General features: G+C 62.4%; 71 protein-coding genes and 1 tRNA gene (1 of these 72 running past the window's edge). 53 read left to right on the top strand and 19 right to left on the bottom strand.

Translation table 11 applies throughout. The annotated features are described in order from the left end of the window. Window positions 1-264 carry the 5' portion of a LysR family transcriptional regulator gene (locus GTW23_RS17900; protein WP_252916770.1) on the bottom strand. The gene continues 735 nt to the left of window position 1, outside the view, so only the first 264 of its 999 coding nucleotides appear in the window; it begins with the start codon at window positions 262-264; its stop codon lies beyond the left edge, outside the window. A 166-nt stretch (window positions 265-430) separates the two neighbouring features. Between GTW23_RS17900 and GTW23_RS17905 the strand changes: the two genes are divergently transcribed. Both GTW23_RS17905 and GTW23_RS17910 read left to right on the top strand, forming a co-directional pair. Continuing rightward, window positions 431-1,570 (top strand): GNAT family N-acetyltransferase, encoded by a 1,140-nt coding sequence (locus GTW23_RS17905; protein ID WP_252916771.1) that lies wholly within the window; start codon window positions 431-433, stop codon window positions 1,568-1,570. A gap of 12 nt (window positions 1,571-1,582) precedes the next feature. Then, window positions 1,583-1,849, top strand: a complete 267-nt coding sequence (locus GTW23_RS17910; protein ID WP_152009193.1) for a hypothetical protein — start codon at window positions 1,583-1,585, stop codon at window positions 1,847-1,849. Window positions 1,850-2,036: 187 nt separating this feature from the next. Here the strand turns inward: GTW23_RS17910 and GTW23_RS17915 are convergent, their stop codons facing one another. After that, the gene (locus tag GTW23_RS17915; RefSeq protein WP_252916772.1) at window positions 2,037-3,692 is read right to left on the bottom strand and encodes a sensor histidine kinase; all 1,656 of its coding nucleotides are present in this window, start codon (window positions 3,690-3,692) and stop codon (window positions 2,037-2,039) included. A gap of 298 nt (window positions 3,693-3,990) precedes the next feature. Here GTW23_RS17915 and GTW23_RS17920 point away from each other — a divergent pair, with 298 nt between their 5' ends. Next, a complete protein-coding gene (locus tag GTW23_RS17920) occupies window positions 3,991-4,668 on the top strand; it encodes a nitroreductase (protein ID WP_252916773.1) in 678 nt (225 codons plus the stop codon). Between the two features lie 157 nt (window positions 4,669-4,825). Here the strand turns inward: GTW23_RS17920 and GTW23_RS17925 are convergent, their stop codons facing one another. The 13 genes from GTW23_RS17925 to GTW23_RS17985 form a co-directional block, all read right to left on the bottom strand. Beyond that, window positions 4,826-5,923: a tyrosine-type recombinase/integrase gene (locus GTW23_RS17925; RefSeq protein WP_252916774.1), complete on the bottom strand. Its 1,098-nt coding sequence runs from the start codon at window positions 5,921-5,923 to the stop codon at window positions 4,826-4,828. A 175-nt stretch (window positions 5,924-6,098) separates the two neighbouring features. Further along, window positions 6,099-6,269, bottom strand: a complete 171-nt coding sequence (locus tag GTW23_RS17930; protein ID WP_252916775.1) for a hypothetical protein — start codon at window positions 6,267-6,269, stop codon at window positions 6,099-6,101. Next, window positions 6,266-7,360: a DUF5131 family protein gene (locus GTW23_RS17935; protein ID WP_324288453.1), complete on the bottom strand. Its 1,095-nt coding sequence runs from the start codon at window positions 7,358-7,360 to the stop codon at window positions 6,266-6,268. The genes GTW23_RS17930 and GTW23_RS17935 overlap by 4 nt, the downstream gene beginning before the upstream one ends. 2 nt (window positions 7,361-7,362) lie before the next feature. Beyond that, entirely contained in the window at window positions 7,363-8,514 is a 1,152-nt protein-coding gene (gene dnaN, locus GTW23_RS17940; RefSeq protein ID WP_252916777.1) for a DNA polymerase III subunit beta, read from the bottom strand. Beyond that, entirely contained in the window at window positions 8,511-8,663 is a 153-nt protein-coding gene (locus tag GTW23_RS17945; protein WP_252916778.1) for a hypothetical protein, read from the bottom strand. The genes dnaN and GTW23_RS17945 overlap by 4 nt, the downstream gene beginning before the upstream one ends. A gap of 73 nt (window positions 8,664-8,736) precedes the next feature. Beyond that, window positions 8,737-9,675 (bottom strand): DUF2303 family protein, encoded by a 939-nt coding sequence (locus tag GTW23_RS17950; RefSeq protein WP_252916779.1) that lies wholly within the window; start codon window positions 9,673-9,675, stop codon window positions 8,737-8,739. Window positions 9,676-9,703: 28 nt separating this feature from the next. Next, on the bottom strand, window positions 9,704-10,054 hold the full coding sequence (locus GTW23_RS17955) for a hypothetical protein (RefSeq protein WP_252916780.1): 351 nt from the start codon (window positions 10,052-10,054) through the stop codon (window positions 9,704-9,706). 20 nt (window positions 10,055-10,074) lie between these two features. Then, on the bottom strand, window positions 10,075-10,317 hold the full coding sequence (locus GTW23_RS17960) for a hypothetical protein (protein WP_252916781.1): 243 nt from the start codon (window positions 10,315-10,317) through the stop codon (window positions 10,075-10,077). Between the two features lie 7 nt (window positions 10,318-10,324). Next, entirely contained in the window at window positions 10,325-11,017 is a 693-nt protein-coding gene (locus GTW23_RS17965) for a hypothetical protein (protein ID WP_252916782.1), read from the bottom strand. Continuing rightward, window positions 11,014-11,349 (bottom strand): hypothetical protein, encoded by a 336-nt coding sequence (locus tag GTW23_RS17970; RefSeq protein ID WP_252916783.1) that lies wholly within the window; start codon window positions 11,347-11,349, stop codon window positions 11,014-11,016. Before GTW23_RS17970 ends, GTW23_RS17965 begins: the two co-directional genes overlap by 4 nt. Window positions 11,350-11,351: 2 nt before the next feature. Next, window positions 11,352-11,510 (bottom strand): hypothetical protein, encoded by a 159-nt coding sequence (locus tag GTW23_RS17975; RefSeq protein WP_252916784.1) that lies wholly within the window; start codon window positions 11,508-11,510, stop codon window positions 11,352-11,354. Next, window positions 11,507-11,890, bottom strand: a complete 384-nt coding sequence (locus tag GTW23_RS17980) for a dATP/dGTP pyrophosphohydrolase domain-containing protein (RefSeq protein ID WP_252916785.1) — start codon at window positions 11,888-11,890, stop codon at window positions 11,507-11,509. Before GTW23_RS17980 ends, GTW23_RS17975 begins: the two co-directional genes overlap by 4 nt. Further along, window positions 11,887-12,114 carry a hypothetical protein gene (locus tag GTW23_RS17985; RefSeq protein WP_252916786.1) on the bottom strand — a complete coding sequence of 76 codons (228 nt, stop codon included), beginning with the start codon at window positions 12,112-12,114 and terminating at the stop codon, window positions 11,887-11,889. Before GTW23_RS17985 ends, GTW23_RS17980 begins: the two co-directional genes overlap by 4 nt. Before the next feature lie 207 nt (window positions 12,115-12,321). Here GTW23_RS17985 and GTW23_RS17990 point away from each other — a divergent pair, with 207 nt between their 5' ends. Beyond that, entirely contained in the window at window positions 12,322-12,705 is a 384-nt protein-coding gene (locus GTW23_RS17990) for a hypothetical protein (protein ID WP_252916787.1), read from the top strand. 13 nt (window positions 12,706-12,718) lie between these two features. On the opposite strand, the gene GTW23_RS17995 is transcribed toward GTW23_RS17990, so the two are convergent. Beyond that, a complete protein-coding gene (locus GTW23_RS17995) occupies window positions 12,719-13,408 on the bottom strand; it encodes a S24 family peptidase (protein WP_252916788.1) in 690 nt (229 codons plus the stop codon). A gap of 86 nt (window positions 13,409-13,494) precedes the next feature. On the opposite strand from GTW23_RS17995, the gene GTW23_RS18000 reads away from it, so the two are divergent. Both GTW23_RS18000 and GTW23_RS18005 read left to right on the top strand, forming a co-directional pair. Continuing rightward, entirely contained in the window at window positions 13,495-13,779 is a 285-nt protein-coding gene (locus tag GTW23_RS18000; RefSeq protein WP_252916789.1) for a hypothetical protein, read from the top strand. 20 nt (window positions 13,780-13,799) lie between these two features. Continuing rightward, window positions 13,800-13,887 (top strand) — tRNA-OTHER (locus GTW23_RS18005). 29 nt (window positions 13,888-13,916) lie between these two features. Here GTW23_RS18005 and GTW23_RS18010 read toward each other — a convergent pair. After that, entirely contained in the window at window positions 13,917-14,189 is a 273-nt protein-coding gene (locus GTW23_RS18010; protein ID WP_252916790.1) for a hypothetical protein, read from the bottom strand. Between the two features lie 220 nt (window positions 14,190-14,409). Between GTW23_RS18010 and GTW23_RS18015 the strand changes: the two genes are divergently transcribed. The 3 genes from GTW23_RS18015 (at window position 14,410) to GTW23_RS18025 (ending at window position 16,668) form a co-directional block, all read left to right on the top strand. Next, window positions 14,410-14,895 (top strand): phage regulatory CII family protein, encoded by a 486-nt coding sequence (locus tag GTW23_RS18015; RefSeq protein ID WP_252916791.1) that lies wholly within the window; start codon window positions 14,410-14,412, stop codon window positions 14,893-14,895. 247 nt (window positions 14,896-15,142) lie between these two features. Next, window positions 15,143-16,081: a ParB N-terminal domain-containing protein gene (locus tag GTW23_RS18020; RefSeq protein WP_252916792.1), complete on the top strand. Its 939-nt coding sequence runs from the start codon at window positions 15,143-15,145 to the stop codon at window positions 16,079-16,081. Continuing rightward, entirely contained in the window at window positions 16,078-16,668 is a 591-nt protein-coding gene (locus GTW23_RS18025; protein WP_252916793.1) for an MT-A70 family methyltransferase, read from the top strand. The genes GTW23_RS18020 and GTW23_RS18025 overlap by 4 nt, the downstream gene beginning before the upstream one ends. A 41-nt stretch (window positions 16,669-16,709) precedes the next feature. Here the strand turns inward: GTW23_RS18025 and GTW23_RS18030 are convergent, their stop codons facing one another. Further along, window positions 16,710-17,243, bottom strand: a complete 534-nt coding sequence (locus GTW23_RS18030; RefSeq protein ID WP_252916794.1) for a hypothetical protein — start codon at window positions 17,241-17,243, stop codon at window positions 16,710-16,712. Between the two features lie 284 nt (window positions 17,244-17,527). On the opposite strand from GTW23_RS18030, the gene GTW23_RS18035 reads away from it, so the two are divergent. From GTW23_RS18035 to GTW23_RS18230, 40 genes are all read left to right on the top strand, one after another. Further along, the gene (locus tag GTW23_RS18035; RefSeq protein WP_252916795.1) at window positions 17,528-17,896 is read left to right on the top strand and encodes a hypothetical protein; all 369 of its coding nucleotides are present in this window, start codon (window positions 17,528-17,530) and stop codon (window positions 17,894-17,896) included. Then, the gene (locus GTW23_RS18040) at window positions 17,893-18,105 is read left to right on the top strand and encodes a hypothetical protein (protein WP_252916796.1); all 213 of its coding nucleotides are present in this window, start codon (window positions 17,893-17,895) and stop codon (window positions 18,103-18,105) included. Before GTW23_RS18035 ends, GTW23_RS18040 begins: the two co-directional genes overlap by 4 nt. Continuing rightward, window positions 18,102-18,707: a hypothetical protein gene (locus tag GTW23_RS18045; RefSeq protein WP_252916797.1), complete on the top strand. Its 606-nt coding sequence runs from the start codon at window positions 18,102-18,104 to the stop codon at window positions 18,705-18,707. Before GTW23_RS18040 ends, GTW23_RS18045 begins: the two co-directional genes overlap by 4 nt. Continuing rightward, window positions 18,707-19,030 carry a hypothetical protein gene (locus GTW23_RS18050; protein WP_252916798.1) on the top strand — a complete coding sequence of 108 codons (324 nt, stop codon included), beginning with the start codon at window positions 18,707-18,709 and terminating at the stop codon, window positions 19,028-19,030. Before GTW23_RS18045 ends, GTW23_RS18050 begins: the two co-directional genes overlap by 1 nt. After that, a complete protein-coding gene (locus GTW23_RS18055) occupies window positions 19,030-19,734 on the top strand; it encodes a hypothetical protein (RefSeq protein WP_252916799.1) in 705 nt (234 codons plus the stop codon). The genes GTW23_RS18050 and GTW23_RS18055 overlap by 1 nt, the downstream gene beginning before the upstream one ends. After that, on the top strand, window positions 19,731-21,086 hold the full coding sequence (locus GTW23_RS18060; protein ID WP_252916800.1) for a DUF7146 domain-containing protein: 1,356 nt from the start codon (window positions 19,731-19,733) through the stop codon (window positions 21,084-21,086). Before GTW23_RS18055 ends, GTW23_RS18060 begins: the two co-directional genes overlap by 4 nt. Next, a complete protein-coding gene (locus GTW23_RS18065) occupies window positions 21,083-22,903 on the top strand; it encodes a phage/plasmid primase, P4 family (RefSeq protein ID WP_252916801.1) in 1,821 nt (606 codons plus the stop codon). The genes GTW23_RS18060 and GTW23_RS18065 overlap by 4 nt, the downstream gene beginning before the upstream one ends. Before the next feature lie 246 nt (window positions 22,904-23,149). Continuing rightward, a complete protein-coding gene (locus tag GTW23_RS18070) occupies window positions 23,150-24,127 on the top strand; it encodes a hypothetical protein (RefSeq protein ID WP_252916802.1) in 978 nt (325 codons plus the stop codon). 96 nt (window positions 24,128-24,223) lie between these two features. Further along, on the top strand, window positions 24,224-24,775 hold the full coding sequence (locus GTW23_RS18075; RefSeq protein WP_252916803.1) for a phage tail protein: 552 nt from the start codon (window positions 24,224-24,226) through the stop codon (window positions 24,773-24,775). 203 nt (window positions 24,776-24,978) lie between these two features. Next, entirely contained in the window at window positions 24,979-25,590 is a 612-nt protein-coding gene (locus tag GTW23_RS18080) for a hypothetical protein (RefSeq protein ID WP_252916804.1), read from the top strand. After that, window positions 25,587-27,599 (top strand): terminase gpA endonuclease subunit, encoded by a 2,013-nt coding sequence (locus GTW23_RS18085; protein WP_252916805.1) that lies wholly within the window; start codon window positions 25,587-25,589, stop codon window positions 27,597-27,599. Before GTW23_RS18080 ends, GTW23_RS18085 begins: the two co-directional genes overlap by 4 nt. Next, window positions 27,599-29,212 (top strand): phage portal protein, encoded by a 1,614-nt coding sequence (locus GTW23_RS18090; protein WP_252916806.1) that lies wholly within the window; start codon window positions 27,599-27,601, stop codon window positions 29,210-29,212. Before GTW23_RS18085 ends, GTW23_RS18090 begins: the two co-directional genes overlap by 1 nt. A 10-nt stretch (window positions 29,213-29,222) precedes the next feature. Continuing rightward, on the top strand, window positions 29,223-29,486 hold the full coding sequence (locus GTW23_RS18095) for a hypothetical protein (protein ID WP_252916807.1): 264 nt from the start codon (window positions 29,223-29,225) through the stop codon (window positions 29,484-29,486). Between the two features lie 10 nt (window positions 29,487-29,496). Continuing rightward, window positions 29,497-30,549: a head maturation protease, ClpP-related gene (locus GTW23_RS18100; protein ID WP_252916808.1), complete on the top strand. Its 1,053-nt coding sequence runs from the start codon at window positions 29,497-29,499 to the stop codon at window positions 30,547-30,549. A gap of 75 nt (window positions 30,550-30,624) precedes the next feature. Further along, on the top strand, window positions 30,625-31,317 hold the full coding sequence (locus GTW23_RS18105) for a head decoration protein (RefSeq protein WP_252916809.1): 693 nt from the start codon (window positions 30,625-30,627) through the stop codon (window positions 31,315-31,317). An 85-nt stretch (window positions 31,318-31,402) separates the two neighbouring features. Further along, entirely contained in the window at window positions 31,403-32,446 is a 1,044-nt protein-coding gene (locus tag GTW23_RS18110) for a major capsid protein (RefSeq protein WP_252916810.1), read from the top strand. A 10-nt stretch (window positions 32,447-32,456) separates the two neighbouring features. After that, window positions 32,457-32,849, top strand: coding sequence for a hypothetical protein (locus tag GTW23_RS18115; RefSeq protein ID WP_252916811.1), 393 nt, complete (start codon window positions 32,457-32,459; stop codon window positions 32,847-32,849). Further along, window positions 32,846-33,565, top strand: coding sequence for a hypothetical protein (locus tag GTW23_RS18120; RefSeq protein WP_252916812.1), 720 nt, complete (start codon window positions 32,846-32,848; stop codon window positions 33,563-33,565). Before GTW23_RS18115 ends, GTW23_RS18120 begins: the two co-directional genes overlap by 4 nt. Window positions 33,566-33,570: 5 nt before the next feature. Continuing rightward, entirely contained in the window at window positions 33,571-33,792 is a 222-nt protein-coding gene (locus GTW23_RS18125; RefSeq protein WP_252916813.1) for a hypothetical protein, read from the top strand. Next, window positions 33,789-35,270, top strand: a complete 1,482-nt coding sequence (locus GTW23_RS18130; protein WP_252916814.1) for a hypothetical protein — start codon at window positions 33,789-33,791, stop codon at window positions 35,268-35,270. The genes GTW23_RS18125 and GTW23_RS18130 overlap by 4 nt, the downstream gene beginning before the upstream one ends. Window positions 35,271-35,332: 62 nt before the next feature. After that, window positions 35,333-35,704 (top strand): phage tail tube protein, encoded by a 372-nt coding sequence (locus GTW23_RS18135; protein WP_252916815.1) that lies wholly within the window; start codon window positions 35,333-35,335, stop codon window positions 35,702-35,704. Between the two features lie 3 nt (window positions 35,705-35,707). After that, window positions 35,708-36,046 carry a hypothetical protein gene (locus GTW23_RS18140; RefSeq protein WP_252916816.1) on the top strand — a complete coding sequence of 113 codons (339 nt, stop codon included), beginning with the start codon at window positions 35,708-35,710 and terminating at the stop codon, window positions 36,044-36,046. 151 nt (window positions 36,047-36,197) lie between these two features. After that, window positions 36,198-38,069 carry a phage tail tape measure protein gene (locus GTW23_RS18145; RefSeq protein ID WP_252916817.1) on the top strand — a complete coding sequence of 624 codons (1,872 nt, stop codon included), beginning with the start codon at window positions 36,198-36,200 and terminating at the stop codon, window positions 38,067-38,069. An 8-nt stretch (window positions 38,070-38,077) separates the two neighbouring features. After that, entirely contained in the window at window positions 38,078-38,539 is a 462-nt protein-coding gene (locus tag GTW23_RS18150; protein ID WP_252916818.1) for a DNA circularization N-terminal domain-containing protein, read from the top strand. A gap of 5 nt (window positions 38,540-38,544) precedes the next feature. After that, window positions 38,545-39,141 carry a hypothetical protein gene (locus GTW23_RS18155; RefSeq protein ID WP_252916819.1) on the top strand — a complete coding sequence of 199 codons (597 nt, stop codon included), beginning with the start codon at window positions 38,545-38,547 and terminating at the stop codon, window positions 39,139-39,141. Then, on the top strand, window positions 39,138-40,190 hold the full coding sequence (locus GTW23_RS18160; protein ID WP_252916820.1) for a phage baseplate assembly protein: 1,053 nt from the start codon (window positions 39,138-39,140) through the stop codon (window positions 40,188-40,190). Before GTW23_RS18155 ends, GTW23_RS18160 begins: the two co-directional genes overlap by 4 nt. Window positions 40,191-40,193: 3 nt before the next feature. Continuing rightward, a complete protein-coding gene (locus tag GTW23_RS18165; protein WP_252916821.1) occupies window positions 40,194-40,673 on the top strand; it encodes a phage baseplate assembly protein domain-containing protein in 480 nt (159 codons plus the stop codon). Further along, window positions 40,670-41,200, top strand: a complete 531-nt coding sequence (locus GTW23_RS18170; protein WP_252916822.1) for a phage GP46 family protein — start codon at window positions 40,670-40,672, stop codon at window positions 41,198-41,200. Before GTW23_RS18165 ends, GTW23_RS18170 begins: the two co-directional genes overlap by 4 nt. Next, window positions 41,175-42,266 (top strand): baseplate J/gp47 family protein, encoded by a 1,092-nt coding sequence (locus GTW23_RS18175; protein WP_252916823.1) that lies wholly within the window; start codon window positions 41,175-41,177, stop codon window positions 42,264-42,266. Before GTW23_RS18170 ends, GTW23_RS18175 begins: the two co-directional genes overlap by 26 nt. A 21-nt stretch (window positions 42,267-42,287) precedes the next feature. Further along, a complete protein-coding gene (locus GTW23_RS18180; protein WP_252916824.1) occupies window positions 42,288-43,130 on the top strand; it encodes a putative phage tail protein in 843 nt (280 codons plus the stop codon). Window positions 43,131-43,143: 13 nt separating this feature from the next. Continuing rightward, window positions 43,144-44,070, top strand: coding sequence for a hypothetical protein (locus GTW23_RS18185; protein ID WP_252916825.1), 927 nt, complete (start codon window positions 43,144-43,146; stop codon window positions 44,068-44,070). A 3-nt stretch (window positions 44,071-44,073) separates the two neighbouring features. Then, entirely contained in the window at window positions 44,074-44,943 is an 870-nt protein-coding gene (locus tag GTW23_RS18190) for a phage tail protein (protein WP_252916826.1), read from the top strand. A gap of 9 nt (window positions 44,944-44,952) precedes the next feature. Then, complete coding sequence (locus tag GTW23_RS18195; protein ID WP_252916827.1) at window positions 44,953-45,468, top strand: hypothetical protein; 516 nt, start codon at window positions 44,953-44,955, stop codon at window positions 45,466-45,468. Between the two features lie 16 nt (window positions 45,469-45,484). After that, window positions 45,485-46,192, top strand: coding sequence for a peptidoglycan-binding protein (locus GTW23_RS18200; RefSeq protein WP_252916828.1), 708 nt, complete (start codon window positions 45,485-45,487; stop codon window positions 46,190-46,192). A gap of 2 nt (window positions 46,193-46,194) precedes the next feature. Beyond that, the gene (locus GTW23_RS18205; RefSeq protein ID WP_252916829.1) at window positions 46,195-46,509 is read left to right on the top strand and encodes a hypothetical protein; all 315 of its coding nucleotides are present in this window, start codon (window positions 46,195-46,197) and stop codon (window positions 46,507-46,509) included. After that, window positions 46,503-46,979: a hypothetical protein gene (locus tag GTW23_RS18210; protein ID WP_252916830.1), complete on the top strand. Its 477-nt coding sequence runs from the start codon at window positions 46,503-46,505 to the stop codon at window positions 46,977-46,979. The genes GTW23_RS18205 and GTW23_RS18210 overlap by 7 nt, the downstream gene beginning before the upstream one ends. Beyond that, a complete protein-coding gene (locus GTW23_RS18215; RefSeq protein ID WP_252916831.1) occupies window positions 46,942-47,250 on the top strand; it encodes a hypothetical protein in 309 nt (102 codons plus the stop codon). The genes GTW23_RS18210 and GTW23_RS18215 overlap by 38 nt, the downstream gene beginning before the upstream one ends. Then, on the top strand, window positions 47,247-47,651 hold the full coding sequence (locus tag GTW23_RS18220; protein WP_252916832.1) for a DUF1515 family protein: 405 nt from the start codon (window positions 47,247-47,249) through the stop codon (window positions 47,649-47,651). The genes GTW23_RS18215 and GTW23_RS18220 overlap by 4 nt, the downstream gene beginning before the upstream one ends. Window positions 47,652-47,724: 73 nt before the next feature. Continuing rightward, complete coding sequence (locus GTW23_RS18225) at window positions 47,725-47,958, top strand: hypothetical protein (protein ID WP_252916833.1); 234 nt, start codon at window positions 47,725-47,727, stop codon at window positions 47,956-47,958. A 181-nt stretch (window positions 47,959-48,139) separates the two neighbouring features. Continuing rightward, window positions 48,140-48,979 (top strand): DNA adenine methylase, encoded by an 840-nt coding sequence (locus GTW23_RS18230; protein ID WP_252916834.1) that lies wholly within the window; start codon window positions 48,140-48,142, stop codon window positions 48,977-48,979. Between the two features lie 45 nt (window positions 48,980-49,024). Here the strand turns inward: GTW23_RS18230 and GTW23_RS18235 are convergent, their stop codons facing one another. Beyond that, window positions 49,025-50,092 (bottom strand): GGDEF domain-containing protein, encoded by a 1,068-nt coding sequence (locus GTW23_RS18235; RefSeq protein WP_252916835.1) that lies wholly within the window; start codon window positions 50,090-50,092, stop codon window positions 49,025-49,027. A 176-nt stretch (window positions 50,093-50,268) separates the two neighbouring features. Between GTW23_RS18235 and GTW23_RS18240 the strand changes: the two genes are divergently transcribed. From GTW23_RS18240 to GTW23_RS18250, 4 genes are all read left to right on the top strand, one after another. Beyond that, window positions 50,269-50,718, top strand: coding sequence for a PilZ domain-containing protein (locus tag GTW23_RS18240; RefSeq protein WP_252916836.1), 450 nt, complete (start codon window positions 50,269-50,271; stop codon window positions 50,716-50,718). A 337-nt stretch (window positions 50,719-51,055) separates the two neighbouring features. Continuing rightward, window positions 51,056-51,514, top strand: coding sequence for a hypothetical protein (locus GTW23_RS18245; protein WP_252916837.1), 459 nt, complete (start codon window positions 51,056-51,058; stop codon window positions 51,512-51,514). A gap of 104 nt (window positions 51,515-51,618) precedes the next feature. Further along, window positions 51,619-51,885, top strand: coding sequence for an ArsR/SmtB family transcription factor (locus GTW23_RS23565; RefSeq protein ID WP_425494123.1), 267 nt, complete (start codon window positions 51,619-51,621; stop codon window positions 51,883-51,885). 281 nt (window positions 51,886-52,166) lie between these two features. Then, complete coding sequence (locus tag GTW23_RS18250; protein ID WP_252916838.1) at window positions 52,167-53,276, top strand: vWA domain-containing protein; 1,110 nt, start codon at window positions 52,167-52,169, stop codon at window positions 53,274-53,276. Window positions 53,277-53,351 lie beyond the last annotated feature (75 nt).

The raw sequence follows: 53,351 nt of genomic DNA on the forward strand, positions 1-53,351 counted from the left end.
AACACGCCACATGTCCGAGACCGAGCTTTCGACATCGCGTGCAGCAAGCACGACCCGGCGGCCTTCGTCGGTCAGCCTTACGCCCTCGGCCTCACGGAACAGCAGCAGATAGCCGAGCTGGTCTTCAAGCCGCGAGATCGTGCGCCGTGCGGTGTTGACCGACATGCCCAGTTCTTCCGAAGCCTTGCGGAAGCTGTTGAGCCGCGCGACAGCCAGAAAGATCCGGATACTGTTCCAATCGGCATTGCGCCACTGGTGTTCCATGGGTGGAACTCTCTGTTACAATCTTTGCCAAAGTCAACGCGGTTCTGCACGGTTACTCTACCCCAACTGGAAGGGGTATCAGGCCATGTCAGCCACACCACAAAATAGTTTTTCATCATCAAAAGCAAGTGCATTGGCTGCGGAGGCGGCTTTGGAAGCCCAACGCATGCAGCGCGCTGCGGCCATGGTGAGCGTGACCAACCGGCTCGAACCGGCCGATGTCCCGCGTCTGCTTGAAGCGGCGGGAAAGGCCATCGGCCGGCTGGCCGAGCCTGCGACGGTGATCAGGGTGGCTGAACGCAACGCCGATTCGGTCTGGCTGTTCACCCGGCGAGGCCGCAGCCGGCCCGAGGGGTTCATGTCGGCGCTTTTGCTCAACGAGGCAGGTCGTTCGGCGCTTTTCGAGGGAACGCTCAACCTGCTTGATCCGCAGGACGAGTATCTGGTCAGCCAGCACGAACGTCCTGCGGCGATCTATGTCTGGGCCAGCTTTACGCCCGGTGTGCTGGCAGCCGGCATCAACCGCGTGATGGACCGGTTTGATTCGCCCCATTACGCCGAGGCCGACATCATCTCGACATCCTTCACCCTGCGCGGCCACCGCGCCATGGTGCGGCGCGGTTTCGAACAGGGGGTCTGGCACGGCGGACGCCTGATCGAGGATTTCTACATGATCCCGCGCCGGCCGAAGACGCTTTCCGCACGCATGCCAAGCTATGCCACCCATGACCCGGTGCTGCGTCCGACCGGTATCCGTGTGGTCAACGGTTTTGACGACATGATGCGGGTCGCCGCCGTCCGCTCCGCTGTCTACATCGGAGAGCAGTCCTGCCCCTACAACGAGGAATTCGACGGCAACGATCTCGCCGCGACCCATTTGCTGGCGCTGGTCGACAATGAGCCGGCGGGGTGCATGCGGCTGCGTTTCTTCGGTGATTTCGCCAAGCTCGAGCGGCTTGCCGTGCGACGCGAGTTCCGCACCTCGCGGACCGCTTTCCAGCTCGTGCGGGCCAGTGTCGCGCTGTGCAGGGAAAAGGGGTTCCGGCGCATCTACGGTCACGCGCGCGAAGATTACCTGAACTTCTGGCAGCATTTCGGTTTCAGTCTCAAGGAAAATGGCGCGCCGTTCGCGTTCTCCGATCATGTTTTCGTCGAGATGGCGGACGATATCGAACCTTCGCCCACCGCGCTGTCGCTGAAGGATGACCCCTATCGCCTGATCCGGCCCGAAGGGGCCTGGCATGTTCCCGGCCCGCTTGAAGCCTCGGCCGCGCGCCATCCCGACCTGCAAGCAGCCCGGGCCTGAAAGGAAGCATCGATGACAACAGACGCCGGTTCCTATGCCTGGATCATTCGTACGCTTGTAACCTGCAGGGAGGAAGCCGACCGGATGCAGTTGAACGATCTCAGCCGTCTCATCAACATGGCCGTGTTGCAGACCGCGCTGGACTGGGAGGGAGAAGAGCCTTCCAGAGTGTCGAACACGAATCTTGAAGCCCTGTTGCGGCTCAAGATGAAACTCGCGTTTTCGGAACGAAGCGACAATGTCTTCGTTCTGAACTCGAAAACCGCCGGGGAAGCCTAACGACCTGCGGTTTGCCGGGCGGGTGCAAGGGTTGACGCCACCGCATGCGGCGCGCCCGCCCGGTTTTCTCATTTACCTGCCGCTGCCTCGGGCGGAATTGGTATGCCGGACTGACACCCGGGGATGGCAAAAGCTACTCAAGGCCTCTGCCGCTTTGCTGGTGAAAGCGGCATCGACTTCAACAGGGTCAGCCCAGAAGTGTCCGGTTCAGGGTCGCCACCGGAGCATTAAGAACCCACACCAGCCCCGTCGGGCAATAGTTGATCTCCGTCTGGCCGTTCAGCGCCGCACTCAGGTGACGATCGAGGATCTGTGTGCCGAAACTTGTCTGCTCGGGCTCTGTCACCGCCGGCCCGCCGCTTTCCTGCCAGCGCAGTTCGAGCCGCTCGCCGGCCTCGCTCTGCTGTACCGTCCAGCTGATTTCGACCTTGCCGGTTTCGACGCTGAGCGCACCATATTTCGAGGCATTGGTGGCAAGCTCGTGGATCGCCATTCCGAGATTTTGAACGGCGTCCGAGCCGAGCGAAAATTCTCCCCCTTCGAGCACGATATTGCCGCCGATCGAGCCGAATGTGCGCACATGGTTTTCGATCAGGTCCCTCAGCGTGATTGCCTTCCATTCGCTGGCGGTCAGCAGGTCGATCGACTGCCCGAGACCGGCAATCCGGTCTGCCGTCGATGCCACCAGGTCCTGCGGGGTCTTGGCCTTCTTCGAGCTCTGGCGGACCATGGCGAGCACGATCGAGATCAGGTTCTTGGTCCGGTGTGCAAGTTCCTGCGTGACGATGGTCAGCTGTTCTTCCTTCTGGCTCCGGTCATAGGACGCGTTCGACAGCGCCCGCGCAATCAGGTCGAGTTCGCTGATCCGGGTGTGGATTGGCGAAACAACGCGACCGTGACCGACACCTTCCGCCATGCGGGAGATGCCGCGTACCTCGTTCCGGATCAGCTTCGTGCCGGCGTAGATGACGACAACGCACACCCCCAGCAGCACAAGCGTGCCCAGGATGAGCATTTTCCAGGTCTTGAGGATCGGCGCCTGTGCGGAGGCAAGGGGGCCCGATATCACCGCGTTCCACGGGGTCCCGCGGATCGGTGCATAAGCGAGGACCAGCTCCTCCGGGCCGTCGAAGTGCGAGATGAACGGCAGGCTGGAGACATCTTCGGCGCGAATGTCGACCGGCAATATGTCGGGGGTGGTCATTTGGACCGATATCGGACTTTCAGGCACGAGCGTATTGCCGTCGCCATCAATGATTGCGGCTGTCCAGCCATCGGGAAGCGGCAATTCTGCCATCGCACCAGCCAGGTCGTCCGCGTTCATGGTGGTCACCAGCATGCGGGCATCGGATACCACAGAGACGTCCACCGGCTTGAGCACGTTGAACACCCATTTCCTCGAGGTTCTTCCCATGAAGAAGTTGGAAACGACCGGCCTGCCGGTTTCCATCGCCCTCCTGAAGCCGTCGCTATCCGATATGGTCCCCAGCGGCGCGCCATAGTCGACCCGGGTGTTGAGCAACTGCCTGCCGGCCTCGTCGACGACGATGACGAACTGGCCTGTCTCACGCAAGGCAAACTCGCTCCGCCGATGGAACGTTTTGAGGTCGCCATTGGCGAGTTCCTCAGTCGAGGCCAGCAGGTTGACGGTCGTCGTCATGCTGTTGATCACCGGCTCGACAGCGCGCGCGATGCTCTGCGCGGAGCGCAACGTTCGCCGGTCGACAGAGTCGGCTTCGCTCGATTGAAGCTGCGCGGCCAGAAACCACAGAAACAGGCTGAACGGAGCAACGATCGCGAACAGCGAAAAAGTCAGCCATGTCGAAATTGAGTATCGTCGCAACGCGATTTCCGCCTGTAATCACACGCAGGAGACAGTTAAAGCCATCCGGAAACTTGTCAATTAACATAGGTTAACCGGCTGCCCTGCCGGCAAGCCGAAGGGATCATATTTGAAGACATTCCGACACAAAAGCGTTTCAAGAATGGCCCCCAACAGCGTCCGGCGGTGTTTCAGGCCTCCTGAGCTACGGTTCGCGGCGTCCTCGCTGTCTAGTGTTTGAAAACCGCACCAACATCGGGTAGCCATGCGTTCGGCAGGGCCGTCCGGCCCGACCTTTTTTCCAACCGGGGGCGAACTTATGAATCTTGATCAGGCGATGCAGGACCGTCGTTCCATCCGGGGATTCCTCGACAAGCCGGTTCCGCGTGATCTGCTTGAGGAGGTGATTGCGCTCGCCAACCGCGCGCCCTCGTCAATGAACACCCAGCCCTGGCACCTGCACGTGCTGACCGGTGAGCCGCTGGAACGGGTTCGCAAGGGCAATACCGAACGCATGCTCGCCGGCGTCACGCCGAGCCGCGAGATCGAGGATTACGCCGCCTATGAGGGCGAGCACCGCAAGCGCCAGATCGAGATCGCCGTGCAGCTGTTCGAAGCCATGGGCATCGAACGCCACGACGCCGAGCGCCGGCAGGACTGGGTGATGCGGGGTTTTCGCCAGTTCGATGCGCCGGTTTCGGTGGTGGTCTGCTTCGACCGCGATCTGCTGGGTAACACCATCGCCCATTTCGACACCGGCGCCATGACTTATGGTCTTGTGCTGGCGGCCTGGAGCAGGGGGCTCGGCGCGGTGATCAACGGCCAGGGCATCATGCAAAGCCCGGTGGTGCGTGAAGTCGCCAACATTCCGGAGGACCAGGTGATCCTCACCTGCGTGGCGCTCGGCTGGCCCGACGACGAGTTCATTGCCAATTCCGTCGTCTCCCGCCGCCGTCCGGTGGAGAACGTCACCCGGTTCCTGGGCTTCGGCGACTAAGCGCTGCCATGCCTTTTCCCGGTTTTTCCGAGAGAGCCGACATTTTGCTCTTGCCCGCAAAACACTGATGATCTAAGCCCTGTCCCCAGTCGGAGCGTAGCGCAGCCCGGTAGCGCACTTGTCTGGGGGTGCGGATTTCCTGATCCGATAATTCATCCTATTTCATATGCTTAGAGCCACCTGTTGAACTTCCAGTGGAAGTTTCAGTGGTGATCGCCGCAGCGCTCATGGCATCCATCCGGCGCTTGGCGTCAGCCGCCGTCACATGGGCATAGCGCATGGTGGTTTCGATGCTCGAATGGCCGAGGATCAGTTGCAGCGCGCGCATGTCGCCGGTGGCACGCAGGAAGCGGGTGGCGAAGGTGTGGCGCAGATCGTGGAAGCGAAAACCTATCACCTTGGCCTTCTTGCAGACCCTGGCGAAGTGGCTGTTGAGCGCTTCCTCCTCGACGGGCGCGACGTCTCCGCGCCTGTGGTTGGCGGAGCTCCTGCGGATGACGTGGGTGAACACCCGCGCGTGGGCTCGGGGCAGCGGCCAGAGCAGGGCGCGCAGCGCGGCCGAGAGCGGCACATGCCGGGTCTTGTCGCCCTTGCCGGTGATGACGATGTACTCGCCGTGCCAGTCTATGTGGCGCCATTCGAGATCCAGGCACTCGGCCATGCGGCAGCCCGACAGCAGCGAAAAGCGCGCGAGCTCACGGTAGCCCGGTGCGAGCGCATCGAACAGCGTCGTCTCCTCGTCGGCGGTGAGTTCGCGGATCACTTCCTGCGGCTCCCTGAGCATGTGGTTTTTCCAGGTGATGCGCGGGACCGGCTCATCCCAGAGATCGCGGGCGCGGGTCATGACCGCTCGCAGCCTTGCCGTCGCGGTGCGGTTCACGGTGGCCGGCGCCACCTTGTCGGCCCGGCGGCTCGCCACCATGGCAGCCACATCCTGATTGGTGATCGATGCCAGCAGACGGGTCTTGCCGAAGTGACGTTCGAGCCAGGCGAGGTCGGTGAGGGTGCTGTCGGCATTGGCGTGGTGCTGGCCGGTTTCAAGCCAGTAGCGCGACACGGCAGCGCCGATCGTCAATCCGAGGGCCGATTGGCCTGCCTGTTTTCTGGCCTGCGCGCGGGCGTCTTCCTTGAGCCTGGCTTCTGTCCGTTCCGCTTCGCGCTTCGACGTTGCGCCAGTATTTCCTGAATATCGGTGACCCCTGACCGTGAAGTCGTAGGACCATGTGTCTTGTCCCGGCCGTTTCCAGATCGACATTTGCGCTCTCCCACATAGGCCTCGATGTCGGCCAGATCGAATCTGCGCCTCGGCCGCTTGTCGCCGGCGCCCACCTCGACGAACGGCAGATCTCCGCGAGCAACAATCGCGTTGAGCGTGTCGATCGATACGGCAAGAAAGGCGGCCGCGGCGCGAGGTGTCAAGAGCGGGGTCATCAGGGCTTCACCCTCCTGATGGCATTGCCGCTGGTGACCATGGTGTAGCCGTCCTCGAAGCGCACGCAGATCGAGTTCATCTTGCCGCGCGCGGTGACAGTGCAGACCTGGCCTTTGCGGCCCTGCCGGTTCCAGCGGTAGATGTAGCGTTGCGGGGCAGGCTTGGTCATGGCGCCACCTCCGGCATGGCGTTGTGCTCGACACCGTCGAGGAGGCGGCCGGCACGCTTCGTGCCGACTTTGCGCATGACGTGAAAGCGCTCGCCGTGGAATCCGCATCCTCCTTCCAGGTTAAGCCACTTGGACTTTCCGCGGTCGACGTAGTCGTTTGTATAGTCGAGGCGCCAGTCGGGGTCGTCATGATCGCGATCAAGCGCAATCTCCCAGTCTCCCCACTGCTTGAAGAAGAACGGCACGTCGGCGGCGGCGCACTGATCACGGATGGCGCGGGCCCAGTCCGGATGCATCGGCCTCGCGCCCTTGCCGGATTCGCCGCCGACGATGACCCAGTCGAGACAATTGCGACCAATGTGGTTGTTCTTCCAGATCGCGCTGATGCCGTAAATACTGTTTGCCCGAAGCGTCCCGAGATGATCGAGATTTGTCATATCCACCGGCCCCAGCAGCGGTTCTGCCGAGATAAACCGGACAGTCGCCGGCGTTGCCAGAAGATCTGGGATGCGCTCGTCGGAGCGGGCCTGGTCCTCGACGGAGACGCCGAGCCAGACGTTGGGCAGGGGCCATCGCGTTGCGCCCGCGATCGCCTGCGAATGCCTGTCATTCCAATCGCCGTTCCACCTGATCCCGGCTGCAGCCAGTTCGCGATCCACTCCCTCCTGCAAAACCCGCAGCTGAGTTGCCTCGTCGCCCAGATACTCCCGCATCCGCGCGGACCGCTTGGTCAGCACCTGGAATGTGTGCTGCGGGCAGAGCGCCATGATGGCGAATATCCGGTCGATCACCTCGTCGGGCACGTTCTCGTGAAACAGGTCGGACATTGAGTTGACGAAGAACATGGTCGGCTTCTTCGTGCGCAGCGGCTTGAGGAATGCGGTGTCGGCGGCGATGCCGATCTTTCCGGTCCAGACATAGCCACCTTTCGAGGGTTGCACCGTGCCGTGGTACTGCGGCGTGGCCGGGTTCTGCGACAGCCTGGGCGCTGCCCGGCGCATGGCGTAGCAATTGGTGCAGCCGGGGCTGACGATGGTACAGCCGGTGATCGGGTTCCATGTGTCTTCGGTCCACTGGATCTTGGAAGCCATCTTCAAACCCTCATCGGCATCAGAACGAATGTCAGGGCGATCTCGTCGTCCTCGGCGTGCACCGGTTCGAAGCGGGCGGGGTCGCCGCCGGAGCCGAGGTGCACGGTGGCCGCGCCCGCGATGTGCGCCAGCATGTCGGCCAGGTATTTGGCGTTGAAGCCGATGGTCACGTCCTCGCCGTCGTCAGCGGTCACGTCCACCGTGTCCTGGCCTTCGCCGGCGTCCGGATTGGAAACGGTGAGATCGACGCTGGCCTGGCCCCAGACCATCTTCACCGCCCGTCCGCGCTCGCTCGAGATGATCGAGACGCGCTCGGTGGCGGCCAGCATCGCCGCCACGTTGAAGCGCCAGCTGTTCGGGGTGCGCTCTTCGGTAGGAATCACCCGCACATAGTCGGGGAAGGTGCCGTCGATCAGCTTGGAGGCGATGCGCACCGCGCCAAGCTCGAAACAGATCCGGTTCTCGCTGACGCTGACGGCGAGCGTGGCCTGTTTGTCAGCAGCCGCCAGCGCCTTGGCCAGCAGGCCGACCGTCTTGCGGGGGATGATGACACCGGGCATGCCGGCAGCGCCCGCCGGGCCGGACCAGGTGGCGCGGGCCAGCCGGTGGCCGTCGGTCGCCACCGCGACCAGCCGATCGTCCAGGCAATGCAGGTAGACGCCATTGAGATAGTAGCGGGTTTCCTCGGTCGAGATTGCGAAGCCGACGGCCGCCAGCTGGGCGGCGAACTTCGCCGCGGGGATCTCGAACCGGGCGGCTGGCTCGGTCTTCTCCTCAAGCCGCGGCCAGTCCTCGCCGGGCAGGGTCTGCAGCATGAAGCGCGAGCGGCCGCAGGTCAGCGCCATCTGGCCGTTGCTCCCGGCCTTTAGCGTCACCTCGGCCTTGGCCGGCAGCTTGCGCAGGATGTCGTGCAGCAGGGCTGCCGGGAGGGTGATGCCCTGTTCGGGCATGCCCGAGTGATCGATCACCGCTGTCACCGATGTCATCACGTCAAGGTCGGTGCCGGAGACGCGCAAGCCGCCGTCGGGGCCCGCGTCAAACAGCAGGTTCGCGAGCACCGGAATCGTGTTCTTGCGCTCCACCGGCGCCAGCGCGGTCTCGACCGTTGACAGCAAAGCCTCGCGCGGCGCGGTGAGGGAGAATTGGGTGGTCATCGGGGGATATCTCCAGTTGATGGACAGCCGGCGACCATTTCGGCATTGAACGCAGTGACGATCTTTACGGCCGCGCTGCCAACCCACTCGGGATCGTAGAGCGCGATCAAAGCGAGGATGAAGATCGCAAAGCCTGTGCTGTCGTTCATGGCGGATCGTGCCTTTCTTGTGGTCACCCGGCGCGCGGCTTGGGAGATCGCGCGCCGGGCAGGGTGAGCGAGATCAAGCGGGCTCGGGCTTGCCGATGAAGCCGGGCAGGCCGGTCTGGCTCATGGCGTCCTCGTAGTCCTCGGTCACCCGTTCGGTCACCGCCACGTCGGGCCGGTAGATCTGATAGAACCAGATGGTCGAGCCTTCGCGGATGCGGTAGCGCAGCCGCACCGGCACGCGCTGGGTCTCGCCCATGTGGAACAGCGGGATGGAAAGCATGAACAGCCCCGGCACCTTGAGGCTCTTGCCGTCGGCGCCCTGGTGCGCCTCGTCCCAGACAATCTGGCCTTCGCCCGATTGCAGCACCACGTTGGACGCCACTTTTGATTCCACCCGCACCGCTAGGCCGCGCGACAGCGCCACCAGTTCCGAGGGCGTGGCGATCTTGGTCGCAAACTTCGCCTCGTAATCGGTCACCTCGAGCGCTTCGGGCGAGGACAGGTCGGCAATGTTGTCCTCGATGAACTGGGCAAAGTCGGCCTGGGCCATCGGCTTGCCGTTGGTCGACACCCAGGTCTTCCACTGCTCGGAGAGCGGGAAGGCGTAGTGCACGCGGTGCTTGAGCCACTGCGCGTCGGTGCCCTCGACGGCGTGATAATCGATGACGGCGGTTAGCGCCGGCGCCTTCCAGTCGGTGTTGGCGAAGATCGCGCTGTCGGCGGTCTTGTGCCGGTTGGTGAGGTCGATGAAGGAGGTGAGCGTGTCGACCTGCGCCGTGCCAGTCTTGCGCTCGGGGTGCAACCGCCATTCTTCGGCCAGCCGCTTCAGGCTGTCGAACTCAGGGCTCTCGCCGTACAGCCTGGCGATCGGCACGCTTTCGGGCAGACCCCTGGCGGCAATCTTGAGTTCAATGATGTCGACGCCTGCGGCTTCGCGCGCCAGTTTGGCGATTGCCGCAACTTGATCCGGCTGGCTTGCCGGTTCACCGGCGATTGAATCGGTTTTGACCATTTTCGTTTTCCTTTGAAGGGTGGGAGGGTTAGACGGCAGGTTCGGCGGTGCGCGCGGCGGTGTCGCGCGGACCCTTGAACATGTCGTGCTGGTTGGGATGCTCGGTCGAAAGCGTGCCTTCCTCGGTGATCCAGTAGAAGGTCCGGGCGCGCGGGCGCTTCGGCGTCTTCGACTTTATCTCGGAGGAAATCGTCACCGCGCCATTTTCGGCCGACAGGATGATCTTGAGATCGACCTCGCCCTTGAACGTCTTCTTCACGTCCTCGGTCGACATCGTGTGCAGCTCGCGCAGCACGGTGGAGAGTTCGTGGCTGACGGAGCGGTTGAGTTCACCGCCCTCCAGCGCGCCGAGCAGGATGGAGGCATCACGGATGTGCATGGCTGGGTTCCTTTCGGGGGTTAGATGTCGACGCCGAGGGTGCGGAGGTTTTCGTCCGCCTGGGCGATTTGGTCAGTCAGCGAGTCGGTCACGCTCTCGTTGACCAGCTGCTGCAGCGTGGGCGGCATGCGGATCTCGATCGCGTCCGTCCCGATGCCGAGCACCAGGCGCGGGCTCGTTTCCTTGAGCCGCGCCAGTACGGCCAGGTTTTTCTCGCGGGTCGCGGCAAGTTCGCGGATGGTTTCGATGTCGTCGAGCTTCATGGGATCCTCACGAGTTGAGCGCCACATGGGCGGCATGGATGGCGCGCTGCTCATGCAGCCGGTCTTCGCCGATAAAGCGGAATGCCGCGTCGATGAAGCGCTCCTCGGCCTTCATCGCCGCCCAGGGGCGGATGGCGCCCTTGAGCTTGAGCGGCTCGCGGTTGGCGACGAGCAGCTGCTGCGCGCGGGCAGATGGACCGAACAGCGCCAGCATTTCGGCGTTGCACATGCGGCGGTCGTAATCGTCGATGGCGCCCTGTTGGTGGGCGCTGGGAATTCCGAGCGCCGCTGCTTGCCAGCCGGCCTCGCGCCATTTGGTCTTGATCCATCTCCAGTGCCAGCGAACTCCGCTCCCGCTGCCGTGCCCGCCAGACTGTTCGGCGTGCTCCTCAAGAAGCCGCTGCGCCGGGGTCACCTTGTCGCCGAGTAAGTATTCCTCGCCGTCATGCAGCAGGAACCAGGCGGCAAGCCATGTGTCGCCGGTCTCGTTGAAGATCGCATCTGCGCCCATCACCGAGTGCTGTGCGACCGAGTAGGCTATGCCGGGGTTGGAGCCGTTGAAGCGGGCGATCTTCGAAAGTGCATTGGCCATCGCGAAGAAATCAATCTCGGCCGGATCGGGAGCGGCCAGATCCCGCACTGTGCCATCGGGACGGAACGACCAGACGGGAGCAGGGGCGAGGCGGACGAGGGCGTTCATGCTGCGTCCCCCTGCCGCTGCTCGGGGTTCTGGCTGCGCAGGTAGCCAGTCACCACCTCGTCGGAATATCCGGCGCGGGTGAGGTCGGCCATGTCGGCATAGCCGCGGGCGGCCCGCGCCTCGTCGATCAGCGTGCGCATGTCGGCAAGCATCGCCGCCCAGAGCCGGGGCGCGATCTGCGCGAAGCGATCGAGCATCCGGGCCAGCTGGCAGGTGTCCTCGCGCGCCAGCCGCTTCGCGTCATCCGAACCGCCCGCAAGCGTTTCGGCAAAGGACCGGGCGTTGACCTCGTCGCTGGCGACGGGAATGAAGGTGCGAGTGAGATCGGTCATGGTCACGCTCCCGCCGCGATGGCGATCAGGCCGCAGCCGATGGCGAAGGCAATGACGGCCACAAGGCTCGCCAACACCGGGGCGTCGATGCCGCGGGCGGCGCGGGCGCGTTCCTCGGTCAGGCGGGCACCGTCGATGATTGTCAGGGAGGCGGGCGTCATTGGCCTTCTCCCGTCCTGTCGTGCTCGATCGCCTTGCCTGCGTCGACCGTGCGCCAGTCGGGCCAGGTCCGGCCCTCGTTGCGCGCCTGCTTCTCGAGAACGAGATGGCACGCCATTCTCGCTACCGCTTCCGGATCCCGGCGTCCGGCGGCTGCTATCCCGCCGTGGCTGGTCGCACCAAAAGCCAGTTCGCGTGTCAGCCCGTCCAAGCCGAGGATGACGACATCCACCCATTCGCGCGCCGAGCCGCCGCTTGCGGCGACCTCCTCGAGTTCCTTGCGGATGTGGTCAACCACACCTTCGGTGCGTGTGCCGTGCCCGAACGTGGCATGGCTGAAGGCCATCTGCCGCAAGAGGTGCTGCTTCAGGTCGAGGGTCATGACAGCCTCCGGATCGATGTGCGACGAGCCTTTGCTACGGCATCAGGCGCAAGCCGCCTGATTGCGGCCTCCGACCATCCGCGTTCGGTCAGCGTTTCGGTGCTGACCGTCTGGCCGGCAAAGGCCATCTCGCGCATCTGGTCGGCCATGCGATCGATTAGAGCCGTGCGGCAGGATGGGGAGGGAGTGGCAGTGTCTGCCGGGGAAGCCTGGTAGCGGATCATGGGGGTCTCCGAATGTCGGCTGACCCAGAAGGGCGCGCCGAGGAAAGGACGCCAGCTGTAGCGTCTTGCGGAGAAGGATATGCGGAAAATGTTCCGTGTCAACAGAAAATACGGAAATGCTTCCGCTTTGCCAAAGTGCTGCGTTTAAGGTTGAATTGTCGATGTCATAAATGGTTGGGTTGCGCGTGAGACGGCAAAGGGAGTCCGATGGAAATTGTTCTTTTCTGGTTTGTGTGTGCGGTAGCGGCCGGTGTCGTTGCCGCGTCCAAGGGGCGAAGCGGGCTTGGCTGGTTTTTCCTCAGCCTGCTGCTGTTCGGCATTCTGGGGCTGCTGATCGTGGGGTTGATGCCGTCCTTGAAAAAGCCCGAGCCTGCCCGCGCCGATGTCGATACACGCGAACGTGTACCGTGCCCATCGTGTCGGGAATTGATAGTCAAGGGGGCGGAGGTGTGCCGTTTCTGCGGAGCGGCCCAGCAAGTGGCCGACGTTGCTGCGCCAAAAGCAGCGGCCGGACGCGTGACCTGTGTGAACTGTGGGCGCAACTACCCGGCCGGGCAAAAGGTTTGCGGATGTGGCATGACGCTCCGGTAATCGCAACTGCGATTCAGACGCCGAACAGCTCGTTGACCGTGAGGACCTTGTGGATGGCGGCGACGCGGTCCTGCCGGATCGATATCTCCGAATCGGGAGGATTGTGCTTGGAGAGTAGGATGACGCCGCCGCCGCGCCGGCGAAGCACGCCGATGGATGCGGTGATAGTCGTCATGTCGCCATTGGTTTCCTGCACGATGACCACATCGCCCGGGCGCGGAGGCTTGTGCGGGTTCACATAAACCAGGTCTCCCGGAAAATACCGCGGTTCCATCGAAGTTCCTTCGATGTAGAGCGCGTAGATGTCGCGGGCTCCCGCGAGGGCCGGCGGGCGCCGCACGCGGTCGATCACGCCGCCCTGCAACTGGAATGCGCCGGACAACAGGCTTCCCGCCGCGGTTCCCATCACCGGCACATCGGCCGGCATGCTATCTCGTGACGGCGGTTCTGGCGCGGAGGCGGGCCGCAGGGCCTGTAGTGGTTGCGCCTCCGGGTTGTCATTGCCGGTCAGCAGCCATTGCTCGGTCACGCCCAGCACCGTGGCAAGCTTGGACAGTGTTCGCGCTCCTGGCATGGCGGCCGGGTTTTTTAGAAGCTTTGGCAGCGTCTCGCGACTGAGGCCCGCCTTTTCGCTGGCACCGCTCGGCGATAGGCCGAGGGCTGCAAGGCGCTCGCGTGCGCGGTCCTGAAGGGTTTTGGTCATGTGCGGAATATTAGCCGCGTTGAGGGTCGTAATCATTCTGAAACATTTCCGTTGACAATGCGGAAAATGATCCGCATTTTACGCGCATGAACACGCTTCGAGAACAGTTTATTCGAACATTTGACGCCTTCGTTGACGCCACCGGCGTGGGGGAAGGAACGCTGTCCGACCGGTTGCTCAATGGCGGCGGGCGGATGAAGCGCATCCGCGCGGGCTCCGATATTGCCACTGGCACTTTCGAGCGCGTGATGCGCTGGCTGTCCGACAACTGGCCCGACGGCGCAGAATGGCCCGAGGGGGTCGACCGGCCGAAAACCGCCGAGGATCGAGCCGCCGAGGCTGCGCCTGCAATTCCGGAGGCCGCCGAATGAGCGGCCCCCATCAGTTTCAACGCAGGGTGGGAAAGCGGTCACTGCGCCGTTCGCCTGCGGCTCACCATACCCAGGATGTCGCCGGTTCGAATCCGGCCCCTGCAACCACATCCCATAAAGGATCGTCAATGACCCGATCAGTGCTTTCCCGTCTTGTCCGTTTCGCCAAGAATACGTGGCTCCAGACGATTGAGCTGTTTGAGCGCCAGGGTAGAGAAAACCTGTTTTCTCGCATCGTCCCCCGTCGGTGCCGACAGCCTTTCCCGAATGTCCGCAAGCAAGCCGGCCCGAACGGCAAGCGCATCTTCGTACTCGGAGCTGACCAGATGTGTCAGATTGATGGTGAGTTGTTCGAGTACCGCCATCTGGGCGATGAGGAAGCTCAGGGTCTCGTCGTTGGGGTTGGTCATGATGTCTCTCCGGTTGATGTGATGCGAGGATATCAACGCTACGCCATGGAACAAGGCGCGCTGCCGTTTTGGCCTGGCGCGCGGGGTTGCGGAATGCTGTCGCCATGATTGTGGTCATCGGATTGGCCCTCGTTACTGATTCTTTGATCTGACCAGTTTTGAACGCTTCCCACCACGGGAAAGAGAACCGGGTATTCCCGGAACGGGAAAGGTGTGTCCAATGCTCAAGAATGCATGGTTTTACCGGATCAAGGCGGCGCAGCGCGATCTGATCGCGCTGTCGGGCGGCATCGAACGCGCAGCCGAGATCACCTCGATCTCCAAAAGCCATGTCGGGCGCTGGAACAATGCCCAGGACACCGACCTGATGCCGCTCAACGCTGTGCTGATGCTGGAAGAGCATTGCGGCGTCGCCGTGGTCACCAGCGTGATGGCGGAGCTCAACGGGCGCCGTCTTGCCGACGAGACCGAGGCCACCCGGCAGAACGCCGATGTTCTCTCCGCTTATGCCGAAGCGGTGCGCCATGCCGGCGAGGTCATGAGCGCCGGCGCCATTGCGCTGGCCGACGGCAAGGTGACGCCCGCCGAGGCGCTCACCGTCGATCGGGCAGTCTCGGTGCTCGAGCGCGGGCTTTCGGATTTGCGCCAGACGCTCGCCCATGTCCGGGCCGGCGATCTGAAGATCGTCGGCGGGGAGGGCAAGTGATGGCGCGGCTTGTTTCCAGAGGTTGTTGCGGACGGGACGGAGACCATCTGTCCGCGACAAAAGGCGACGGAGGGGGCGGCGTAGGACTTCTCCGTCGCCGTCCAGGGTCGGCACACGTGTTTGCCGGTCACGCGATCCCATCGTTCCGCACCGTCGGTCGCCATTTGGCGCTTGACGATGTCGCCGCCATGGATGCGGTGGAGGGCCGGTCAGGTTTTGCCCGCGCATCTGAGGCGAGGTTCGGCAAATGATCGTGCCCGTCAATCAAAGCCAGCCCAGCGCCCTGCGTCCGGTCACAGTTCCCGCTGCCATGGAAAAGCCGGTGCTGCGCGGCGATCGCCCGCATCTGGGCTGGGTGGAAATCTCGAAACTCCGGATCGACGACCGCTACCAGCGACCGCTGCAGCGGCACAACTGGGAGGCCATCGGTCGCATTGCCAAATCCTTCGACTGGAGCCTGTTCACGGTCGTCGACGTCGCACCGATCGGTGATCAGCTGTTCTCGGTGATCGACGGGCAGCACCGGGTGCACGCGGCGGCGATGGTGGGCATCGACAAGGTTCCTGTGCGCATCGTCGCGCAGCCGCTCGAGGGCCAGGCCCGCGCCTTCATGGGCATCAATGGCAATGTGACGGCCATCTCGACCTTTCACGTGCTGCGCGCCAGCCTGACCGCGGGCGAGGCCTGGGCGATCGAGGCCGACCGGACGATCACCCGCGCCGGATGCCGGCTGATGACCTCCAATCGCGCCACCCATGAGCGCAAGCCCGGCGAAGTCTATGCCGTGCAATGGGTGCGTGGTCTTGCCGAGCGTGACAACGCTGCCGATACATGGGCGCTATGGCGGCTTGAGATTGCACTGGCGAGCCTCAAGCAGAGCGTAGAGGGCGGGGCTGACGCCGGGCTCTGGACTCATGTGATGCTGCGCGCCTGGTATGGCGCGGTTGAAGGCCTTGACGATTATCTCGATGCGCCCGGCGCCGCGGGGGCGCTCGCCCGGTTTCTTGACCGGGAAGGGCTCGTGCGGCTGCTGGCCCGGGCCGAGGACCGCTACCGGCAGGCCAAGCGCGACGGCAAGCCATCGGCTGCGGTCTACCGCCTGTTGATGGGAGACTTTCAGGACCGGCTTGACCAGGTGTTTCCGGACCGGTCGGCTTTCACGCGGGCCGGGGAGGAGGCTCAATGATCCCGCTGCCGCCCGGTCCTTTCAATGTCATCTACGCCGACCCGCCCTGGCGGTTCGAGCCGTGGTCACATCGTGGTGAGGATCGCGGCGCGGTGCAGCACTATGACTGCATGGATCTCGACACCATTGCGGCGCTGCCGGTAGCTGACATCGCCGCCGAGAATGCTGCGTTGTTCATGTGGGTGGTGCAGCCGATGCTCCCCGAGGCTCTGAAGCTGATCGAGGCTTGGGGCTTCACCTACAAGACCGTGGCCTTCGCCTGGTTCAAGATCAAGGGAGACCCTGCGCAGCGGTTTCTGTTTGCGGACTCCGGCTCGGTGCGCAAGGGACTCGGCTACCACACCCGGTCCGGGATGGAGCAATGCTGGCTCGCCACGCGTGGCAAGGGCTACGAGCGGTTGACCCGGGGCGAGGCACAGGCCCACCTCGAAGGTATTCGCGAGCATTCCCGCAAACCCGATCATTTTGCCGATGCTATCACGCGGCTGACTGGCGATGTCCCCAAGCTGGAAATGTTCGCACGGACCAAGCGTCCCGGCTGGAGCGTTTGGGGAAACCAGGTCAACAGGTTCGGGGAGGTAGCTTGATGCGCCAGAGCATGTCCCGCGCCGTGATGCATAGAGATCACTTAGCCAATCTCTCCAACCTTCTTGTAGGCATGCCCCTCGAAATAGAAAAGCCCGCCAGCCAGCCGCTGAAACCAAGGAATTACGAGCCGATCGGTATTTCTGTCGAAGGTTTCAAGCGCGTCAAGTGCATCATTGTATGCCTTGGCATCGATGGCGCGCAGCACCGGGGGTTCATCAGCGGCAATTCTAGCAAGTTCGCCCCGCCAGCTAGCGAGATCGTGTTCATCGCATACGTGTTTCTCTTCGATCTCCGCGAGAAGGCGGTAGTAATCACGTTGCAGCATTTGGTGGGTTCTGGCTTTGCCGCCAGGGTCGAAAACGAGCTGGATGGCGCCAACCACTGCGACAGCTATCGATGGGTAGATCATTTCAATGCCGAAGCGCTGAAGAACATCGCTTGCAGCCGTAGTGCCCAAGACGATGACGAGAAAGCTGAAGCACCTGGCCCAGAACTCAAAGGCTCGACGGCGCGCCGTGTGATAGAGCGCGTTGCGGACCGTGTTGAACCTCAGATTTTCTCGATCATAGTCCATTGTGTCACCTATTTCTTGGCGGGCGCTGGAGCTGGAGGCTTTGGCGCGGGGGCTGACGGCTGTCTTGGGCCAGGACCGGAATCCGGTTTGCCTCCCCAGCCTGACGGTTGTCGCGGTCCCAGGCTACGGATTTCGACATTCTCGGGGCGTGTGGACCCCCCAAATGATCTCGTCGTTTTCATTCCAATCGTCTCCATGTGGTTTGTGCATATGGCGATGAAGGCGTCAGCATGCGGTCGTGCGCGTGCTGACGCCAACTTGTACCAGTTCTGCGGGAGGTTGTCATGAATGAGTGGCAAGCCACCACCCGCCTCGCCATCATCACCAACCACCCGGCGCGAGCGGTTTTGGCCGTGCTTGGCGTCGAGGCGGCGCCCTCATGGTGCCGGATGGTGACCCGCATCGACGAGGTGAGATGTCTGCCCTCCGGCGCCAAGGTCATCGGGTGCTGGTTCGAGCCGCGCAAGTTCCGCTCGGCGCTCGAGTGGGCCTTCATCGAGCGGCGGGGGCTTGGCGATCTCGTCGGCCTGTCGGCTGAGGATCTGGAAAAACTCGCCGAATGGGCCGCGCGGCACCACGCGCAGTCCGGGCTTGATTCCAGCCTCGCAGCCGCGGTCGGCGGCATGGTGATCAGCGAACGGAGGATCTCATGAGCATCCATCTTCACGTCGGCAGTCCGACCAGGGGGTTCCCTTCGGCGATCAAGCAGTTGGGTATCGTGGCGCTGTGGCAGGCGGGGTTCGATCACGACGAGATCGGTGCGCAAGTGTCGCTGCATCCCTCGCGGGTCGCGAAAGTGCTCGACCTGGTACGGGAGAAGACCGGCGCACTGCGCCCGGCACATCCGGAGGCAATCCGATGACGGCTGGCCTTGGCAGTTCCTGGTTCATTGGACCGTTTCCGCACATCGCTCGGCGGATTCCCGGAGGGCCGTTCGGCAGTCCTTCGGCCATCGCACCGCATTTCGACGCGCTGGAGCCTGCGGAACAGGCCTCGGCCGTCAACCTGATGCTGGAGCGCGGCGACGATATCGGAGAGATAGCGGACTGGCTCGGCCTGTCGCGGGCGGCAGTCGAGGCCATCAGTGTCCGGCGCTGCCGGCCCATCAACCCCCGCGGCGAGAGCGATGACGTCAAGCGCATGCCCGGGTCGGGGCCGAAACGCCGTGCGTTTTCATGTGCCGCAGTCGACCGTGCGCTCGATGAAACGCTGTTGGCGATCGATGCGCTGCGCGCGAGAGCAGGCGGCGGACGCCAAGCCGCGTTTGACCTGACGCTCGAGGAGGTCTGCCAGGCGTGCGGCTTTGGGCTGGAGACAGCGCGGCGGCGGTTCAAGGAGCTTGAAAGCCGCAAATGGGTGCGCCGCAAACTGCGTCCAGGCCTGCCGGCGCGGGTGACGATCACGCTCGCGGGGCGCTGCAGGCTCGATGCGTTGGCAGGCAATAAGGGGAGGGCAAAGCCGTGATGGCTCGGGTCCACCACGAGCCCCGGCCGCTCTACATCATCGCGCCGGATCTGTGGCAGTGCCGCAGAACCGCGCTGGCCCACGGGCTGGACCCGGAATCTCTCGGGGCGGTTCGTTGCATCACCTCGGCCTACCAGTTGCGTGGCACCCGGCCCGGCACGCCCTTCATCACGCATCAACGCGATGCTTGGGTGCGCGCCATGCCCGGTGTCTATGATCTCGACCAGACCATCGACCTGCTCACCCGCACCGGCCGCCTGCGCGTGGCCGGAGACGACGACATCGCCGCCGCGCGCGGGGAGAAGCAGGAGGCAAGAGCTTGATGGCTTCCTTGCGTGTTCTCGTCGGATGTGAGTTCACCGGTACGGTCCGCGATGCGTTTCTGGCGCGGGGCCATGACGCATGGTCGTGCGACCTGCTGCCGGACGAACAGCGCTCAAACCGGCATATCCAGGGCGATGTGCGCGATATTCTGGCGGATGGCTGGGATCTTTTGGTCGTGGCGCACCCGCCGTGCACGCGGCTGTGTCGGTCGGGCCGGCGCTGGCTGTCCGGGCCGGGTAATATGACGCCGCCGAAGAAGCTGCCGAAGGGGCGGACATGGCAAAGCATGAAAGACGAGTTCGAGGCTGGGCTCGATCTGTTCATTGCCTGCTGGCGCGCGCCAGTCGACCGCGTGGCGATCGAGAATCCGGAGATGCACGATCTGGCCCGCGTGCGGCTGCCGGGAGATGTGCCAAGACCGGCCATCGTTCATCCGTTCTGGTTCGGTCACCCGGAATACAAGGCAACCGGCTGGTATCTGCGCGGGCTGTCTGCCCTGACCGAAACCCGACGGCTTCCCGAGCCGGAGAAAGGCAGCGAAGAGTGGAAGGCCTGGAACCGAGTCTGGCGCATGTCGCCGGGCAAGGATGGCGGCAAGAACCGGGGCAAGGAGCGCAGCCGGTTTTTCCCGCCCATGGCCGATGCGATGGCAGACCAATGGGGCCGCGAGGCCTTGCGCCAGGTGTCGAGGGCTGCCGCATGAGCGAGATCATCGATCTGTTCGTCACCCGCGCCCGCGATGTCTCGATCGCCGAGGCGGCGCCGCGGCTAGGGCTCGCTCTCAAGGGTTCCGGCGCCGAGCAGGCGATGCCGTGCCCGCAGTGCGGCGGCAAGGACCGGTTCGCGCTCAACACCGCAAAGAACAAGTGGAACTGCCGTGGCGGCTCGACCGGCGGCAATGACGCGATCGGCATGGCCGCGCACATTCTCGGCCTCGATGTCGGCCGGCGTCCCGAGTTCCTCGAGGCTTGCGGCGCGGTGCTGGGCGAAGCGGTGCCCGATGAGGCCGAACCGGTGAGCGAGGAACGGCGCGCGGAGATCCGCGCCGAGGCAGAGGTGCGGGCGGGACAGGCGGCGCGGGATGCGGCAGCGCGCCAAAGCGAGGCTAATGACTTCCGGGACAGGGAGTTGGCCAGGTGTCGCGGAATATATGAAGCTGCAGATCTGGGGAGCCGGCTCTTGGGCATGCGCTATCTGCATGCCCGCTCAGGCCTGCCGATAGAGGCGGGCGCTCACGCCTGCCGCGCCATCCGGCTTGAGCCGAAACTCTCCTACTGGCACGGCAAGGACGAGCGCGGCTACGCCCGTGATATCTGGTGCGGTCCGGCTTTGGTGCTGCCCTTCGTTGATGGCGGCGGCGAGCTGATCGGCATCCACCAGACATGGATCGATCTCGACAACGGTCCGAAATACAGGCCAGCGCTCTACGGCTTGAGCAAGACCGGCGCGGATGCCGGGCGCGAAGACCGGGCAGGGCCGCCGACCGCGCACTGGCCGTCACCCGCCGATCTGAAAGCCGGGTTCTATGAACCGCTCGCCACCAAGAAGATGCGCGGCTCGAAAAAGGGCGGGCTGTTGCCGCTGGCGGGCGACATGAGTGCCACGCGCTGGGTGGTGGGTGAGGGGGTGGAGAACGTGATCGCCTGGTTCGGCGCGGAATTGAATGAAGACCAGGATCTGGCCCTCTCCACCTTCTATGCCGCAGCCGGCGATATCGGCAACCTGGCGGGCCCGTCCGCGCGCACCGGCCGCTTCGCCCACCCGACAGAGACGAAAATCAACGCGAAGGGGACCGCAAGGCCGGTGATGGTGCCGAGCCCGGAGCCCGACCTCGAGCGGCTTTCGGAGGGCTTTCCGCTTGGGGCTTATGTGCGCGAACTCATGTTCCTTGGTGACGGCGATTCCGAGCCGGTCTGGACCGCAGCCCACATGGCCCGCGCCGAGGAGCGCGCCCGCGCGATCGCGTCCGGCATCGAGGTAACAACAGCCTGGCCGCCCCACGGTCATGACTGGGCCGAGGTGATTGCAATGGCACTGCGTGGCGAGGCGGCATGAACAAACACGTCAAGATCCCCGCTGCCGTGCAGGCCATGCTCGATGCCATGGGGCATGAACCGCGAGCCGAAAACCCGGACCCTTCATCGAAGCCGGAGCCCGCAACCGCTGCCGGAGCACCCCAGCTGCCCGAGCCGGATGCGCCGGAACTGACCGCCGAGGAAATGCTGGCCGAATGCGCGGGCGAGCCCGAAACCGACATCGGCAACGGCCGTCGGCTCCTGATCCGCTACGGCAGCCGCATCCTGCACGTTGCCCGCGTCGGCTGGCACGGCTTCGACGGAAAGCACTGGAAAGAGGACGAGGACGGCTCGGTGGTGCGTCCCCTGGCGCAGAAGACGGCCGAGTTCATCGATGACGAGGCCATGGCGATGTCTGCCACAGAGGAGGAGGCCATCCTCATCGAGGCCGGCCAGACCGCGCGCAAGGAGCGGATCAAGATGGGCCGGCCCGCCAAGGACTGGCCGGCCGACAAGTCGCAGCGCTGGCTCGAACTCGAGGAAACCGAGGAGGCGGGCGAATCCGCGTTGAAAACCGTCAAGGGCCGGCGCTCGGCGCGTCACCGTTTCGCCAAATCCTCCGCCGGCACGTCGAAGATCAACAACCTGCTGACCGAGGCAGCGCCGCACGTGGCCCGCATGGTCAACGACATGAACACCGATCTCTTCGCCTTCAACTGCACAAACGGCACGCTCCGCTTCGTGCGCGTCGAGGATGAGGAAAGCGACCCGGACGACCCGCGCTGGCGCTGGGAGGCACGGCTCGATCAGCACCGGGCGGGCGACTATATTTCCAAGCTCGGGCAGGTGGAGTATCGCCCGGACGCGAAAGCGCCGGAGTTCCACAAATTCTTCCAGACCGTGCAGCCGGATCCCGCGGTGCGGCTCTTCCTGCAGCGCTTCTTCGGCTACAGCCTGCTTGGCCTAACCAAGGAACAGTGCCTGCTGTTCTTCTATGGCGCGGGGCGCAACGGCAAGTCGACCTTCATCGACCTGATGACCGAGATCCTAGGCAATTACGCCGTCACGCTGTCGGTCGACAGTTTTGCGGGCGAGGGCCGGCGCTCGGGGGCTGAGGCGACGCCTGACCTTGCCCGCCTGCCCGGTGCTCGGCTGGTGGCGGCAAGCGAGCCCGAAAGCGGCGTGCACCTGAAGGAATCGCTGATCAAGACGCTGACCGGCGGCGAGCGCATTCCCGTGCGCCGCCTGCAGCAGGAGTTCATAGAAGTGATCCCGCAGTTCAAGATCGTCATGGTCGGCAACCACAAGCCGGTGATCCGCGACACCTCAGACGGCATCTGGCGGCGCGTGCTGCTGGTGCCGTGGGAGATCCAGATCGCATCCGACCAGGTTGACCGCCGATTGCCGGAAAAGCTGCGCGCGGAGGCCGACGGCGTGTTCGCCTGGCTGGTGCGCGGCGCGCTCGACTATCTGACGCTCGGCCTTGGCGTGCCCGACAAGGTGACGGCCGCCACCAGCGAGTACCGCGAGGACAGCGACCCGATCGGGGCCTTCATACGGGCTGGCTGCATCGTCACCGGTCATGAACACGATTATTCGACGCCCGACGACATCTGTGTCGGCTACGCCAACTGGGCGGCGCGCGAAGGCCAGCCGGAATTCCGGAAATCGACCCTGATGCGCCGTTTCCCGGACTATGCCCGCAAGCAATGGGAGGGGCCGGACGGCATGATGCATGGCTTCCGCAAGCACAAGTCCTCGACCACCCGCTACACCGGCATCAAGGTGCGCGACGAATATCTGCGGGTGCGTGGCGAAGGCGGACCGGACGGCGGCGGGGGCTATGGCGACCAGTGAGCCCGGTTTACCCGCACCCTCCACGCGCGCGTGCTGCTTTCATCCGGGCCCATTCCCTCGCCGCCCGGGACGATAGAGGGCAGCGGGGGAGGCTGGCGAAGATTCTGGGAGCTTGCCTCCCGTCTAAAGGGTTTGGGAAATCAATGATTTATGCGGCTAGGGAGGCTAGGGAGGATATTTGCGGCGCGCGCGTGTGCGCACGTTCTTTCAAGGGGTGTAGCCCATGACAGAAAACACGGTGAAGCCTTGTATGCGTACGTCCTCTTTATCCTCCCTAGCCTCCCTTACGTCCCTGTCTTCTTCTTCAACATCAACAATATCAACAGGATGGCCGAAGGCCAGCAAAGGGGATCAGGGAAGCAAGCAGCCAAAAACGGGAGGCAAGGGGCAAAAAATGGGAAGCAAGCACTCGAAACAGGAAATCAAGCCATGAAACAGATCCCGATCGTTCAATTGCTGGAATGGGCCTATCGGCACGAGCTGCCCAAGGCCGAGCGCGTCGGCGGCGGTATGGGCGCGTCGGCGCCATCGTCCTGGGGCATGGTCTACAATCTCGGCATCCTCGGCACGGTGATCGATGCGCCAATCAACGGCTATGGCGTCGTTGCCATCGGCATGGATGAGGGCGACCCGCATCCTGATGCCTTGAAAGTCGCTGAAGCGGTAGGGCGTCTTGCAACTGCCCGGATCTCGATCGGCAATGAATGGTCGCCGTTTCCAGAGTGGGCCGATGCCGATGGTCTGGTGGCCGAAACTGTCAACCGCATCCGCCCGCGGCTGGCCTCGCTGTCCGGCAAGGAAATCCAGGCCATGCTGATCGCCCGCGCCGTGCTGGGCCAAAAACCTGACTGGCGTGGTGAGGAGCCGGGCCGGGCGATGATGATGCGTGGCGGAACGCCTGGCTGGTTCATGAAGGAAATCGGCAAGGATGCCTATGGAAACAGGACCGAACGCGAGGTAGATGGCTTCAACCCTCGCAGTCGGCGGCCGCGCCCTGGCGCCTATCGCAAGTTCCGGCTTTCGACCGATGTATCCGGCCTTGCGATCGACCGGTTTCGCCGGACCGTGTGGGCTCTGGCTGTGCGCCATGTGGCGCAAGAGGTCGCCGCTCGGCTTTCAAGCCATGAACTGACCGCCGAAGTGCCTACGCTGGCGCCTTGGGCAGCTGTCGCAGGGTTGGTGAGCCGACAGGACCCCTCTCACGCTGTGTCGCTTTTTCTTTGACATGCGACCGAAAGTTGACAATGGTCATCTCACCCTGAAAAGGACAACTCGAACCCGCTGGCGACCCCGGCGGGTTTTTTCGTGGGAGAATGCGACTTGGCAGGCGCGGGACTTCATATCGATGCCAGCGACTTCCGCGCGCTCGGTGCGGCGATGCACCGGTTGCCGGCTGACCTGAAGGCCAAGGCCTTTCGCTCGGCCGTGAACCATACCGGCAAGAAAGCGCGGACCCAGATCGCTCGGCTTGCCGCAAAGTACTCGGGATTGCCGTACCGTTTCACCCGCAATGCAGCGCAGATGCGGCTGACCAGCGACGATGTGGAGATCAAGCTGCGGTCGAAGTGGATCTCGCTGGCCCAACTTGGACCGCGACAGACACGCAAGGGTGTGAGCGTTCGCGGGCGCGGCTCTTATGCGGGAGCGTTCATCGCACACTCGAAGATTTCCGGTGCCAACGCCGTCCTGGTCCGCAAGGGCAAGCGCCGAACACCGGTTCGCGAGCTTTACGCCGCCAACCCTGCCCACGCCATGGGCGCCGACCGGCACGGCGAGTTCCAGCGGATGGCCGAGGAGATCATGGACCGCGACTTCGCCGCCCGGCTTCTCCACGAAGTCGACCGCCGTCTCTCAAGGCTGGCGTCCGGCTAATCCGCTCCGATGAGTGTGTGACACAAGAATAAAACCGTGGTCGGGCTTTCCGGAAAAAAGGGACCGTATCCCGCCCTCATCCCAAGCGGGGCGGGACGACCCCGAAAAACTGCCAGTTTTGCAGAGGTTTTGGTTGGGTTGTCAGGTTGTCAGTGGTGTGAACTGGGCGTTGTCAGGTTGTCATAGAGGATTTTGAGGCAGTCATGGTCGAGACAGTGATGATGACGCTGTCCGAGATCGCCGCGCGTGACGGGATTTCGCGGCAGGCAATATCCAAGACCGTGCGCGAGCTGGTCGAGAAGCACGACGATATCCCGGTCGAGCGGGACGGGCGGGAGCGAATCGTCCGGGTGTCGGTGGGTCATATCGACCATTACCGCGACAATTTCCAGAACCCGGCCAAGGTGCTGGCATCGCGGCCGTCACCGTCGGCGGACAAACCGAAGCGCGATGGCGCGTCACCGAGCGAGCAAGAGGGCGATTCCTTCGAGGAAGCGCGCCGACTCAATGAGTGGCTGCGCTACAGCCGTCTGAAGCTTCAGCACGACGAGGCCTGCGGACGGCTGATCAGCGCCGACACGGTGGCTGCGGCGCTCGACAGCCTGGGACGGGAAGCACAGGCGATTATTGCCAGACTGCCGAACCATGCCGACGACCTCTCAGGGCCCTTCGCCAAGGAAGGTGTGCACGGGTTACGGACGGCATTGAGGGAGGTTGCTCACCAGATCAACCTTTCGATCGCCAAGAGGTTCGAAGAAATTGCGGCATCCGCACCGGAACGGGATGTCATCGAGGATGAAGAGATCCGAGCGTGACCATTCACCCAGGCGCATTGCAGCTGGTGGCCTCACGGCTTGCCGAGGCAATACGTCCGCAACCGCCGAAGCCGTTTGTGGAGTGGTTGTCGGAGAACGTCGTTCTCGTCGACGGTCCGCGCAAGGGTGAATTGTGGTCGCCTCGCGACGCGCCTTATCTGGTCGAGATTGCTCAGTGTCTGAGCCAGGAACATCCGGCGAACCTGGTCACGGTGCGCAAGGCGCAGCAGACTGGCGTGTCGATCCTGGCGTTGTCGTGGTGCCTCTACATCGCGGAGGTCTGCCCGGACAACATCCTCTACGGGGTGCCCGGCATAGACGCGCTACAGGACATCAACGGGCAGAAACTGCAGCCGCTGATCGACGCATGGCAAGCGGAGACGGAAAAGAAAATCATCCTGCCGGTGACGAGCCGGTCCGGGCGCAATTCGACGACCTATGAGAAGCGGTTTCCAGGAGGTTACATCTCTCTCGCCAACGCCAACACGGTCATGGACCTGTCCATGAAGACCTGCCGGTTCGGGATCAAGGACGAGGTTTCGAAGTGGGGTGAACTGCCCAATGGCGCGGATCCGGAAACACTGTTCTTCGGTCGATTCACGGCGTTCCGCCGGCAGCGGAGCTACAAGATATTCGAATTGTCGACACCTGAACTCGACTCCGGAGACGCGCTCGGTGACGATCCGGGGCACTGCCGGATCGACCGGTCGTTCAAGCGGTCCGACCAGCGGTTCTGGAATGTCGAGTGCCAGGAGTGCCATGAGTGGTTTGTGATGAACGACGACCTGCTGCAGGTCGATCGGGATCATCCGCACAAGAGTGTGCTGGTCTGTCCGAATCCTCAATGCGGCCACTGGATAGACGAGGCCGAGCGGGTATTGATGGTTCGCGCCGGTGAATACCGTCCGACACAGAGCGGCCCGGACAGGCATCCGGGCTTCCATGTCGATGCGTTCATGAGCCTACTGATGAGCCTTGGCGACATCGCCGAAGACAAGCTGAAGGCTGAGAAGCGCGGCGAGGCTGGCGCCAAGGATTATCATAACCTGGTGCGGGCGCTGCCCTACCAAATGCGCGGCAACGCGCCGGACTGGCAGCGGTTACTGGAGCGCCGCGAGGAGTATCCGGATGGCGTCATCCCGCCGGAGGGGCTGATATTTGTTGCAGGCGTCGACGTGCAGCACAGCGGCCTCTATGTCGAGTTCGTCGCATTCGGCGCGGAGAGACAGTCCTGGTCAGTTCACGCAGAGTTTCTCGAAGGGGAGACAGACGACAAGAATTCCGGTGCATGGGTCAAACTCGACAAGCTTTACCGGACCGAGTGGCCCGATTCCTATGGATCGGCGCGGCGGGCCGGGGCGATGGCAGTGGATGCTGGCGACGGAAACCGCACCACGCAGGTGCTGGAATGGTGCCGGGAACGGCCTGACACCTATGCGATAGCCGGCAAGCATGGGCGCGGTGTCGGCGCGATCGGGCTTCCGAAGAAGACGTCAGTTCGCAAGGGCGGCAAGCGCAAGCGCATCGGTTCGACGATGCTGTGGCCGGTTGGTACCTGGTCACTGAAGGGTGAATTCTACGGAAACCTGCATCGGCTGGGGCTGCGCTCCGGCGAGGTGGTAGACCCGCCGGGATATTGCCACTTCAATAATGCTCGCAACGAAGAGTTCTTTCGCCAGATTACGGCGGAGTATTTCGACCAGAAGATGGTGCGCGGACGGCTCGTCGAGGAATGGAAGAAAATCCGTAGGGACAATCACTTTCTCGATTGCCGGATCTACGCGATGGCGATGGCCGAGCATCTCGGCCTGTCACGGCTGACACCTGCGGGATGGGCGGCACTCACGGTACAGTTGACGCCCGCGTCTGCGCAGACGCTGTTCTCGCCGGTGTCGCAACAGATTGCCGCCCAGGGCGGGCTGGAAGCATCGATCGACATGCCGCCACAGACGGCTTCAAACAAAGCGCCGGCCGAAGATGTGCTGGCAAAATGGAAAAGGCGAAAGTGATGCGGGTACCGAGTGTTGCGCGAGACGGCTCCATGAAGCCGCGCGGGGCCGCTGGCGGTCCCGTGGCGCGGCCGGTGATGCGCATGCTGCGCGACAGCCCGTCCGGTGTTCTCGCAGCACGCCTGACCCCGGTTTCGGAGAGTCGCGACGAGATCCGCCGTTCGTGGCGGCGTGCGGCGGCGCTGGCGCTTGACTTCATCCATAACTCAGGACGACTCAAAGGGGCCGTCGATCAGGTCATCGCGGACACGGTGGGCTCGGAACTGATCCTGAAACCTGCGCCGGACTATGCGCGGCTCGGGTGGTCGCAGGAGCGATCGGTTGCATGGTGCAAACTGGTCAAGTCGGAGTGGAAAAAGGATTCCTGGAACCCGCGCGAATGCGACCACCGCGGCAAGTTCACGGTTCCGCAACTGGTCGCGATCTCGCTGCGCTGGCACATCGCTTTCGGCGAGACAACGGGGATCCTGACGCATTTCGATGCCGGACAGCGGGCGCGGTATGGGATCAGGACAGGGTCGAAGACCTTGCTGGTGCCGCCGCCTCGTCTGGTGCAGGACACCAATGAGGCGCTGCGGTTGTTTCAAGGCGTCTATCACGACGAAAACGGCAGGGCAGAAGGTTACCTGTTCGAGGAACGTCAGAACGGCTTTCCGAAGAAGGTGCGATACCCGGCCCATGACGCCAGCGGGCGACCGGTGGTCATGCACATCTTCGACCCGCTTGACGCCGACGATGTACGCGGCATCTCGCAACTGACGCCGATCCTAAAGCAGCATGCTCAGACCGAAGTGGCGCGCGAGGCGACGTTGCAGACCCTGATTGTGCAGACCTTCTTCGCCGCTGTCCTGACTTCAAAGCTGCCGGCAGCCGAGGCGATCGAATCGCTGCAGGAACTGGCCAAGGGTGACACTGACAGCAGTAAGGTCGGCAAGGCGATTTACGACAATGTCCTGGGCTATCTGGGCAGCACGCTCGATAGGGCGGCCGAGGGCGGTGTCAGCCTGACGGGCGGGTCACGCATTCCGGTGCTGGGGCCCGACGAGGATTTGCAATTCCGCCAGGCACAGGCGCCAGGCGACAATTACCTGCCACTGACCCAGTCGCTCGACCGCGACATGGCGCGGGCGATCGGTGTCACCTATGGCGCCTACACGATGGATCATTCCAACGCGACCTATTCATCGGTGCGGATGGAGAACGCGTCGATCTGGCCTGTGGTCATGCGCAGGCGAGAGCACATCGCGGCACCGATGTACCAGATGATTTACGAGCAATGGCTCGACGAAAAGATCGAGACTGGCGCGATCCCCTTTCCGGGTGGGCTCTCGAATTACCGGGCCAACAGGGACGCCGCGAGCTGGGCACAATGGCAGGGCCCGGAGAAGCCGACGGCGGATGATCTGAAGTCGGAGAAGGCAGCCAGTGAGCGGATTGCCAACGGCACATCGAGCATCCCTCGCGAGGCGGAACTGAAGGGCGTCGACGCGGACGAGCTGTTCGACGAGCGCAGTGCCGATCACAAGCGCTACGTCGATGCCGGCATGCGGTCTCCTTACGACCGTGACGCACCGGCCCCGGCGCAGCCGGTCGAAGTCCAGAACACGAATTGAGGGTCTGCAAATGGCGACCGTGAAGATCGATGGCGCGTCTGTCGATATCGCTGATCCGTGCGCGCTTTACCAGGCGCTTTACGCGGTCAAGCTCAAACGCATTGCCGGCGATGCCATTGAAGAAGGCGAGATTGCTTCTCCAGTGACCCGGCGGCGTATGCGCTACGCGACGGTCTCGCTCGCGGATCTTGATGCGGAACTTGGCCGCCTCGCTGCGGCCTGCGACGCAAAATCGGGCAAGCGCCGCCGCGGCGCGGCCAGCTTTCACTTTTGAGGAGCAAGACATGCCAGCAACACTAGACGGGCAGATCCTGACGCTATCGGGCTTCGTGGGTGACAACTGGTGGGACGAGGGTTTCACCTATGACGAGGTGATGGTCGCACTCGCTTCGGTGGAAGACGATTCCGAGCTTGATGTCTTCATCAACTCCGGAGGCGGCTACGCCACCGAGGGTGCTGCGATTCATGCATTGTTGGCACGTCGCTCGGGCACGACGAATGTGATTGTCGACGGCGTGGCGGCCTCCGCCGCGTCGCTGATCGCGATGGCCGGTGAAACCGTGACCATGTCGGCGGGCTCGATCATGATGATCCATGATCCGGCGGGCATTTCATTCGGGACATCGGCGGATCACCAGAAGGCCGTCGAGGCGTTAGAGGCGCTGGCGACCGCCTACGCACGGGTCTACGCCGCCAAGTCCGGCAAGACCGCCGACGAGTGCCGGGAGATCATGAAGGCGGAAAGCTGGATGACGCCGGAACAGGCGATCGCCGAAGGCTTTGCCGATGCCGCCAATGACAACGAGGCGTCCGCCGTCGCTGCATTCGATTACCGCGCCTATGCCCATGCGCCGGATCAACTCCGAGCGGTGGCAAGCGCCAATGGATGGAGCCTGAAACAGGCCACACGCAAACTGCCGACGGCATCCGCCCCGGCGCCAACCGGTCACCAGAAGGAGAAACCCATCATGATCGACAAGACCAAGGCGGATACCCAGCCCGCCAACATCGAAGAAGCAACCGCAACGGCGGCTCGCGAGGCTGTGAAGGCGGATCGCGAGCGTCATGCCGCCATTATGGCGCTTGAAGAGGCAAAGGGTCGCGAGCAGCTCGCCGCACATCTTCACGCAACGACCGAGATGTCCGTCGACGAGGTCAAAGCGGCTCTCGCCGCAGCGCCAGCCACATCCACGGAAGAAAAGCCGTCGGCGGCTGCATATGACAAGTCACGCGCCGCAGCCGGAGCGGGGCTGGCTGCCCCGGGCAGCGGCGAAGGCAAGCCGAAGAGCGGCCTTTCCGAGCTCATCACCGCCAGGATCGAGCGCAAGCGCGCCTGATCCGGTTTCCCTACAAGATCCCACGCTCGCATCACCGGAAAACAGGCGTAGCGCGAGCCATCAGGAGACACAGCCATGCTTCCCTACTATTCCCACACTGCGCCCGCCCGCGAAAGTGACCTGCTCAAGCAGGAATACGATCCGCAGTTCTGCCGCGAAAACTATACGCTCAAGGCCGGGTCTGGCTCTGAGCGCAAGGTCTATCTCGGCACGCCGCTGATGCTCGATGTCGCCACCGCCAATCTCGCGGCCGCGGCCGCTGCCGTCGCCGGCAACACCGGCAATGGCACGATTGCTCTTGCGGATCCGTTCTACACGACCGTCAAGGCGGTTCAGGAAGGCCGCTATACGGTGCGCTGCACAACCGGCGGAGCCGATGCCACCTCAAAGTTCCAGGTTGAGGGACCGGACGGCAAGACGGTCGGTGAGGCAACGGGCGGCGCGGCCTTCGCCAAGCAGGTCAAGTTCACGATCAGCGGCGGCGGTACCGACTTCGTCGCCGGCGACAGCTTTGTGATCGATGTCGCCATCGACCAGGAAGACCCGACCAACACCCGTGTGGCCTGGGTGCCGGGCGACGGCGCAATTATCGGCCTGTCTCTTCGCAACACCACGGCGCCCGATGGTGTTGCAGTCGAGGGACTGTCGCTCGATCGCGGACCGGCAATTCTCTCCGCCGACAAGATCGTCTGGCCCGACGGCATCACCGCCACGGATAAGGCCGCCGGCATCGAAACGCTCAAGCAGATCAACATCATCCAGCGCTGAACACTCCGGGCGCGGGTCTGCTCCCGCGCCCCTGCCATCCACCCATTGACGAGCGTGGCGTGCCGCCGCGCCGCAGGAGACACACATGTTCGATTATCTCTACACCAGCACGGACCTGACCCAGGAGGTCAACCGTCTTCCCAACGAGTACGGGCTTCTGAACGCGCTCGACCTATTCCCGATCGAAACGCTCGGCTCGCGCTTCGTAAGGGTCGACTATCGCAACGGCCAGATCTACGTTCTCGGCGCCAAGGCTCCCGGTGCTCCGGGGGATGTCGGCGGCACCAATGAAGACGAGGGCGGTGTGATCCTTCAGATCCCTCACTTTCCTCACCTTGAGCGCATTTCGGTCGATGACGTGGACGGGCTCCTGCAGGTCTTCAACGGCCAGGTCGAGCCCCGATCGGTGGACCGCGAGACCGCCCGCAAGCTGGATCTGATCCGCCGTAACCATTCGATCACCCTTGAGTTCATCCGTCTCGGGGCGCTCAAGGGTTTGATCAAGGATGGCCGCGGCAAGACGCTGTATGATCTCTACACCGTCTTCGGGATCACCAAGAAGGAGGTGGATTTCGTCCTCGGGACTGCCGGTACCGATATCCGGGAGAAATGTGAGGAGGTCATTGACCACACGATGACCAACCTGAAGGGCGAGACCAGCTCGGGCGTGGAGGCCGTGGTGGATTCGAAGTTCTTCGGCAAACTCATCACCCATCCGAACGTCGAAAAGTTCTGGCTCAACGCGCAGAACTCGAGCGAGCACAAGATGCTCAATCGCGAAAGTCGCGCCGGCAACTGGGGCCGTGCCTTCGAGTTCGGGGATATCATCTGGCGAGAGTACAAGGGCGGGCTTCCTGTCCGTGCTGCAAACGGCGCTATCTCCACCGAGAAGAACATCGCCGACAACTCCGGTACCGCGTATCCGACCGGTACACAGTCGATGATGCGGACTTTCGAGGCACCGGTGCATCACATGGATCTCGTCAACCAGGCCCCTGACGCCGACACGATCTACATTTCGGTCGAGATGCTGAAGCACGGCAAGGGTGTGGAACTGGAATCCCAGACCAACCGACTGGCGGTGAACAAGCAGCCGGAGTGCGTTGTCCAGGTCAAGACCTCGAACTGACCTCAGGCCGATGAGCAACTGGACCGACATGGAGCGCCGCCTCGAGACAGACGCGGCGGCGCTTTTCGACACCGTGGAGGTGCAGGCATTTGCGCGAAAGGGCGGCGCTACGGTCAATCACCGCCGGGAAGCCGATCCGGCCCGGGCGAGTTTCACCTTTCCCGGTTCTCTCGAATTCAACCCGCCACCGCTGCGCAACGAGCAGTTCATGCAGGCGGGCAGGAGCGGACAATCCAATGTCGCGTTCGATGCGGTTATCACCGTGCATGATGACGGATCATGGCCGTGGCTGCCGAAGAGGAATGACCACCTGGTGGCAGACGCAGTGATCTATGAGATCGCCGATATTCACCGCGACGGCTCCTCTCGGCGCGTCTTTTACGTCAACAAGGCAAAGCCATGACACTGACCGCTGAAGCCGTGCGACTGGCGGCCATGGAAGTGCTGCGGCCGACGGGTGCGACAGACGCATTCCCGACGCTTGCCGGCGCCATGGTGTTTGACAGCAAACAGGCCAGTGTCGCGGATCTCGACAATTTCGCATCGGGTGATCTGCCGTACATTCCGGTGCTGGCGCTCTATACCGAGGATTCGACAGTCGAAACGCGCGGCGCTGCTGCAGACGTGAACGACAATTACTGCCAGATGACGCTGGAGATTGTCGGCGAACTGGCTGTGATTGCCCGTGACGAAGATCTCGACGCTGAGTATGTCGATGCGGTAGCGGGCACCGATCCGGAGGCGCGACTGGTGCTGTCGGCGATGATGGCTCAGGTGTGTAAGGAGTTGCTCTATTCCGAGCGCGGCTATCTGTTTCGCCGGATCGCGACGCATTGCGACAAGATCGAACAGCAGAGCCATACCGTGCCGGAGCTGGGCTTGCGGTTCCAGCGTGAGTTCATGCGCCTGACACTGACCATCGCCGACGATGAATTGAGCGACGAGGGCGGTCTTACCGGACGGATCAAGACACTGTTCGACGCCCTGCCAGCGGGGTCCTACGCCAAGGCGAAACTGTCAGCGCTTGCGACTCATCTGGCTGGCGAGACCCGCACCGACCTGACTGAAATCACCGTTGACCCCGGTGCGGGGCCGGTGGCTGGCACAACACTGGAGTGACATCGATGCAACGTTACAAACCAGCCAAGGGCGCGCCATTGCTGCGCACCACGGAGGGCGAAGCCTTCCCTGAAGCAGGCAAGATGATCGACCCGGCGAACCGCTACTACGCGCGGCTGATCAAGGAACGCGCGCTTGAGCCCGTGGCGGACGATGCGCCGGAAAACAAATCCCGAACCAGCAAACCGGCGGCGGCGGCCGCATCCAACAAGGAGACGCGGAAATGACCGTACCTGCAAACCTCGTGGCCCCCCTGTTCGCGTTCTCGGTTGAGAGCGGCGGGCAGTTCGAAGACCTGGCGCCGGTCATCCTGTATGGCCACAAGACATCGGCCGGTTCGATGTCGGACAATGTCAAGGTGTCCTGCGCATCGCGCTCCCAGGCCCGCGCGCTGGCCGGCAAGGGGTCGATGCTCGAGCAGATGGTGACCGTGTTCCGCAAGAACGCGCCGACGCATCCGCTCTACATCGTATCGGTCGCGCCGAGCGGAACGGCGGAAACCCGCACCATCACGGTCGGCACCGTGCCGGCAGGCGGCGGCACCGGCGTGATCAACATCATGGGCGAGCTGGTCTCGATCTCGATCGCGGCCGGTGACAGCGCCAACACGGTGGCCGCGGCCATCAACGCGGCCATCAACGCCTATGACAACCCGCAATCGGGCCACGCGCTGCCCTACACCTCGACGGTAGCCACCAACGTGGTGACGATCACCGCGCGTCACCTGGGCGCCTATGCGGCGGAAATCGGCGTGAGCGTGCCGGTGCTCGATGGCACCAACGCACTGACCGGCGTGCTGACGATCGATGAAGGAACGGCGGGGGCCGGCACGCCCGACACCGCGACGGCGAACGCGGCGATCGAGGAAGACGACTGGTCGTTCCTGGTCTCTGCTTTTGGCGACGCCACCAACGTCGGCAAGTACGACACGCTGCTTTCCGAAGTCTCGGGCCGGTGGAGCTATGCCAACCAGAAATTCGGCATCGCCTATTATCCGAAGCGCGACAGCCAGTCGAACCTGATTTCCTACGGCGAGGGCAAGGACACCTGGAAGCTTTGCGCGGTGCCGACCTTTGCCTCGGGCGGTCATTCCGAGCCGGGGTATCTGTGGGTGGCAGCGATGATCGGGCGCGTGGCGCCGTGGCTCGCCGGTGGCGCGACGGGCGATGTGAACCGCAACCAGACCGGCCTCGTGGTCGAGGGAATCAGCGCGCCGTCGGATGGGGCCTACTGGCCGGATCTCGCGACCCGGAACGCGTTTCTCGCTGCAGGGCTTTCTTCCTGGAGCGTCAACGGCAATGGCCGGGTGGCGGTCGACAAGATCATTACGCATTACCGCACCACTGCGGGCGTACCCGACACCACGTTCCGCGATATCCAGAAGCCACATGCGCTGATGTATTCGCTGCGCTACATGCTGGCGCAGCTGGCGTTCGAGCATTCCAACAAGGTGATTGCCGACGACAACCCCGGCAATGTCGGCTCGGTTTCGACGCCGAAAGACATCGAGGCCACCTGCTACCATGCCTATGTGGATCTTGAGCTGCGCGGGGTTCTGGAGAACTCGGCCACAGCACTCAAGGATCTCACGGTCACCCGCAACGGTGACAATCCGAACCGGGTTGATGCGGTGGTGCCGATGGACTTCACCAATCCGCTCGACATCTTCTCGGGGCTGGCGCGCGTCTACTCCCAGTTTCGCTGACCGAACTTGAGCCGGGCGAGATAGCGCCCGGTTGACCCGATTCCAAACAAAGGATCCTGAAAATGGCTGGTAAAGATTATGGCGGTCAGATCCGCCTTCGGCTTTCGAACGGCGAAACCTTTTCGCTGCGTGGCACCATGACGCTGATGACGGCCGGCCGTTCCGTCGAGGCTGTCGTGAACCAGGACCGGTCGACCGACCGGGTTTCGACGCTGACGCCCTATGCCTTCGAAATGTCCTTTGCCGACAAGGGGCAGAATATGCAGGCGCTGATGACGGCGGACCGCTTCGACGCGACCTTTATCGAGGATGACACCGGCGTGTCGCACTATTACACGCGCGCATTCTTCACCGGGGAGCCGTCGATCAACCGCATAAACGGCGAAGTGACCGGCATGGCTGGCGCGGCTGAAACCTACGTCCGAAAGGGCTGATCGATGTCCGGTGAAAAGACTGTCCGGCTGTCGCGGCGTTATGAGGCGCATGGCCGGGCCTTCGACAGCCTCACCTTCCGCGAGCCGAAAATGGCGGATTTTGAGGCGATCGGCGAGATTGCCGAGTATCAGCCGGCCCCTGAAGGCGGAATGCTGATCATAAATCATGACGATCGGGTGTGGAGATACCGCGACCGGTTGCTCAAACGCGGAGATGATTTGCCGTCGGCTGCGGATCTTGGCGACCTCGATCTGGCGGACGCGATTGCCGTGAAAGAGGCGATCAGCGGTTTTTTTACCCAGGCGAGGGCAAAGCCGTCCGCCACGCTACCGACCTCCTGATCTTCAGGTTCGGTTTTTCCTTTGAAAGTGTGATGGCGATGACGCCGTCGCAGTGTCTCTCCTGGGCCGTTCGCGGTCTTGAAGCCGGAAGCAATTCATGAGCAACCGCACGATTGAAGCCATTGTCCGGCTGTCGGCGAAGCTTGGGCCTATGGCCGCCTTCGGCCAGTTGGGGACCAAGCTCGCGGACGTGAACCGGAAGGCCGCGGCGGTCAACAGAACCCAAACGATGATCGCCAAAAGCTCGACAGCGGCAACGGCGGCGTTGATGCGCTATGCCGCGCCTGCGGCGATCACCTATGGTGCGGTGTCGGCTGGCCGGGCCTTCGCGTCGATCGAGAGACGTTTGGAGCGCATTGGTATCAACGCAGATGCCAGTTCGGCTGAGATGCAGTCGGCATTCCAACAGATGCGAACAATCGCCGATGATGTGAAAGCGCCGGTTGAGAATGTTGTCTCCGGGCTGGAATCGCTGATTGCCTCCGGTAAGTCGCTGAACGAGGCATTGGTTCTCTTGCCGCTGGTGGCGGCTGCGGCGCAGGCATCGGATTCCGAATTTGCAGCGATGGCGACGACTGCAGACGCCATCACAAGCTCATTCGGTATTGCGGCTAACCAGATGGGTGGGGCATTCGACATCATTGCCAAGGCGGGCAAGGCCGGCAAGTTCGAGATGAAGGATATGGCGGCGGAACTGCCGTCGCTGGCGCCGGCATTCGCGGCGCTGGGCTACAGGGGCGAGGAGGGATTGAAGAAGCTTGCGGCCGCCTTGCAGGTGGTGAGGATGGAGACCGGCACGTCTGGCGAGGCAGCAACATCGTTCATGGATGTACTGACCAAGATGAACTCGGTGACGGTGTCGAACAATTTCAAGAAGCAGTTTGGCATGGATATCCGCAGGGAAATGGAGAAGGCCAAGAAGGCCGGTGAAGACACGCTTCTGGCTTTTATCCGTTTGTCGAAAGAGGCCATCGACGGGGATCTGTCGAAGATTCCGCTGTTGTTTACTGACAAGCAGATGCAGATCGCCATGCGGGCGCTGATCAATCGCACCGGCGAATTCACCGGTCAATTGGGCGCGCTCGGCAATGCGGCGGGTACGGTGCAAGGTGACATCGATCGGTTGGCGACCAATACCCAGGCGAGCATCGACAAGATGGCGAACTCCTGGGACCGTTTGAAGACGAGCATCGGCGGCACGATCGCGCCAACGGCAAGCGCCGGAATGGATGCTGTGTCCAACACGATCGAAAACCAGGCCGCGATGGATCGCGGCTTTGCGAAGATGGGAATGGGGTTCTTTGAGAGCCGCTTCTGGTCAATGATGAATGCAGGCAATCCGGAGGCGCTGAAAAGTGTTTTCTGGCTGGGCGGCGGAAGAACCGAATGGGACAAGAAGAGAATCGCCGGATACCGGCAGGGTGCCGATGCGCGCATCGGAGCAGATACCCCGAACCTGCCGGATGGTGTTTCCTATCAGGAAAGGGGTTTGCCTGAGGCTGGCCCAGTGATCCGGACGCGGGATGGAAAGCTGATCTCTGTTTCAGAAACCGCTGCCGCATCTGCTCCGGTTCCTGCGGTCAGGCCATCCGAGTTCGAGATGGAGTTGGCGAGGCAGGAGGCTGCGCGCGCCCGTAGTGATGTACGAACAGAGGCCTATGTCGCGTCGCGTACCCCCTTAGCTGTACCGGCTGATGCAGACGGCAATATTTCACTGCGTCCCAATCAGCGCGTGGATGAACTAGAGGGCTTGCTCGAGAAAATAGATCAGGCTGGGTCGCAATCAGGAGCGGACCTGGCCCAGGGCGGCAGGGATGCGGCTGAAGCGGTGAAAGCGTCTGGTGACGATATCGCGCGAGGCGGGCAGGATGCTGCAGCGGCCATTCGTGATGCTGGCGCATCAATCGCGGCCCAAATCCGTGCAGCCATCAGTGGTGCCTTTGGCTCGGGTTCATCTGCGCCCGTTTCCGGCAATCGCGGCCGCACCATGCCGCAGGCCGGGCAAGCTGGAAGGGCGCAGTAGAGATGGCGATGCGTGACTGGTCAAAGACTTTGCGGCGGGCGTCGTTCCGCGGCGTACCGTTCTGGGTCGATGCGGAAGAGCCTGAGGTGGGCCGCCGGGTGGTGGCGCATGAGATCTCCGGCGGCGACGCATCGCTGACCGAAGACATGGGCGCCCGGACGAAGACGATCTTTGTCGAGGCCTATGTGGCGGGCGACCTGGCAGACGTGGCGGGCCAAGCGCTGGAGCAGGCTTGCGGCGCGCCTGGTGCATCGTTGTTGATCCTGCCGATGGATGCGGGCGAGGCGGCGCACTGCCTGTCCTGCTCGCGCAACCGGCGCAAGGACAGGAACGGCTTCATCGCCTACCGGCTGGAATTCATGCGGGCGGGCGGTGGTGTGGCGTTCGCGGCAAGCGGGCTCGGGCAGTTGCGTTCGGCGTTCAATGCGGGTCTCGCCGCGGCATCGGTGCTGATCGCGGCGCAATTGTGAGTGGGATGACTATGGAGCAGGTTCTGACCATTCTTTCCGGTCTGGCGCGGGAACTCATAACAGACGCCGACGACTTGGCGCGCGTCGATGTCCTGGCCGTGGGGGTGCAGGCCGGTGGAGACAGCGGCGTGACGGCGCTGATCCAGCTGGCGCGGCTGACAGGCGAGGCGGCGGCCGATGCCAATGCCGTGCCCGATGCGGTTGACCGGGTGCAGGACGACACGCCGCTGTGGCGGATCGTTGCGCTGGTGGTGGTCTGCTTTGCCGTCGTGCGTGCGGATTACCCGTCGCGGCAAGATGCGCAGGCCGCAAGGACCGCGGTCAGCGCCCGGGCGGACATGGTCTATGGCGAGGCCGGCATCTACGGGCCCGAGACGATTGCCTGGCTGGTGTCGATGACAGGCGTCGCCACGCTCACCCTGTCGCGGACTGCGGCGGAACGGGCGCCGGCGGTGCGGGTGGAAACCGGCGTGTCGCTGCCCTCGACGCTGCTCGCCTATGATCTTTATGGCGATGCGGGCCGGGCCGAGGCGCTTGTCGATCGGAACCGGGTGGCCACATCGCTGGTCATGCCGGTCAGCTTCGAGGCCGTTGCGCCGTGACGCTGGAAAGGATTGTCTTTTCGGTCAACGGCGCGCCGTTGCCGCACACATCCGCGGCCCTGGATCAGTCTGCCGAGGAAACAACGCGCACCGCGCAGTTCGACATTGCCTGGACCGGAGCGGGCATACCCTGCGCGCCAGATGACGAAGCGACGATCACCGTGTCTGGTGCGTTGTGGGGTACTGGCTATGTGCGAGATGTTCGCCCCGGTCATGACGAGAACAGCCGGACCTATTCGGTGAGCTTCGTGTCGCGCAGCTGCGACGCTACGGAGTGCTCGATCGATCATCCGACCGGGCTCAAGCGGGACGCCGATCTCGGCGACATCGCCAGGGAATTCGATGTGCTCGGCGTCGGTGTCGAGGTCAAGGCGAAGACGATCAAAAAGGCGGTGCACAAGGTGCGGCCCGGAGAGACGCTCTTCGAGACGCTTGAGACCGATGCGCGGGCGCAGGGCGTGCTGATCCATGACAGCCCGGAGGGCAAGCTTGTTCTTGCCGACAAGCCCGAGGGTCGCCATGCCGGCGCGCTTTTGCGTGGCGTCAACATCAAGAGGGCGTCGGGCAGCCTTTCTGGCGCGACAAGTTTTTCGAGCGTCAAGGTTCGCGGGCAGGCGTCGATCGGGGTCAGTGCCTCGGCATTGCGGGCGGAGGCGGAGGCCAGGGGCACAGCCCGCCGGCGGCGGCCGCTGATCGTGCCGTTTGAAGGCGAGGCCACGTCGGAGCGTTTGAAGAAGCGGGCGACGTGGGAAGCCAAGCGGGCAAGCGGCGAGGGGGTAACCTGCCAGATCACCGTCGCGGGTTTTCGCGACCAGGGCGGTCAACTGTGGAAAGCCAACTGGCTGGTCGAGGTGGATGACGACTGGCTCGGCATCAGCCAGGACATGGTGATTGCCTCGCTCACTCTGTCGCAAGACGGATCCGGCGGGACAACGGCGAAGCTGTCTCTCAAGGATCCGCGCGCGCTCGGCGGCGACAATCCGCGCGGCAAATCGAATTCGGCCTGGGCCGCGCCCGGGTCAACAGATGCAGACTACCGGGAAGGCTGAGACATGTTTGACGGCAACCTGACCCGGTTTCAGTTGGACGGGACGGTCGAGCACCGCGAGGGCCAGCAATTCGTGGGCGGCAAGGGGTTCGCCGGCGACAGCTTCGAGCGCGTGCATCGCATCGAGCCGCATGGTTTCGCCAGCAGCCCGGTCAAGGGCGGCATCGGCGTGGCCATGTCGGCGCGAGGCAACCGGGACTCGGCCTATGTATTCGGCGGGGAAAACCCGTCAATGCGGCCCGATATCGCCATGGGCGGGGCGGCAATCTATGACCACACTGGCAACATCGTTTCCGTGGTGCAGAAGGATATGCGGATCGTGCATTCGGCCAGGGTGCACATCGTCGCGCCGGAGATCATCCTCGAGGGTGCGGTCTATCTTGGCGGTCCAGGCGCGTCCCGACCGGTGTCGGCGGAAGGAACAGTCGACAGCGCCGGGCATACCGACGCCAGCAACTTCGCCGCCGGGGTGTTTGCGACATGAAAATCATCCCGCTTGCGCCTGCGGCCGAGCCGCTGCTCGATCCGGACCTGGTCTGGAACGGGCAGTTTGGCGACCTCGCCACAACGGCGATCGACGACCCCGTCAATCCCGGCGGGTTGCGCGCGACCCAGGCGCTGGCAACGGCGATCCTGATTTGTCTGATGACCGATGCCCGTGCCGATGTGACCGAGCTGCGCTCCGGCGATATCAACCGCGGCTGGCCTGGTGACAGTTTCGACCGCGATGCCGATGAGCCGCCGCTCGGCTCCAGGCTCTGGCTGTTGCGGCGCCGGGCGCTCACGGCTGAAGTCGAGATCCTCGCCGAGGATTACACGCGCGCAGCCCTGCAGCCACTGATAGCGCAGGGCGCCGTCGCCCGTTTCGATGTGCGCGCTGCCGCGGATCGCGCGCGATCAACGCTTGTCTTGACCATCGTTGGCTATGGCCGCGACGGCAGCCAGGTTCATGACCAGAAATATGCAGTTTTGTGGGAGCAGTTGAATGGCGTTTCCGATCCGCTCGCTTGACGAGATTTCGGCCTCGGTTCGCGGGGCCATGCGGCAGTATCTGCCCGGCACCGATGCCAGCCTCAAGCAGAACGTGCTGCGGGTCATCGGCAAGGTGCAGGCGCTGCTGGCGCATGAATACGAGCTGCGGCTGAAATGGATATTCCGGCAGCTGTTCCTGTCGACGGCGACCAGCGAGGCGATCATCCGGCTGCATTGCGCCGAGTACCGCATTCTGCAGAAGCCAGCATCGGCTGCGGCGGGGGAGGTGACCGGCGCCGGTCAGGCGAATGCCACCTATCCGGCAGGCGTTCGGTTTGTGTCCGGGGGCGTGACCTATGTTACGACGGCCGCTTTCACCGCAAACGCGGTTGGTGGGTTCACTGCCAGCGTGCAGGCCGAAAGCGCCGGCGCCGCGACCAACCGGGACGCCTCGGCCGAGTTGCTGCTCGCCGACCCCGCGCTCTACCCGAGCCTGCCCGAGACGGTCTCCGTCGGTGCAGATGGTCTTGGCGGTGGGGCCGACATCGAGAGTGTCGAGGATCTTCGGGCGCGAGGCCTCAAACGGAAGGCCTCACCACCGCAGGGCGGCGCGTTGCCTGATTATGAAAACTGGGCGCTGGAAGTGCCCGGCGTTGTGAATGCCTGGGCCAAGAACTTCGCCGGCGGCTTTGGCACGATCGGTGTCTGGGTGCTGTTCAGGGGGCGCGTCAACGGCATACCCGAGCCAAGTGATCTCGCCGCGGTCGACGCCTACATCGAAAGCCTCCGGCTGGTCCGGGCGCGCTACTTCACCATGGCGCCGGTGGCAAAACCGGTGGACCTGACGATCAGCCTGTCGCCGGATACGGCCGCCATGCGCAGCGCTGTCACTGACGCGCTGATCGGTTTCTTCGATGCGACACGCGAAGGCACGCGGTTGCGCCCCGGTCTGCCGGACGATCCGTTCACGCTGCCGCGCGCCTGGCTTTCGGAAGTGATCTCGACCGTGCCAGGCGAGAACAGCCATGTCCTGATCGAGCCTGCAGCCGCTCCGGTCTTCCAGCCCGGTGAGCTGCCGGTGCTCGGCACGATCACCTGGTCATGATGATGGCGGGGGCGTGAGGAGATGTCGACATGGCATGCAAGCACCGAATGGGCCGATTTCTTTGCCGCCGATGGTGGGCTGGTGGTCTGGGTGGATCCAGATGACGGCTTTGCTGATCCGGAGATTGATCCGCGTGACGCATTGAGTGCGCCAACCGTCGAAGGCCTGCTGTTTTCCGGCCTGTCGCTGTGGCCGCGCGGATCGGCATGGGGCACGCCCGACGGCGAGGCGCCCTCGACCGCAAGCCGGATAGCCGGCCTGACGCGCGCGCTGCTGTCGCCGTTCGTCGATCTTTATGTCAAGGCGTGGCGGCTCATCGAGGAGTCCCGTTCGGTTTCGCTTGTCGACAGCCTCGATGAGTGGGAGGCGGATTTCGGCCTGCCAAGCCCATGCGGCGGATTCACCCAGACGGAATCCGCGCGGATCGCAACGCTGCGGGCACGCGTTGCACGGCTTGCCACCATTACGCCGGCCGACGTGATCCGGCTTGCGGCGCGGCTGGGCTATGTCGTTGCCATCGAAGAGCCGGATGCGTTCCTGGCGGGCGAGGGGGCGTGTCTGGGGCTCGGTGAACTATCGGACTCGGCCCTTGAGCAGCAATGGGTTGTCCTGGTGCGCGATGCGCCATCAAGCCAGTTCGACACGGGTATCGGCGAAACCGGCGTCACCCGTCTTCTGGATTTCGACCACGACGTTCTCGAATGCGAGATCCGCCGCATCGCACCGGGCTGGACGGTCGTCGTCTTCAACTATGCCGAACAGCTGATCGGGCCGTATCTCGTCACGGAGACGGGGGCCCGAATTGTCACCGAAACAGGCAAGAAACTGGTCATGCCGGTTCTGGCCTCATCCCTTTCAACATGACGGAGAACATCCGATGAAGTATATCCAGCCGGCAGGCGAAGCCGCGGACGCCTCCTATGTGGATGGCAATCGAAGCGCGGGCACCAAAGGCTCCGTTGTGCCCGCCGCCGCTATCGAGCATCCGCAGCGGGAAATCCAGGAGGTCATCACCTTTTTCGGTTTGACCCCGTCATCCTCCGACCTGGCGCAGCTGCGCAAGGCTATCGAGGCGGCGATACTGGCCGCCACGGGCGGGGGCGACACCTCGCAGTATGTGCTGATCACACAGGCCCGTGCGCGCCTGCCGATCTTCCCGGAGATCCAGAGCGCCGACGGCAAGATGAATGTGACGAGCCCCTCGGCCGGCACGGTGCAGGTGCCGAGCGCGGTCAGCTTTCAGCATCGCGGCATCTATCCCGTCTCGACCAGTGATTACATCGAGGATGACCGGACTTTTACGACGCTCGCCAACAAGACCTATCACCTGCGCTGGACCCCGACTGATGGTTTCAGCCTCGAGGATCTGGCCGACTCCGGCTACAACCCGTCAGTGCTTGCGGAGAGCAATGTCGCCTTCGACAGCGCCTATGACGACATGCTGGTTGCCCGGGTCGTCACCGATGCATCGAACGTGGCAACCATCACGAACCTGGTCAACAGGGATCGCCTTTTCTTCACCGAGGTGACCTCGGGCACCCCAGCCTCGGGGCCCAGCGGTTCCTTCTCGCTGTCGGTTTCGAAAACGATCGACTGGGCTCGCACGCCGAAGATGCGGGCGATCAGCGGCAATGTGGCTTCAAACAGCCCCAGCCCGGCTGGCAGCATGGATGGCTACGCAGCCTATCTCTCAAGTTTCAGTGTCACGCGCTACGCGGCGGCCGGCACTGTTGTCACCGACTGGGCCAGCGGAAACGCCAACACAGCGCTGGTCGGTTACATGTCCTTCGATCTGGCGGGATGATCCATGACCGATGAACTGCAGATAAAGGACCTCCCGTCCGCACTGGCGGCGCTGGCCACCCACATCATCGCCGCACAGACCGCCGCGGGCGTGACATCAGGGGTGACGCTCGAGCAGGTTTCCGACCTGGTCATTGCCAGGCTGACCGCCTCGGCTCCGGAGCTGCTCGACACCTGGCTCGAACTCGTGGCGCAAATCGAGGACAATGAAGACGCGTTGGCGACGCTGGTCGCCTCCGTGGCATCCAAGGCTGACGCAGCTACGACCACGGCGGCGCTCGCTGCTAGAGTACAACATTTCACTAGCGGTGTTGCTCTACCAGGATCGGACATTGGGCCAATCTGGCACGAAGACTATGCAGCGCTCATGACCTGGCAAACCTTTGACGCAAATAGTGCGTCTTACACCGGTTACGCCTCCGTCGATGTGGGAATGCCTGTCTTCGACGGTCACTCGTCACCCCGACCAGGTTACATCAAGCGGAATGGCGCATCGCTCTCAAAGACGGCCTATGCTCCGCTGTGGAATTGGGCTCTTCATCACGGCCGGGTGGGAACTTGGGCCGCAGGCGCATTTATCTTCGGTGACAACGGAGACGGGACGTTCAAGCTTCCGGATAATCGAGGAGAGTTTGAAAGAGCTTGGGACGATAGTCGTGGTGTGGACAGTGGTCGCGGATTTGGCTCCTGGCAAAATTGGGCCGTCGGAGCGCACTCTCATGGTGTTCCAGCCCTCAATTTGAGTGGCTCCGCCTTCCCAAGCACCACGTCAGGAGGGAGTTCCATCACACTAGATTCAACGCCAAGTCTCTCCAATCCAACCGGGGAGGCGAGGTCTCGCAACGTGGCCCTTTTGGCTTGCATCAAGTACTAGGAGCTTGTCATGGAAATCTTCCATCATCACCCTTCAACTGGCGAGTTTCTAGGTAAGGGCCTTGCCGACCGCGATCCACTCAAAGCCAATAACTGGCTCGTTCCGGCGAACGCGGTAGCACTCGCACCACCGACTCAAGTTGGAAAAGCTGCAGTGTGGTCGGAAAACCAATGGACGCTGGTTGACGATCATCGCGGTGAGACTTGGTTCATGGGATACGGTAATCCGTTTGTTGTCTCAACGTTGGAGATTCCAGAAGGTGCCACGCAAACTGAACCCGTCGCGCCGTCGGCACCACCTCGCACAATCGCCGGTGCCTACTTCCGAGCGGCGCTGACCAACATGGGCGAAATCGCTCGCGTTCGGGCAGCCCTCTCCGACCCGATTGACCTCGAGCTTTTCAACACCGCTACCTTGTTCGATGAGAGTGCGGCGGACGTGATCGCCGTCGCAACAGCGCTTTCCATCGAGCTCGCCACTGTCTTCGATGCGGCAGAAGACATCCGGACAAGCCGCGGCGGCTAAACTAAAGGACATTGTCATGACATTCGAACAGTGGCTGCAAAGCCGGCTGACGGCACACGGCTATCCGTGTGGCCCGATTGACGGCGATATCGGGGACAAGACCATTGCGGCGCTCACGGCGTTCCAGCGCGGGCAGGGCGTCCCGGTCTCTGGAATGGCTGACCAATTGACGATCGAAGCCTTGCGGCGTAGCGCGAGCAACGGCCCAGGCCATCCGGAGCGCCCTGCGAGCTCGGCTGCCGGAAAGCCAAGCGTAGCAGGACCGTGGCCGCACCAAAGGGAGGTCGAGCGATTTTATGGGCCTGTCGGCACGTCGCAGGGGCGGCTCGATCTTCCTTTCCCTATGAAGCTCGCCTGGGATAAGCGCCGGATTGTCACCCGCATTACGTTGCACACGAAGGTCGTCGAAAGTGCCGGCCGCGCGTTTGCCGAGATTGCGGACACCTATAGCGACAAGGAACGAAGGGATCTTGGCATCGACGTCTTCAGTGGTTCGCTCAACGTGAGGCGCATGCGCGGCGGTTCGCGCTACTCGATGCACGCCTGGGGTATCGCGATCGATTTCGACAATCAACGAAACGGATTGCACGTCAAGGCTCCTAAAGCCCGGCTATCGCATGCCGATGCCGTCCCCTTCTGGCAGGCATGGGAACGGGAAGGCTGGGTGTCACTCGGCCGCGAACGGAACTTCGACTGGATGCATGTCCAGGCAGCAAGGCTCTGATCATGCTGGTCCATGTTCTCAGGTTCCTCGGCGTTGCACCTCGCATCGCCGGCAAGAGTGGCAAGCGCGAAGCGGCATGGCTGGTGTTCGGTTGTGCCGTGGCTCTGACGTTGGCCGCCATGTGGGTGGGGGTCGAGATGGTGAGCGCGATGACCGCCGTGCTGATGGTCATCTGGCCCGCGGCACTAGGCCTTCTGGGCGCGGCCTACAAGCTCGAATTCGACAAGGTGAAAACCGATCGGGCGGCAGTGGTGCCGGATGGCTGGCCCGAGGATCTCGCGCCGCCTGAGCGCCAGGACGGGGAGCCGCAATGCTGATCCTTCTCACCCTCCTGAAATGGGGCCTTCCTGCGCTCATTCTTGTGGCGCCCATAGCCGCTTCAGCCTGGTTTCCGTCGGCACGCCGCGTGCTGATGTTTGCTCTTCCGATCCCGCTCTTTGTCATTGCCGCTGCCGGCGCGTGGCTTTGGCTCAACCAGGAGAGCGCGGTTCTTCGGGCTGTTCACGAGCGGGTGACCGAAATGGTGGCCGGAGCTGAAATTGCGGCACTCAAGGCTAGGCTTGAGGCCGAAGAGAAGATCAGCGCAGCGCGCGGGCAGGTGGCCGCTGAAGCCAATCGTCGCCTGGTGGTCGAGATCGACGCCCGGGTAAATCTCTCACGGCGGCTGGCCGCCATCCAGACAGAAAACGAGATCCTCAATGACGACCTGGCAGATCTTCTCTCGCGCCCTGTTGCTGGGGATTGTGCTGTTGATCCTGATCTTATTGGCCGGCTGCGCGGACGGTAGGTTCGTCGCGGCCGAGCAGGAGAGGGCAAGTGCCGAGCAGGTTGAAAGCGCGCTTTCTGTCGCGGGCGAGGCCCGGCGGATCGGGCGGTCCATCCCGGAGTATCCCGATGCCTGCCGACTAACTCATCGATCAGGTGTCAAGGAAGGCGACCGGCTCGACGCCGCGCTCGTCAAGACCGACCGGTCCTTGTCCCGGGCGAACGGGCAAATCCGCGAGTGCGCCGGATGGTATGACGAGATGAAAGCCGGAATTGAAGGGGCCGAAGATTGACGACGACAAGCCTTAACGAAATCTACAAGTCCATCGGCGAGCTAACCGGGGCGGTGAAGTCGCTGGGAAAAACGATCGAAGAAAACGAGAAGCGCAATGTGGATGCGATCAAGGCGGCCAACGAGAGCCGGGCCAACGTCCACAAGCGCCTTGATGAGATCACCGCCACGGCGGCGGATCTGAGCACCCGGACCAGCCATCTCGAGAGCGGGATCGCGGCGCTGACCGGGGAAATGGGCGATATGCGCTCGGTTACCGATGACGTCAAGGCGATGCGTGAGCAGGCGCGGGGCGCCGGAACGCTTGGGCAGTGGCTGCTCAAGTTCGGCGGGTGGCTGCTCGGCGCGGTTGCGACGCTGGCCAGTCTTTACACCTATCTCACCGGCCGGCCACCGCCGTGAGTGTGCCAGCAGCATTTAAGGCTAATCCGCTACCGGGGCGGTCATCCCGGCTCAACCAAGAAGGAAGAAGACCATGTCAAAGGTACGCGCGAAGTTCTTCGTCAAGCAGATCATCAACCACCACAACGGTGACCCGAAGGCCGATCAGGCGGGCGAGGTAGTGCTTGGTCCGGTCTACGACGACGCCAACAAGGATTGGTCGAAGTGGACGCCGCAGGGCGAGATCAAGATGACGATCACCAACCCTGACGCGCTCGATGCATTTGAGCTGGGTGGGCAGTATTTCGTGGATTTCACTCCAGTGTAGGCTGATCGGGGCCGGCGGCAGCGCGATGCTGCCGTCGTTCCCGGGTGGCCAAAAGCCCTTGCAGGGGCTTCAGACAGCGGGCCTATTGGCGTAGGTGATCCCGCCCGACAGCACCAGAGATACCGTCGCACCCGGGCCCTCGCGGGCATCAGCGGTGTGTCAGAAAACGGGTCTCACCACAATGACCGATCTCTTTCCCTTCACAGAAGTCCGTCCTGTTGCACCGCCGGCCGCCTATATCGGCGACAAGAAGCAGCTTGCGCAGCGTGTCGCCTCCATCATCGAGCAGATCCCGCACGGCATCTATGCTGAGCCTTTCGTAGGCATGGGTGGGGTATTCCTGCGCCGGCGCCAGGTCCCACGCTCCGAGGTGATTAACGACCGCTCCGGCGACGTGACCACCCTGTTCCGGATCCTGCAGCGGCACTATCCGCAGTTCATGGACGCGCTGAAATTCCAGATCACCAGCCGCGCGGACTTCGAGCGTTTGAGCAAGGCGGATCCGTCGACGCTGACCGACCTTGAACGGGCTGCGCGCTTCCTCTATCTCCAGCGGCTTGCCTTCGGTGGCAAGGTGAGCGGCCGCAGCTTCGGCGTCGATTACACCGGCGGCGCGCGCTTCAATGTCAATCTGCTCGGGCCATTGCTTGCCGAGATCCACGAGCGCCTCGCCGGCGTGACGATCGAGAACCTCGACTGGCAGGTGTTCATCGAGCGTTACGATCGGCCAGAGACGCTGTTCTATCTGGATCCGCCGTACTTCGGCAACGAGGGCGATTATGGCGCCGGCGTCTTCAGCCGATCGGATTTTGCGCGCATGGCGCAGGTGCTGGCCGGCATCAGGGGAAGGTTCATCCTGTCGCTGAATGACCGGCCGGAGGTGCGCGAGATATTCGCTGCGTTTCGCTTTGCCGACGTAGGGTTGACCTACACGCTGCACGGTGGCGAGGGGAGCAAGGTGGGAGAGGTGATCATTCTTGACAACAAGGAGCCCGCGGCAGTAAATTTGCCGAGGGGGTGAACAGGCGCAACCGCCGCTAGGGTCGCCATGCCTGAACACAGTTAGTTAACTTCTTCCGGTAAGCCGTTTATGGCGTTGGCGACCTTCTGATCTCGGGCTGTGAGTCTGGGTCTGATTGCGGCCGGAGCCTTTGCTGAGATACAATGCTTTGTCAGCGTTTATATATAGGTCTTCCGCGTTGTTGGCGTCATCAGCCATGCAAAGTCCAATTGACACGGTGATCGCTCCATAATCAGCGCCGGTCCTTTGGTCTCTCAACGGTGTCAATTCAGTTTGCAACCGGATCTTTTCAGCAAGCTCAAGAGCGGTAGTCTGATCAACTCCCTCCAGGATTATTCCGAATTCTTCCCCACCGGTCCGGGCGACAAATGCCTCATTCGGCAGGCATTTCTTCATCACCCGAGAAACGACACACAACACACTGTCACCGACTGGATGACCATAGGTGTCGTTGAATTTCTTGAATCTGTCGATGTCCACAACGATCAGGGCATGAGATTTACTGTTGCCGTTACTATCAAATATATTGGCCAGTCGCTCATCGAATGAGCGTCGGTTGGCTAGCTTGGTCAATGGGTCAATTGCAGCGAGACGCTTGTACTCGCTCAACTCTGTCTTGATATGGGCTATTTCTTCTGCGCTCTCTACGATGTGCCGGATCGCAGTCTCACCATTCTTCTTGGTGTCCCCAGTAGCTGATGACAGCAAGTTCGCCAAATGGGCAATCGCTTCAATGCTGGCCTTTCCACTTTCGCTGAGCTTTTCGCGGCTTTGATCTAACAGGTTTGCGTAGCTACGCATCCCGGACTGCTCTTGCTCAAACAAGCCGATCAGGTCCTTGAGTGCTGCTGAAGCCCCTCGATTTGCCGTAGCGACGGCAGACATGCCATGATGGTGAGGCAGGAAGTCTCTGCCGACCTCATCGAGTTGTGCTTGTGTTGGGAGCTTGTCCAACGCGTTGAACCGCCGCACAAGCGCTGCATTCGTTGCGTTCAGGAACTCGTAAACCAACTCGTAGTTTCGCGGCAACGAGGAGATGCCCCGTGTGCGCATCACCTTGAGAACTCCCTCCGCAACATCGGTTGCAACTGCCTTGTCGCGGTCGGCTGTCATGCTTTGTCTCAAGCGTTCAATGTTTCACGTTATCACGATATGTCAGATTAATTTATAATTCACTAAACCGGATGAAGCTCATTGTTGCTCCATGAGTTTTTACAATTTCCTTACCTGGGGCAGCTACCTCTCAGGCCGCCCGGGGTAAACCGGCGGCGATCATAACGGACACGTTCATGCAAGAGCAGATCGATAACCCGACCCGCAGCTACAATAGAGGATCGAGCGTAAGGTATGACGCGAACTGTCCTGGTGTAGTCGAGCTGACCTTCATGGATCGATTCTATTACATCGCGCTGACCGGCGTCATAGTTAATGTCTCGAGAAGTGGGTGCCTTTTTGCAAATGACAGGACACCTTGGAACACGATGCCGATAGATCAGACCGAGGAAACCCTTTTCCGTTTGATAGATGAGCAGTGCCACGTTTACATGCCGTGGGCCAATGCCCATCGAACTGGCAAGGTCCGGCGCGTCAGATCCTACATTATCGGTGTCCAGTTTGACGAGATGCTGGACCCGAGATCTGTGAAACTGATCTCAAGGCTCGAACCTAGTGATCAGCGGCGATTCAAACCCGCCAATTCCGAAAAGTATAACCATATCTTCACTTTACGCACCAAATGAGCTGCAGATTGGGTCACGTTGCTTGAGCCAGTGACAGCCGACGAGTTTCCTGATGTCACTGTGGGCGAGCGGCGCAGCCTTTGGGCGACCAAAACAAGAGCGGTCTAATGCCATGGGTGGATCAGGGCGTACAGTTTGGTCAACCGAGTTCGTGTCGAGTTTTGCGTTTCGCTTTTTTTGAGAATCAGTCACCGTCCCCGGGCTTGGGAGAGCAAGCCGGGTGAGGTGTTTTCTTTTGAGGCATCTGGCGAGATGTGATCTAATCGGGTTTCGTTGATCGGGGCGCTGCCCACGTCCCGACCGCCCGGCTGGTGCTCAAACGAGGAAAGCTGCCGCGATGCTACTCGGGACTGGCGATCCGAAAGAACTGATGTGGGAACTCGGTGGCGAGGTTGACCCAACGACCGGAAGTGAGCGCCGGAGTATCCGTTACGATGGTGTCGGGTTCAGCCTTGTCATCGAGCGAGCTGACCGCATTGACCAGCGCAAGGTCTATCTTAGAACCGATACTGCGAGGTTCCCGCCCGTGATCCTGAGAGACATGCGGCAAGGAAACTATGCAGCAATGCTCTGGTTCGGTGCCAGGGATCATGAAATGACAGTAGGGCCTGCAAGCACCAGAAAAGGTGAGGTTTCGATAACGGGTGAAATCCAGGCTAGCGTTCTGGCCGCGGTCGCCGCACGGTCGGATACTTTCTGGATAGGGATGTTTTCGCTGCTGGAAGAAGTATTGTTCCAGGAAGAAGTCCACACGACCAACCTAAGGGATTGCGTCCGAAAGCTCTGCGACGCATGAAGTCCCGTCATGCGAGTAGGTGCGGATGGAAAATTGGTGTGAAGATGCGAGACAAGCAGGATAGTGATTACATTGTAAGTCCGGAGGTGCGCTTGCTCAAAGCTATGGCCAATGGCCAGAGGCTTGTGATCCTTCAGCTCCTCGTCAGGTATCCGGAGGGCCTCAGTGCTTCGGAACTCATGATCCACACAGGTTTGGGACAATCCGCTTTATCCCAGCATTTGGGCAAACTTCGCGATGCAAGCCTCGTGGCGCGAAGCCGGCGGCCAGGGAAGCTCAGCTTCAAGCTTTCGTCTCCCTTGGTTCTTCCGTTGCTTGAAGTGATTGCGAGGTCGCAGCGTGTACGATCGGCGCCGGATGTCGTAACTTGATCCCATCCGTGTTCAAGAAATCTTTGAAATCAAGCGAATGGCGCCAGATAGTGTGAGGGTTCCTCAGGCGCATGAGAAAAAAGGCGGCGAAGAAGGACCGGCTTAAGAATCAGACCATTATCGTCACCGTCAAGCAGTTGAGATTGATCTCGAGGTCCCGCATGGATAGGCGCGAAACCGTAGCCAAAACTGTTCCAATTCGACAATTATTAAAGTTTTACACGCCAAATTAAGCCAACGCTGAGAGCTGCCGTTGTATTTGTGACACTCCAGAGTTCCAGATGAAGGCAGGCTTAGCGATGGCAGGCTCAACAAAGAAGCGGTTTCTCGAGCTGTTCGAAAACAACAGTGGCAACTTTGCGATCATGGCCGCGTTGTCTGTCCCGCTCGTCTTCATTGCTGCTAGTCTCGCTGTCGACACCACAAACGCAATGTCGATGAAGACCCGATTGCAGAACGCTGTGGATAGTGCTGCGTTGGCGACCTCGACGCGATTGGCGCAGGAAGAGGGCCTCGGCCTGGATGACGCGAAAGCCTTTGCAGTTACCTTCCTCCAAGGGCAGATCGATGAGGATATGTCTGCGTTCACCGATCTGAGCATCAAGCCTACGATCAACATCACGGCCTTGGAAGACAATGGCATCAAGGTTTGGCGTGTCGCGATCTCATCGGTCGGAACGCAGACATTGACGCCCATGGCCCGCCTGATGGGACGGGAGAGCGTCAGCGTCGATGTCTTCGGCCAATCCGAAAGTGCATCCGGCAAGACCCAGGGAGCATTTTCCATGGCTCTTGTGCTGGACCGGTCGGGGTCGATGGGCTGGGATCTCGATGGGCAGCGCAAAATTGACGTGTTGAAGGCGGCGGTGGGCGGACTCCTCGACCAGATCGAAGCGGCCGATCCATCACACAACTACGTTCGCATAGGTGCTGCGAGCTACAGCACCTATATGACGGGTTCACAGAAACTCCATTGGCGACCAAGCAAAACGCGCGATTTCGTTAACGCACTACCGGCATCTGGGGGAACGGATTCGACCGAGGCGTTTGGATGGGCCTACACGAGCGTAACTGCAGCGAAGGAAGCCAGGCAACATGAGAGAAAGAACCAACAGGAGCCGCAACGCTTCATCGTTTTCATGACTGACGGCGACAACAACTATAATTCTGCCGACTCCTCCACGAGGATCCTATGCGACGAAGCGAAGAACGACGGTGTTGAGATCTATTCGGTCGCATTTGCCGCCCCGAGCGGTGGCAAAAAGCTGTTGTCCTATTGTGCGAGCAGCTCTGCTCACTTCTTTGATGCCCAGAGCAGCGCGGACCTGATAGCCGCTTTCAAGAGTATTGGGGAGAAGACCTCTCAGGTCGCTTCACGACTCACCCACTGATCCTGACCTCAATCCAAAAGCGGACTGAAGCAAAACTGGCTCGCCTTGACGCATAAACCAATTGCGGTCCGAGAA

Source organism: Parahoeflea alexandrii (genome assembly GCF_024105735.1).
Lineage (GTDB): Bacteria > Pseudomonadota > Alphaproteobacteria > Rhizobiales > Rhizobiaceae > Hoeflea > Hoeflea alexandrii.

Coding starts and splice junctions, on each gene's coding strand:
- GTW23_RS17905 (WP_252916771.1), top strand. CDS start 431: ATGCAGCGCGCTGCGGCCATGGTGAGCGTGACCAACCGGCTCGAACCG.
- GTW23_RS17910 (WP_152009193.1), top strand. CDS start 1,583: ATGACAACAGACGCCGGTTCCTATGCCTGGATCATTCGTACGCTTGTA.
- GTW23_RS17920 (WP_252916773.1), top strand. CDS start 3,991: ATGAATCTTGATCAGGCGATGCAGGACCGTCGTTCCATCCGGGGATTC.
- GTW23_RS17925 (WP_252916774.1), bottom strand. CDS start 5,923: ATGTCGATCTGGAAACGGCCGGGACAAGACACATGGTCCTACGACTTC.
- GTW23_RS17930 (WP_252916775.1), bottom strand. CDS start 6,269: ATGACCAAGCCTGCCCCGCAACGCTACATCTACCGCTGGAACCGGCAG.
- GTW23_RS17935 (WP_324288453.1), bottom strand. CDS start 7,360: ATGGCTTCCAAGATCCAGTGGACCGAAGACACATGGAACCCGATCACC.
- dnaN (WP_252916777.1), bottom strand. CDS start 8,514: ATGACCACCCAATTCTCCCTCACCGCGCCGCGCGAGGCTTTGCTGTCA.
- GTW23_RS17945 (WP_252916778.1), bottom strand. CDS start 8,663: ATGAACGACAGCACAGGCTTTGCGATCTTCATCCTCGCTTTGATCGCG.
- GTW23_RS17950 (WP_252916779.1), bottom strand. CDS start 9,675: ATGGTCAAAACCGATTCAATCGCCGGTGAACCGGCAAGCCAGCCGGAT.
- GTW23_RS17955 (WP_252916780.1), bottom strand. CDS start 10,054: ATGCACATCCGTGATGCCTCCATCCTGCTCGGCGCGCTGGAGGGCGGT.
- GTW23_RS17960 (WP_252916781.1), bottom strand. CDS start 10,317: ATGAAGCTCGACGACATCGAAACCATCCGCGAACTTGCCGCGACCCGC.
- GTW23_RS17965 (WP_252916782.1), bottom strand. CDS start 11,017: ATGAACGCCCTCGTCCGCCTCGCCCCTGCTCCCGTCTGGTCGTTCCGT.
- GTW23_RS17970 (WP_252916783.1), bottom strand. CDS start 11,349: ATGACCGATCTCACTCGCACCTTCATTCCCGTCGCCAGCGACGAGGTC.
- GTW23_RS17975 (WP_252916784.1), bottom strand. CDS start 11,510: ATGACGCCCGCCTCCCTGACAATCATCGACGGTGCCCGCCTGACCGAG.
- GTW23_RS17980 (WP_252916785.1), bottom strand. CDS start 11,890: ATGACCCTCGACCTGAAGCAGCACCTCTTGCGGCAGATGGCCTTCAGC.
- GTW23_RS17985 (WP_252916786.1), bottom strand. CDS start 12,114: ATGATCCGCTACCAGGCTTCCCCGGCAGACACTGCCACTCCCTCCCCA.
- GTW23_RS17990 (WP_252916787.1), top strand. CDS start 12,322: ATGGAAATTGTTCTTTTCTGGTTTGTGTGTGCGGTAGCGGCCGGTGTC.
- GTW23_RS17995 (WP_252916788.1), bottom strand. CDS start 13,408: ATGACCAAAACCCTTCAGGACCGCGCACGCGAGCGCCTTGCAGCCCTC.
- GTW23_RS18000 (WP_252916789.1), top strand. CDS start 13,495: ATGAACACGCTTCGAGAACAGTTTATTCGAACATTTGACGCCTTCGTT.
- GTW23_RS18010 (WP_252916790.1), bottom strand. CDS start 14,189: ATGACCAACCCCAACGACGAGACCCTGAGCTTCCTCATCGCCCAGATG.
- GTW23_RS18015 (WP_252916791.1), top strand. CDS start 14,410: ATGCTCAAGAATGCATGGTTTTACCGGATCAAGGCGGCGCAGCGCGAT.
- GTW23_RS18020 (WP_252916792.1), top strand. CDS start 15,143: ATGATCGTGCCCGTCAATCAAAGCCAGCCCAGCGCCCTGCGTCCGGTC.
- GTW23_RS18025 (WP_252916793.1), top strand. CDS start 16,078: ATGATCCCGCTGCCGCCCGGTCCTTTCAATGTCATCTACGCCGACCCG.
- GTW23_RS18030 (WP_252916794.1), bottom strand. CDS start 17,243: ATGGACTATGATCGAGAAAATCTGAGGTTCAACACGGTCCGCAACGCG.
- GTW23_RS18035 (WP_252916795.1), top strand. CDS start 17,528: ATGAATGAGTGGCAAGCCACCACCCGCCTCGCCATCATCACCAACCAC.
- GTW23_RS18040 (WP_252916796.1), top strand. CDS start 17,893: ATGAGCATCCATCTTCACGTCGGCAGTCCGACCAGGGGGTTCCCTTCG.
- GTW23_RS18045 (WP_252916797.1), top strand. CDS start 18,102: ATGACGGCTGGCCTTGGCAGTTCCTGGTTCATTGGACCGTTTCCGCAC.
- GTW23_RS18050 (WP_252916798.1), top strand. CDS start 18,707: ATGGCTCGGGTCCACCACGAGCCCCGGCCGCTCTACATCATCGCGCCG.
- GTW23_RS18055 (WP_252916799.1), top strand. CDS start 19,030: ATGGCTTCCTTGCGTGTTCTCGTCGGATGTGAGTTCACCGGTACGGTC.
- GTW23_RS18060 (WP_252916800.1), top strand. CDS start 19,731: ATGAGCGAGATCATCGATCTGTTCGTCACCCGCGCCCGCGATGTCTCG.
- GTW23_RS18065 (WP_252916801.1), top strand. CDS start 21,083: ATGAACAAACACGTCAAGATCCCCGCTGCCGTGCAGGCCATGCTCGAT.
- GTW23_RS18080 (WP_252916804.1), top strand. CDS start 24,979: ATGGTCGAGACAGTGATGATGACGCTGTCCGAGATCGCCGCGCGTGAC.
- GTW23_RS18090 (WP_252916806.1), top strand. CDS start 27,599: ATGCGGGTACCGAGTGTTGCGCGAGACGGCTCCATGAAGCCGCGCGGG.
- GTW23_RS18095 (WP_252916807.1), top strand. CDS start 29,223: ATGGCGACCGTGAAGATCGATGGCGCGTCTGTCGATATCGCTGATCCG.
- GTW23_RS18100 (WP_252916808.1), top strand. CDS start 29,497: ATGCCAGCAACACTAGACGGGCAGATCCTGACGCTATCGGGCTTCGTG.
- GTW23_RS18105 (WP_252916809.1), top strand. CDS start 30,625: ATGCTTCCCTACTATTCCCACACTGCGCCCGCCCGCGAAAGTGACCTG.
- GTW23_RS18110 (WP_252916810.1), top strand. CDS start 31,403: ATGTTCGATTATCTCTACACCAGCACGGACCTGACCCAGGAGGTCAAC.
- GTW23_RS18115 (WP_252916811.1), top strand. CDS start 32,457: ATGAGCAACTGGACCGACATGGAGCGCCGCCTCGAGACAGACGCGGCG.
- GTW23_RS18120 (WP_252916812.1), top strand. CDS start 32,846: ATGACACTGACCGCTGAAGCCGTGCGACTGGCGGCCATGGAAGTGCTG.
- GTW23_RS18125 (WP_252916813.1), top strand. CDS start 33,571: ATGCAACGTTACAAACCAGCCAAGGGCGCGCCATTGCTGCGCACCACG.
- GTW23_RS18130 (WP_252916814.1), top strand. CDS start 33,789: ATGACCGTACCTGCAAACCTCGTGGCCCCCCTGTTCGCGTTCTCGGTT.
- GTW23_RS18135 (WP_252916815.1), top strand. CDS start 35,333: ATGGCTGGTAAAGATTATGGCGGTCAGATCCGCCTTCGGCTTTCGAAC.
- GTW23_RS18140 (WP_252916816.1), top strand. CDS start 35,708: ATGTCCGGTGAAAAGACTGTCCGGCTGTCGCGGCGTTATGAGGCGCAT.
- GTW23_RS18145 (WP_252916817.1), top strand. CDS start 36,198: ATGGCCGCCTTCGGCCAGTTGGGGACCAAGCTCGCGGACGTGAACCGG.
- GTW23_RS18150 (WP_252916818.1), top strand. CDS start 38,078: ATGCGTGACTGGTCAAAGACTTTGCGGCGGGCGTCGTTCCGCGGCGTA.
- GTW23_RS18155 (WP_252916819.1), top strand. CDS start 38,545: ATGACTATGGAGCAGGTTCTGACCATTCTTTCCGGTCTGGCGCGGGAA.
- GTW23_RS18165 (WP_252916821.1), top strand. CDS start 40,194: ATGTTTGACGGCAACCTGACCCGGTTTCAGTTGGACGGGACGGTCGAG.
- GTW23_RS18170 (WP_252916822.1), top strand. CDS start 40,670: ATGAAAATCATCCCGCTTGCGCCTGCGGCCGAGCCGCTGCTCGATCCG.
- GTW23_RS18175 (WP_252916823.1), top strand. CDS start 41,175: ATGGCGTTTCCGATCCGCTCGCTTGACGAGATTTCGGCCTCGGTTCGC.
- GTW23_RS18180 (WP_252916824.1), top strand. CDS start 42,288: ATGTCGACATGGCATGCAAGCACCGAATGGGCCGATTTCTTTGCCGCC.
- GTW23_RS18185 (WP_252916825.1), top strand. CDS start 43,144: ATGAAGTATATCCAGCCGGCAGGCGAAGCCGCGGACGCCTCCTATGTG.
- GTW23_RS18190 (WP_252916826.1), top strand. CDS start 44,074: ATGACCGATGAACTGCAGATAAAGGACCTCCCGTCCGCACTGGCGGCG.
- GTW23_RS18195 (WP_252916827.1), top strand. CDS start 44,953: ATGGAAATCTTCCATCATCACCCTTCAACTGGCGAGTTTCTAGGTAAG.
- GTW23_RS18200 (WP_252916828.1), top strand. CDS start 45,485: ATGACATTCGAACAGTGGCTGCAAAGCCGGCTGACGGCACACGGCTAT.
- GTW23_RS18205 (WP_252916829.1), top strand. CDS start 46,195: ATGCTGGTCCATGTTCTCAGGTTCCTCGGCGTTGCACCTCGCATCGCC.
- GTW23_RS18210 (WP_252916830.1), top strand. CDS start 46,503: ATGCTGATCCTTCTCACCCTCCTGAAATGGGGCCTTCCTGCGCTCATT.
- GTW23_RS18225 (WP_252916833.1), top strand. CDS start 47,725: ATGTCAAAGGTACGCGCGAAGTTCTTCGTCAAGCAGATCATCAACCAC.
- GTW23_RS18230 (WP_252916834.1), top strand. CDS start 48,140: ATGACCGATCTCTTTCCCTTCACAGAAGTCCGTCCTGTTGCACCGCCG.
- GTW23_RS18235 (WP_252916835.1), bottom strand. CDS start 50,092: ATGACAGCCGACCGCGACAAGGCAGTTGCAACCGATGTTGCGGAGGGA.
- GTW23_RS18240 (WP_252916836.1), top strand. CDS start 50,269: ATGCAAGAGCAGATCGATAACCCGACCCGCAGCTACAATAGAGGATCG.
- GTW23_RS18245 (WP_252916837.1), top strand. CDS start 51,056: ATGCTACTCGGGACTGGCGATCCGAAAGAACTGATGTGGGAACTCGGT.
- GTW23_RS23565 (WP_425494123.1), top strand. CDS start 51,619: ATGGCCAATGGCCAGAGGCTTGTGATCCTTCAGCTCCTCGTCAGGTAT.
- GTW23_RS18250 (WP_252916838.1), top strand. CDS start 52,167: ATGAAGGCAGGCTTAGCGATGGCAGGCTCAACAAAGAAGCGGTTTCTC.